Origin of the sequence: Paratractidigestivibacter sp. (genome assembly GCF_963660155.1) — a bacterium.
Taxonomy (GTDB): Bacteria; Actinomycetota; Coriobacteriia; order Coriobacteriales; family Atopobiaceae; genus Paratractidigestivibacter.
In genome coordinates this window covers 1-57,671 of record NZ_CAVKWG010000039.1, presented here as the reverse complement: position 1 = coordinate 57,671, position 57,671 = coordinate 1, and the positions used below count along the sequence as shown (strand labels likewise).

General features: G+C 64.3%; 43 protein-coding genes and 1 riboswitch (1 of these 44 running past the window's edge). Of the genes, 18 read left to right on the top strand and 25 right to left on the bottom strand.

Features of this window, described 5'->3' with window-relative positions:
- The 6 genes from U5709_RS07330 to U5709_RS07305 form a co-directional block, all read right to left on the bottom strand.
- On the bottom strand, nt 1–1,164 hold the 5' portion of the coding sequence (locus tag U5709_RS07330; protein ID WP_321970680.1) for a xylulokinase. 438 nt of this gene lie to the left of the window's left edge; the window shows 1,164 of its 1,602 coding nt (coding positions 1–1,164); it begins with the start codon at nt 1,162–1,164; its stop codon lies off the left edge, out of view.
- 237 nt (nt 1,165–1,401) lie between these two features.
- A complete protein-coding gene (gene araA / locus U5709_RS07325; protein ID WP_321970909.1) occupies nt 1,402–2,898 on the bottom strand; it encodes an L-arabinose isomerase in 1,497 nt (498 codons plus the stop codon).
- Between the two features lie 158 nt (nt 2,899–3,056).
- Entirely contained in the window at nt 3,057–4,037 is a 981-nt protein-coding gene (locus U5709_RS07320; protein WP_321970908.1) for an ABC transporter permease, read from the bottom strand.
- A gap of 12 nt (nt 4,038–4,049) precedes the next feature.
- Nucleotides 4,050–5,555, bottom strand: a complete 1,506-nt coding sequence (locus U5709_RS07315; protein ID WP_321973105.1) for a sugar ABC transporter ATP-binding protein — start codon at nt 5,553–5,555, stop codon at nt 4,050–4,052.
- Nucleotides 5,556–5,570: 15 nt separating this feature from the next.
- The gene (locus U5709_RS07310) at nt 5,571–6,518 is read right to left on the bottom strand and encodes an ABC transporter permease (RefSeq protein ID WP_321970906.1); all 948 of its coding nucleotides are present in this window, start codon (nt 6,516–6,518) and stop codon (nt 5,571–5,573) included.
- Between the two features lie 110 nt (nt 6,519–6,628).
- On the bottom strand, nt 6,629–7,822 hold the full coding sequence (locus U5709_RS07305) for a sugar ABC transporter substrate-binding protein (RefSeq protein WP_321970905.1): 1,194 nt from the start codon (nt 7,820–7,822) through the stop codon (nt 6,629–6,631).
- Nucleotides 7,823–8,498: 676 nt separating this feature from the next.
- On the opposite strand from U5709_RS07305, the gene U5709_RS07300 reads away from it, so the two are divergent.
- Nucleotides 8,499–9,863 carry a PFL family protein gene (locus U5709_RS07300; protein WP_321970904.1) on the top strand — a complete coding sequence of 455 codons (1,365 nt, stop codon included), beginning with the start codon at nt 8,499–8,501 and terminating at the stop codon, nt 9,861–9,863.
- A gap of 531 nt (nt 9,864–10,394) precedes the next feature.
- A complete protein-coding gene (locus U5709_RS07295; protein ID WP_321970903.1) occupies nt 10,395–11,249 on the top strand; it encodes a hypothetical protein in 855 nt (284 codons plus the stop codon).
- Nucleotides 11,250–11,431: 182 nt separating this feature from the next.
- Here U5709_RS07295 and U5709_RS07290 read toward each other — a convergent pair whose 3' ends face one another.
- From U5709_RS07290 to U5709_RS07270, 5 genes are all read right to left on the bottom strand, one after another.
- Nucleotides 11,432–12,679, bottom strand: coding sequence for a hypothetical protein (locus U5709_RS07290; RefSeq protein WP_321970902.1), 1,248 nt, complete (start codon nt 12,677–12,679; stop codon nt 11,432–11,434).
- Nucleotides 12,680–12,755: 76 nt separating this feature from the next.
- Entirely contained in the window at nt 12,756–13,583 is an 828-nt protein-coding gene (locus U5709_RS07285) for a MerR family transcriptional regulator (RefSeq protein WP_321970901.1), read from the bottom strand.
- A 77-nt stretch (nt 13,584–13,660) separates the two neighbouring features.
- Entirely contained in the window at nt 13,661–14,221 is a 561-nt protein-coding gene (locus U5709_RS07280; RefSeq protein WP_321973104.1) for a UbiX family flavin prenyltransferase, read from the bottom strand.
- Between the two features lie 11 nt (nt 14,222–14,232).
- A complete protein-coding gene (locus tag U5709_RS07275; protein ID WP_321973103.1) occupies nt 14,233–15,765 on the bottom strand; it encodes a UbiD family decarboxylase in 1,533 nt (510 codons plus the stop codon).
- Between the two features lie 12 nt (nt 15,766–15,777).
- Nucleotides 15,778–16,158 (bottom strand): hypothetical protein, encoded by a 381-nt coding sequence (locus U5709_RS07270; protein ID WP_321970898.1) that lies wholly within the window; start codon nt 16,156–16,158, stop codon nt 15,778–15,780.
- 304 nt (nt 16,159–16,462) lie between these two features.
- Here U5709_RS07270 and U5709_RS07265 point away from each other — a divergent pair, with 304 nt between their 5' ends.
- On the top strand, nt 16,463–17,914 hold the full coding sequence (locus U5709_RS07265) for a PTS transporter subunit EIIC (RefSeq protein WP_321970897.1): 1,452 nt from the start codon (nt 16,463–16,465) through the stop codon (nt 17,912–17,914).
- 548 nt (nt 17,915–18,462) lie between these two features.
- Here U5709_RS07265 and U5709_RS07260 read toward each other — a convergent pair.
- The 6 genes from U5709_RS07260 to murB all read right to left on the bottom strand — a co-directional run bounded on the left by U5709_RS07260 (nt 18,463) and on the right by murB (nt 26,385).
- A complete protein-coding gene (locus tag U5709_RS07260; RefSeq protein ID WP_321970896.1) occupies nt 18,463–20,244 on the bottom strand; it encodes a hypothetical protein in 1,782 nt (593 codons plus the stop codon).
- A gap of 330 nt (nt 20,245–20,574) precedes the next feature.
- Nucleotides 20,575–21,675 (bottom strand): hypothetical protein, encoded by a 1,101-nt coding sequence (locus U5709_RS07255; protein WP_321970895.1) that lies wholly within the window; start codon nt 21,673–21,675, stop codon nt 20,575–20,577.
- Nucleotides 21,676–21,830: 155 nt separating this feature from the next.
- Entirely contained in the window at nt 21,831–23,021 is a 1,191-nt protein-coding gene (locus tag U5709_RS07250; RefSeq protein ID WP_321970894.1) for a hypothetical protein, read from the bottom strand.
- Nucleotides 23,022–23,047: 26 nt separating this feature from the next.
- Nucleotides 23,048–24,085 carry an amidohydrolase family protein gene (locus U5709_RS07245; RefSeq protein ID WP_321973102.1) on the bottom strand — a complete coding sequence of 346 codons (1,038 nt, stop codon included), beginning with the start codon at nt 24,083–24,085 and terminating at the stop codon, nt 23,048–23,050.
- A 129-nt stretch (nt 24,086–24,214) separates the two neighbouring features.
- The gene (locus tag U5709_RS07240) at nt 24,215–25,123 is read right to left on the bottom strand and encodes a LysR family transcriptional regulator (protein ID WP_321970892.1); all 909 of its coding nucleotides are present in this window, start codon (nt 25,121–25,123) and stop codon (nt 24,215–24,217) included.
- A gap of 347 nt (nt 25,124–25,470) precedes the next feature.
- On the bottom strand, nt 25,471–26,385 hold the full coding sequence (murB, locus tag U5709_RS07235) for a UDP-N-acetylmuramate dehydrogenase (RefSeq protein WP_321970891.1): 915 nt from the start codon (nt 26,383–26,385) through the stop codon (nt 25,471–25,473).
- Nucleotides 26,386–26,518: 133 nt separating this feature from the next.
- Nucleotides 26,519–26,655, top strand: a riboswitch (FMN riboswitch).
- A gap of 5 nt (nt 26,656–26,660) precedes the next feature.
- Between murB and U5709_RS07230 the strand changes: the two genes are divergently transcribed.
- The 5 genes from U5709_RS07230 (at nt 26,661) to U5709_RS07210 (ending at nt 34,429) form a co-directional block, all read left to right on the top strand.
- Nucleotides 26,661–27,236 (top strand): ECF transporter S component, encoded by a 576-nt coding sequence (locus U5709_RS07230; protein ID WP_321970890.1) that lies wholly within the window; start codon nt 26,661–26,663, stop codon nt 27,234–27,236.
- Between the two features lie 21 nt (nt 27,237–27,257).
- Nucleotides 27,258–28,985 (top strand): energy-coupling factor transporter ATPase, encoded by a 1,728-nt coding sequence (locus U5709_RS07225; RefSeq protein WP_321973101.1) that lies wholly within the window; start codon nt 27,258–27,260, stop codon nt 28,983–28,985.
- Nucleotides 28,975–29,778 (top strand): energy-coupling factor transporter transmembrane component T, encoded by an 804-nt coding sequence (locus tag U5709_RS07220; RefSeq protein ID WP_321970888.1) that lies wholly within the window; start codon nt 28,975–28,977, stop codon nt 29,776–29,778. Before U5709_RS07225 ends, U5709_RS07220 begins: the two co-directional genes overlap by 11 nt.
- A gap of 209 nt (nt 29,779–29,987) precedes the next feature.
- The gene (locus U5709_RS07215; protein ID WP_321973100.1) at nt 29,988–30,311 is read left to right on the top strand and encodes a hypothetical protein; all 324 of its coding nucleotides are present in this window, start codon (nt 29,988–29,990) and stop codon (nt 30,309–30,311) included.
- A gap of 383 nt (nt 30,312–30,694) precedes the next feature.
- Nucleotides 30,695–34,429 (top strand): phosphoribosylformylglycinamidine synthase, encoded by a 3,735-nt coding sequence (locus U5709_RS07210; protein WP_321973099.1) that lies wholly within the window; start codon nt 30,695–30,697, stop codon nt 34,427–34,429.
- 374 nt (nt 34,430–34,803) lie between these two features.
- Here U5709_RS07210 and U5709_RS07205 read toward each other — a convergent pair whose 3' ends face one another.
- Entirely contained in the window at nt 34,804–35,394 is a 591-nt protein-coding gene (locus tag U5709_RS07205; protein ID WP_321973098.1) for an NUDIX hydrolase, read from the bottom strand.
- A 436-nt stretch (nt 35,395–35,830) separates the two neighbouring features.
- Between U5709_RS07205 and U5709_RS07200 the strand changes: the two genes are divergently transcribed.
- The 3 genes from U5709_RS07200 (at nt 35,831) to dcm (ending at nt 39,673) form a co-directional block, all read left to right on the top strand.
- Nucleotides 35,831–36,832: a DMT family transporter gene (locus U5709_RS07200; RefSeq protein WP_321970885.1), complete on the top strand. Its 1,002-nt coding sequence runs from the start codon at nt 35,831–35,833 to the stop codon at nt 36,830–36,832.
- A 129-nt stretch (nt 36,833–36,961) separates the two neighbouring features.
- The gene (locus U5709_RS07195) at nt 36,962–38,308 is read left to right on the top strand and encodes a Sau3AI family type II restriction endonuclease (protein ID WP_321973097.1); all 1,347 of its coding nucleotides are present in this window, start codon (nt 36,962–36,964) and stop codon (nt 38,306–38,308) included.
- Nucleotides 38,309–38,383: 75 nt separating this feature from the next.
- Nucleotides 38,384–39,673, top strand: coding sequence for a DNA (cytosine-5-)-methyltransferase (gene dcm / locus U5709_RS07190; RefSeq protein WP_321970883.1), 1,290 nt, complete (start codon nt 38,384–38,386; stop codon nt 39,671–39,673).
- A 205-nt stretch (nt 39,674–39,878) separates the two neighbouring features.
- On the opposite strand, the gene U5709_RS07185 is transcribed toward dcm, so the two are convergent.
- Together U5709_RS07185 and U5709_RS07180 are read right to left on the bottom strand one after the other, a co-directional pair.
- On the bottom strand, nt 39,879–40,070 hold the full coding sequence (locus tag U5709_RS07185) for a hypothetical protein (RefSeq protein WP_321973096.1): 192 nt from the start codon (nt 40,068–40,070) through the stop codon (nt 39,879–39,881).
- A gap of 216 nt (nt 40,071–40,286) precedes the next feature.
- Nucleotides 40,287–41,465 carry an NADP-dependent malic enzyme gene (locus tag U5709_RS07180; RefSeq protein ID WP_321973095.1) on the bottom strand — a complete coding sequence of 393 codons (1,179 nt, stop codon included), beginning with the start codon at nt 41,463–41,465 and terminating at the stop codon, nt 40,287–40,289.
- Between the two features lie 505 nt (nt 41,466–41,970).
- On the opposite strand from U5709_RS07180, the gene malQ reads away from it, so the two are divergent.
- Together malQ and glgP are read left to right on the top strand one after the other, a co-directional pair.
- Entirely contained in the window at nt 41,971–43,479 is a 1,509-nt protein-coding gene (gene malQ, locus U5709_RS07175; protein WP_321970880.1) for a 4-alpha-glucanotransferase, read from the top strand.
- A 35-nt stretch (nt 43,480–43,514) separates the two neighbouring features.
- A complete protein-coding gene (gene glgP / locus U5709_RS07170; protein WP_321970879.1) occupies nt 43,515–45,785 on the top strand; it encodes a glycogen/starch/alpha-glucan family phosphorylase in 2,271 nt (756 codons plus the stop codon).
- Nucleotides 45,786–45,994: 209 nt separating this feature from the next.
- Here glgP and U5709_RS07165 read toward each other — a convergent pair whose 3' ends face one another.
- From U5709_RS07165 to U5709_RS07145, 5 genes are all read right to left on the bottom strand, one after another.
- Entirely contained in the window at nt 45,995–47,191 is a 1,197-nt protein-coding gene (locus U5709_RS07165; RefSeq protein WP_321970878.1) for an ABC transporter ATP-binding protein, read from the bottom strand.
- A gap of 69 nt (nt 47,192–47,260) precedes the next feature.
- Nucleotides 47,261–48,100: a carbohydrate ABC transporter permease gene (locus tag U5709_RS07160; protein WP_321970877.1), complete on the bottom strand. Its 840-nt coding sequence runs from the start codon at nt 48,098–48,100 to the stop codon at nt 47,261–47,263.
- Nucleotides 48,100–48,954, bottom strand: a complete 855-nt coding sequence (locus U5709_RS07155; RefSeq protein WP_321970876.1) for a sugar ABC transporter permease — start codon at nt 48,952–48,954, stop codon at nt 48,100–48,102. The genes U5709_RS07160 and U5709_RS07155 overlap by 1 nt, the downstream gene beginning before the upstream one ends.
- A 96-nt stretch (nt 48,955–49,050) precedes the next feature.
- Complete coding sequence (locus tag U5709_RS07150) at nt 49,051–50,364, bottom strand: ABC transporter substrate-binding protein (protein ID WP_321970875.1); 1,314 nt, start codon at nt 50,362–50,364, stop codon at nt 49,051–49,053.
- A gap of 361 nt (nt 50,365–50,725) precedes the next feature.
- A complete protein-coding gene (locus tag U5709_RS07145; protein ID WP_321970874.1) occupies nt 50,726–51,445 on the bottom strand; it encodes a GntR family transcriptional regulator in 720 nt (239 codons plus the stop codon).
- A 254-nt stretch (nt 51,446–51,699) separates the two neighbouring features.
- Between U5709_RS07145 and U5709_RS07140 the strand changes: the two genes are divergently transcribed.
- The 5 genes from U5709_RS07140 (at nt 51,700) to U5709_RS07120 (ending at nt 57,631) form a co-directional block, all read left to right on the top strand.
- The gene (locus tag U5709_RS07140; protein ID WP_321973094.1) at nt 51,700–53,256 is read left to right on the top strand and encodes a PTS transporter subunit EIIC; all 1,557 of its coding nucleotides are present in this window, start codon (nt 51,700–51,702) and stop codon (nt 53,254–53,256) included.
- 45 nt (nt 53,257–53,301) lie between these two features.
- Nucleotides 53,302–54,138, top strand: coding sequence for an HAD hydrolase family protein (locus U5709_RS07135; protein ID WP_321970872.1), 837 nt, complete (start codon nt 53,302–53,304; stop codon nt 54,136–54,138).
- A 340-nt stretch (nt 54,139–54,478) separates the two neighbouring features.
- Nucleotides 54,479–55,537, top strand: coding sequence for a UDP-glucose 4-epimerase GalE (gene galE, locus U5709_RS07130; protein WP_321970871.1), 1,059 nt, complete (start codon nt 54,479–54,481; stop codon nt 55,535–55,537).
- Nucleotides 55,538–55,549: 12 nt separating this feature from the next.
- Nucleotides 55,550–56,656 carry a polyprenyl synthetase family protein gene (locus U5709_RS07125; protein WP_321973093.1) on the top strand — a complete coding sequence of 369 codons (1,107 nt, stop codon included), beginning with the start codon at nt 55,550–55,552 and terminating at the stop codon, nt 56,654–56,656.
- A gap of 48 nt (nt 56,657–56,704) precedes the next feature.
- Complete coding sequence (locus tag U5709_RS07120; protein WP_321970869.1) at nt 56,705–57,631, top strand: peptidoglycan-binding domain-containing protein; 927 nt, start codon at nt 56,705–56,707, stop codon at nt 57,629–57,631.
- Nucleotides 57,632–57,671: the final 40 nt, after the last annotated feature.

The window sequence follows — 57,671 nt, the reverse complement described above, 5'->3', positions numbered from 1 at the left end:
CACGACCATCGGGAAGCCGGTCTGGACGCCCATGACCGTCTCGCCTGAGATGAACGGGATGGAGACGAGGCCGCCGGCGTCCTTGTCGCCGGTAAGCGCCGCGTTGAAGAGCTTGGTATAGATGTCGCCCTTGTCGACGGGGGTGCCCATGGTCTGTGCGAAGTCCGCGAGAAGGTCAACCCAGTCGTTGATGTCGGAGGTGCAGTTGTTGCAGTGCACCATGGCGACCGGGTCGCCGACGGGGGTCGTCACGAGGTCGATCTCCTCGGCGGTGGCGTCCTTCAAGGCGTGCTCGAGCACGATCATCGAGAAGACCGAGGTGCCGGCCGAGACGTTGCCCGTGCGCTGGGCGATGGAGTTGGTGGCGATCATGCCGGTGCCGGCGTCACCCTCGGGCGGGCACAGCGGGCAGCCGGCCTGAAGGTCGCCCTCGGGGTCGAGCAGGCGCGTGCCCTCCTCGGTGAGATGGCCCGCCACTTCGCCGGCAACAAGCACCTTGGGCAGCAGGTCCTCGACCTTCCAGGCCACGCCCTTGCTGGCCACGAGCTCGTCGAACTGGGCGATCTTGGCGGCGTCGTAGTCGTAGGTGGTGGAGTCGATAGGGAACATGCCGGAGGCGTCGCCGATGGACAGGACCTTCTCGCCGGTCAGGCGCCAGTGCACGAAGCCCGCGAGCGTGGTGAAGAAGTCGATGCTGGGCACGTGCTCCTCGCCGTTCAGGACGGCCTGGTAGATATGCGAGACGCTCCAGCGCTCGGGGGTGTGGAAGGCGAAGAGGCCGGAGAGCTCGTGGGCCGCCTCGGTGGTGGTGGTGTTGCGCCAGGTGCGGAACGGCACGAGCAGCTTGCCGGCCGCGTCGAACGGCAGGTAGCCGTGCATCATGGCCGAGATGCCGAGGGCGCCCACCTGGGTGAGCTTGACGCCGTACTTCTCGGCAACATCTGCCTTAAGCGATGCGTAGGCGGCCTTGAGGCCGGCAAAGATCTCGTCCTCGGAGTAGGTCCAGTAGCCATCGACCAGAGAGTTCTCCCAGTCAAAGGTGCCGATGGCCACGGGCTCGTTGTTGGAGTCGTCCAGAACCGCCTTGATGCGGGTGGAGCCGTACTCGATGCCAAGGCTCGTGCGCCCCGACTCGATATCAGCAATAACCTGCTGCTTATCCATGTTGTTTCTCCTTACGAAACGATTTGATGTCCCGGAACCCTCATAGGTCCCCCAATAACCCCACGGGGCCAAGCGCCGCGCCCGCAAGTCCGTCCCTAAACTGCAGCGGTTTGGGGACTGTCCCCTTTCTGCAGCGGTTTGGGGACTGTCCCCAAACTGCAGGTAAAGAGACGGCCGCGCCTCCCGAACGAGAGACGCGGCCGGGTCATTCATACCTGCCGAACAGACCGCGCCTGATTAGCGGTAGTAAACCTCACCAAGCTTGAGGTCGCGCTTGAAGTCGCGGATGTTGGTGTTGGCGTCGATAACCACGGGCTCGATCCCCATCGCCTCGGCCCAGTCGACCATCTGGTCGGCGGTCAGGTCGTAGGAAACCGCAGTGTGGTGGGCGCCGCCGGCGTAGATCCAGGCCTCGGTGCCGACCTTCAGGTTCGGCTTCGGGGTCCAGAAGACGGTGCCGGTGGGCAGCATCGGCATGGGCTTCTCGACCTCCTTGCACTCGACCTCCTGGATGATCAGGCGGAAGCGGTTGCCCAGGTCGACGAGCGAGCAGGCGATGGCGGGGCCGGTCTTGCCGGTAAAGATGAGGCGCGCCGGGTCCTCACGGTCACCCATGGAAAGCGGCGTGGCGCGAATGGCAATCTTGCCCTCGGCCATGGAGGGATCGACCTCGGACATGTGGGACTCGAGGATGCCTTCCTTGCCCGGGACCAGGTTGTAGGTGTAGTCCTCGAGAAGGGCGGAGCCCTTGGCATTGGGGTTCTTGGAGGTCATGGCCTTCATGATGCGGACCAGGCACGGGGTCTTCCAGTCGCCCTCGGGGCCGAAGCCGTAGCCCTTCTGCATGAGGCGCTGGGCCGAGAGGGACGGCAGCTGCTTCAGGCCGCCGAGATCGCCGAAGTGATCGGAGAAGGCATTGTAGCCGTGCTCCTCGAGGAAGCGCTGAATGCCGATCTCCTGGGCTGCCTGGACCTCAACGTGGCGACGGAACTCGTCGGCATCGCGGCCGTCGTCCACGATGCCGTAGGTGGCGTAGTACTCGTCAGTCAGGGCCTTGACCTCCTCATCGGTCACGGCATCGACGTAGGGAACGAGCTCGTTGATCGGCCACGCATCGACGGTCCAGCCGAACTTGACGTGGGCCTCGATCTTGTCACCGTCGGTAACGGCAACGTTGCGCATGGTGTCGGCGAAGCGGCACAGGCGGATGTTGCGGGACTCGAGGACACCGACCGCGGTGGTCTGCCACTGGCCGAGCTCGGCGAGGGCCACGGGGTCCTTCCAGAAGCCGAAGACGACCTTGTGCTCCCAGCGCATACGGGCAAAGATGTGACCCAGCTCGCGCTCACCATGGGCGGCCTGGTTCTCGTTCATGAAGTCCATGTCGATGGTGTCGTACGGAATCTCCTCGTTGTACTGCGTCGCGAACTGGCACAGGGGCTTCTGGAGGTCCTGAAGGCCGAGGATGTAGTTCTTGGACGGCGAGAAGGTGTGGGCCCAGGTAATGATGCCGGCGCAGTCGGGGTCGTTGTTGGCCTCGTTGAAGACCTGCTGGATCATCGACGCGGTGAGCAGGTTGGGCTTGAGCTCAACCTTGAAGGGGACCGCATCAGAGGCATTGAGGTAGTCGACGACCTCAGCGGCGTGCTCGTGCACGTGCTGGAGGCACTCATCGCCATAGAGGTCCTGGGTGCAGGGGCAGAAGTAGAACTTGTAATCGCGAATCTCAAGCATGTTCGCTCCTTTCGGACGGTTATGCACTGCATTAAAGCTAAGCCTCCCAAACGGCCCCGCCCTCAAGGGAAGAGGTGGGTAAGGGCGGGGCCAGGAGGTGATGCCGAGTCGGTGGCGCGGGCACAGGCCCGGCGCCAAAAGCTTACGAGGTGCTTTTCTTACTTGATGACCTGGTTGGAGCTGCGGTCAGAGAACAGGGCAACGAGGCCGACGAAGACGATGCCGAGGAAGAGCTGCTGCATCTCGGTGGTGAGGCCTAGCATGACGAGGCCCTTCTCAAGCACGAGGTAAGAAAGCACGCCGACGACGATGTTGGAGAAACGGGCGCGGGCGCCGCCGTTGATTGGCATGCCGCCGAGGACCATGGCGATGAGGAGCTTGGTCTCGAACATGTTGCCGGAGGAGGCGGTGACGGAGCCGACCTTGATGGCGTTGACGAAGGCGGCCAGGCCGATGATGCAGCCGGCGACCACGTAGACGAGAATCTTGGTCTTCTGGACCTTGATGCCGGCGAAGCGGGCGGCCTTCTCGTTGGCGCCGATGGCCTTGAGGTTGTGGCCGATGCTGGTGAAGCGGGTCAGGACGAAGGTGACGATGAGGACCGCGATGGTGATACCCATCAAGATGCCCATGTCGTTGAAGTCGGCCTGCACGTAGGTGGCGGCGTAGACCGGGTTGGCGGTGGTGATGAGCTGGACGACGCCGCGCAGCAGGAACATGGTGCAGTTCGTGACGACGAAGGACGCGACCTGGCCCTTGACGTGCAGCAACGCATTGACGAGCGAGATGGCCGCGCCGGTAGCGATGGAGCCGACCAGGGCGAGCGCCAGGTTGGTCTGCGACAGGTAGCAGAACACGGCGCAGCAGATGCCGAGCTCGGAGCCCATCGAGAAGTCCAGGCAGCCCATGGTCATGATGAGCCAGATGCCGCACGCGCCGATCATCAGCATGTAGCCGCCGGAGAGGATCAGGGTGAGGTTCTTGGGCGTCAGGATGTTGCCGCCGGTAGCCACAGCGAAGAAGATGACGATGATCGCGAAGGCCGCGAACGGCAGGTAGGTCTGAATCTGAGCGAAGTCAAAGGACTTCTTGGTCTCTACGGCCTTGGGATCAGCGACCGCGGTGTTGTTGGATGCCATTTGTCTTCCCTCCTAGACCATCTTGGCGATGAGGTCCTGGTCGGTAAGCTCGGGGCTGCGCTGGAGCTCAGCGTTGATCTTGCCGTCCTTCATGATGTAGATGCGGTCGCACATGCCGATGAGCTCCATGATCTCCTCGGAGATGATAAGAATGGCCTTACCCTCGACGCGCATGTCCTCGAGCAGCTGGTAGATGGCAGCCTTGACCTTGATGTCGATGCCGCGGGTGGGCGAGTCAAGCACGAGGATGTCGGACTTCTTGCCGAGCCAACGGGCCAGGACGACCTTCTGCTTGTTGCCGCCGGAAAGCGCGGACACGTGCTGTTTGACGTTGACCATCTTGGTCTGCATCTGGGCGGCGTAGGTGTCGGCGAACTCGCGGAGCTTCTTGTCCGAGAGGAACTTGCCCATGTCGCGCATCGAGGGGATGGTGATGTTGTCCTCGATGGTGTCGTTGATGAGCAGCGATTCGTTGTCGCGGTCCTTGGACGCGTAGGCGATGGAGTGGTTGATGGCGGTGTTGATGTCGTTGACGTGGGTGCCGTCGGCCAGGATGACCTCGCCCTCACGGTCGTAGGACGCGCCGAAGATGGCCTTGCCGACCTCGTGCATGCCGCACTCGGACAGGCCGCCGAAGCCGAGGATCTCGCCGTAGTGGAGCTCGAAGTTCAAGCCCTCGATCTCGCCGGGAACGGTGACGTTCTGGACGGAGACGGCCACGTCGCCGGGCTTCTCGACGTTGTAGTCGGGGTAGTCGGTGCGGTAGTAGTGGTCGTCCATCTCGCGGCCGACCATGAGGGTCTTGAGCTTGTCCTCGTCGACGTCGGACTTGTTCACCGTGGTGATGTAGTCGCCGTCGCGCAGGATGGAGATGCGGTCGGACATCTCGATGACCTCGCCCATGTCGTGCGAGATGAAGATGACGCAGTGGCCCTTGGCGCGGACGTCGCGCATGACCTCGAAGAGCTTCTTGCGGCCGCCCTCGCCGAGCGCCGTGGTGGTCTCGTCGACGACGAGGATGTCGGGATCGAAGTAGGTGGAGCGGACGATCTCGACGAGCTTGCGGGTCTCGAAGTCGTAATTGTCGACGACGAGGTCGGCGCGAATCTCGCCGAGGCCGTAGGCGTCGAGCAGCTCCTGGGCCTTCTTGTTCATGGCGCGGGTGTCCTTGATGCCGCCGTGAACGAACTCGTCCTCGTTGCCGAGGAACATGTTCTCGGCGACGGTGAGGCCGGACAGGGTGCCCGTCTCCTGGACGACGATGGCGATGCCGTGGTGGTTGGCGTCGACCTGGTTCTTGGGCGCGACCTCCTCGCCGCGAAGGGTGAAGGTGCCGCTGCCAATGGGCAGGATGCCCGTCAGCATGTTGGTGAAGGTGGACTTACCGGAGCCGTTCTCGCCGATAAGCGCGTGGATCTCGCCCTCGTAGAAGTCGAGGGAGACCTCCTTGACGGCGTGCGTGGGACCGAACTTCTTGTCGATCTTCTCGCCGTGGAGCAGAAGCTTCTGTTCAGACATGGTGGTATCCCTCCTTTACTTGACGACAGCGCCCTTGACGCGCTTGGTGGTCATGAGAACGATGAGCAGCAGCGTGGCACCCGAGACGATGTTGTTGATCGTGATGGGCATGCCGAGCGCGGTGAAGCCGGCGAACATCATGGCGATGAGGAACTCGCCGAGGACGATGGCGGCGACGGGGTGGCCGTACTTCTTGAAGGCCAGGCCGAAGAAGGCGCCCATGAGCGGCTTGAAGTTGAGCGACTGCGACTGCATGCCGGTCATCGGGGTCTGCGAGGTGCCGTAGCCGATGTAGAGGACGGCCATGACACCGACGAAGGTAGAGCAGAGCACAAACGCGATGAACTTGTACTTATCGATCTGGACGCCCATGTTCTTTGCCGTGAGCTCGTTGGCGCCGATGGCGTTAGCATAGGTGCCGAGCTTGGTGTACCTGAGCAGGAAGGTGCACAGAGCAAAGGCGAGAAGCGCCAGGATGAGGTTCCAGGGATACGAGCCGAAGAGCTTGTACTCATCGGCAAGACGAGTGCCCGCCCAGTTGGAAGCAAAGACGGAGAAGGACTCGTACAGAAGAGAGAGGCCGACCGTGACGATCAGCGAGGGAATGCGCAGCTTGGTATAGGCCAGGCCGTTGCAGGCGCCGAGAACCGCGCCGCAAAGGATGGGGCCGACGACGACGCCCACGATACCGAACTGCTGGGAGCAGCCAATGGCGATGAGCTCGGAGAGCACGAGCACGGCGCCCACGGAGAAGTCCCACAGACCCATGGTGACGATGAAGTAGAGGCCGCAGCCTCCGACGGCGTAGATGAGGCCCGTCTGGAGGTAGGTCAGCATCTGGTCAGGAGAGCCGAACGCGTCCTGGCACAGAACCTTAAACACCACCCAGCACAGAGCGATGACGATGAGCAGCAGAGCGACGCCGTACCATTGGCTCTGCCTCGCCTTCTTCAGAAGTTCCATTCACCGATCCTTCCCTTGCGAATACCCACGAATCCGTTCATAGAAAAACTGGGGGCGGGCCTAGGGACCCCAGGCCCGCCCCCAGCTAACGGAGCAAAACTAGCCTGCTACTACTTGGCGTGACGCGTCTTGACGTCCTCGATGGAGAGGCTGGTAGCGGCGGTGTTCAGAGCGTCGAAGTCCTTGGAAGCGAGATCCTTCATCTCGTCGTCGGTGTAAGGAGCGTCGTCGACGAAGTACTTCTCGTAGTCCTCGTACTCGGCAACAGAGGAGACGAAGACGTAGGGGAACTTGATCTCCTTGCCGAAGTCGCCGGACTTGGGCATGAAGGTCTCGGAGCCGCTGCAGGCAGCGTAGACCATGAGGAAGGCGTACAGCGGGTCGCAGAAGTGGCCGCCGGACTCGCAGTACATGCCACCGGTCGTGAGCTGCTCCTTGAGGTCGTCCAGGAAGTCGGTGGAGGCGACGCGGATCTTGCCGGTGAGGCCCATGTTCTTGAGCTGGCCCACGGAGCCGACCAGCGGGTCGCCGCCGCCGCCGGCGACGATCAGGGCGTCCATAGTGGCGTCAGCGTTGTAGAACTGCTGGGTGACGTTGGCACCCTCGGTGGAGGAGGTGTTGGCGTACTGCGGATCGGAGAGGGTGGCCTGGTCGCTCGGGTTGGCGGCGTTCCACTTCTCGATGCCGGACTTGTAGCCCTTCCAGCGCTCCTGGAAGGTGGCGTCGCCGACGGTCCAGGCCTCGAGCTTGATGTTGCGGGCGCCCTTCTGGATGTCGGTGTAGGCGTTGGCGTTCTCGGCGGTGAGCAGCTCGATGAGCTTCTCGCCGTTGCCGACCTCGTCCTCGTGGACAGCGCCGACGTAGTACTGGGACTTCTCGGCGACGGCGTAGACGTCGGCGGAGTTCTCCTTGGAGATCATGCGGTAGAACTGAGCCAGGTAGACCTGGTTGGAGTCGCAGGTGTTGATGGCGGAGGTCATCTCGGAGTCGGCGGAGTTGCAGACGACGATGCCGTTGCAGCCGGCGGCGCAAAGCTCCTCGATGGAAGCGGTGACCTGCTCGGAGACGTGGCCCTGGTCCTTGGTGATGACCTCGACGCCCAAGATGCTGGCGGCCTTCTTGATGATCTCGACGGAGAGCTTGCCAAGAGCGTCGGTGGAGGACCAGATGGAAACGCCGATCTTGATGGAGCCGGAAGCAGAGCTGGAGCCCGAGCCGGAGCAGCCGGCCAGACCAGCGAGTCCGGCGACGCCGCCCGCAAGGCCGGCGTACTTGAGGAAGTTCCTCCTCGAAACGTTACCCATAATGTTTCCTTCCCTTCGATTCTTTCTGCTCGCGCGGGTGCGCAGGCAAATTAAACATTAAGTAAACATTGTTTAATGCTGTCTGCTTGAAGCCGAAAATCTAAACGACCATGGCCGGCCGTTGTTTGTGTGGGTTGACGACATCGATTCTTATACTGGTCCATGCGGCCTTCCCGTTTGCCGAGTAAATGTGCCGCTCGGCGAAACCCGTCTTTTCCTGCAGAAACGCTTGTGCTTTAGGCGGGCGTAACGCTTTGTTAATCGCTTGCTGAATCTATTTCTAATCCCTTACAAACCGTTTGGTGAGAGGGTGTGCCGCCAGCGGTAGGGAATGTGCCGCAAGCGGCCTGTTTATATAATTGTTTAGATAAAAACGCCTGTTAGGCTTTCTATTTGTTTAGAGATGTTTAGACTTTCGGGCCGAATTTGGACGATTCGAGACAGCTGAGCGGCTGTTCGAGCGAAACGAGGCATCGATGTGAACGATTTGTCTAAACACGCAGGTCGTCGGTTGCGTCGGCGTCGGCTCCCGCGAACGCCTGCAGGCGACAGGCCCGACGGGCGTTGCGCATGCGTTACCTCGCGGGGCAGGCCAGGCGGCCACGCGCACGCGTACCTTATAATGGCCGCACACAGCAACCGCAATACCCGCGCCGATACCGCAAAGGGGCACGCAGTGGACATCACTCCGCAGGAAGTGGCCGAGACCCTCTCGATGGTCTCCGAGCAAAACCTCGACCTCCGCACCATCACCATGGGCATCAGCTTGACCGGCTGCGCCGATGAGTCGATGGAGCGCATGTGCGACAAGGTCTACGACAAGATCACCCGCACGGCCGAGCACCTGGTCGAGACCGCGTCCGACCTCGAGAACGAGTACGGCATCCCCATCGCCAACAAGCGCGTGAGCGTGACGCCGGTGGCTCAGATCGCCGCAGCCTGCCCCGACGAGGACCTCTCCCCCATCGCGCACGCCATGGACCGCGCGGCCGAGACCCTGGGCATCGACTTCATGGGCGGCTTCTCGGCGCTGGTGCAGAAGGGCATGGGCGCCACGGACCGCAAGCTCATCGCGTCGGTGCCGGGGGCCCTCGCCACCACCGAGCGCGTGTGCTCGTCTTTGAACATCGCGTCCACGCGCGCGGGCATCAACATGGACGCCGTCCTTCTCTCCGCGCAGACCATCCAGGAGTGCGCGCGCCAGACCGTTGACATCGACTGCTACGGCGCGGCCAAGTTCGTGGTGTTCGCCAACATGGTGGAGGACTCGCCGTTCATGGCGGGCGCCGTGCACGGCAGCGGCGAGGCCGACGCCGTCATCAACGTGGGCGTTTCCGGGCCGGGTGTCATGGCCGCGGCGCTCAGCGAGCTGCCCGAGACCGCGAGCCTCATGGAGGTCGCCGAGAAAATCAAGCAGACCGCATTTAAGATCACGCGTGCAGGCGAGCTCATGAGCCGCGAGGCGTCGCGCCGCCTGGGCGTGGAGAAGGGCATCGTGGACCTGTCGCTCGCGCCGACGCCGGCGGCCGGCGACTCGGTGGCCAAGATCTTGGAGATCATCGGCGTCGGCGAGTGCGGCGGCCCCGGCACCACGGCAGCACTCGCGCTTCTCAACGACTGCGTGAAGAAGGGCGGCGTCATGGCGTCGTCTTCCGTGGGCGGCCTTTCCGGCGCGTTTATTCCCGTGTCCGAGGATGCCGGCATGATCCAAGCAGCCATCGATGGGGCTCTCTCGCTGGAGAAGCTTGAGGCCATGACCTGCGTGTGCTCGGTGGGCCTGGACATGATCGCCGTTCCGGGCGACACCTCAACCGAGGCCATCTCCGGCATCATCGCCGACGAGATGGCCATCGGCGTCATTAACACCAAGACCACGGCGGTGCGTCTGATCCCGGCCATCGGCAAGTCCGAGGGCGACATGCTGGAGTTCGGCGGTCTGTTCGGCTCCGCGCCGGTCATGCCCGTGAACAGGTTCGCCGGCAGCGTCTTCGCGCACCGCGGCGGCCGCTTCCCGGCGCCGCTCAACTCGCTGAAGAACTAGGGGCCGCGGGCCTGCGCGGGCCTTTTACGCCATTAGACTAAGCAACCGAAGCTGCCGCCAACCAAAAATGAGGGATGGCGGCAGTTTTTTCGGCGCAGGCGGAGTATCCGATTTTTGGGCACCTCATCTACCTGCGGTTTTATCGTGCGAAGGCACGGGTGTACTCGGCCGGTCCTCAAAAAACTGCCGCCATCCCGGTTTTTTGTTGCGAGGGGACCTCGGATACACGAAAACCACCGCTCGCGGCGCCTCGGAGTCCCTTCACCGAATCGGCCCGACCGGCAGGGCAAGCCAATCGTCCAAATTCGGCCATCTACCTGCAGTGCAGAATTCGGTTAGATTGCTGTAAGAATTCGGGAAGACACCCAGAATCGCGTTCGTGCTACCGTCGAGCACCCGTAAATGAGGAGGTGCCCGACGACGATCGTCCTTAGTCACGAATCCGCACTGCGATATTGGCTCACCGCAAGCAACGACGGCCGACTCCTAGAATCCTCATGGAGCTGCAGCCTTGCGCATGCCTCAGGCAACATGCGCGACATCAAGTGTGCCGAGCTCCCATTCGAATATTCGTCGCGCGACAAGCTCCACGTGCTCGTCGCCGACCACGAATCGTCGAGAAACCAGCTCAAGGCCGTGACGCATCGATGGGCAGGCCCCTTGCCTCCAGAGAGCTTCTGCGAATACTCCGACGCCTGCCTCATATCCTCGCCGGAATTCACGTTTCTGCAGCTAGCAAGCTCGAAGTCGATCATGGAGCTGATCGAAATCGGAACGTACCTGTGCGCAGGGTTCTCAATAACGGAGCGCGGGGACTTCAACGAGCTCCGCGACCCAGTAACCAGCCCCGAGAGAATTGAGAGCTACCTTGCTTGCGTTCGAGGCGCCCGAGGCGCGACGAAGGCGCAAAACGCCCTTTGTCATGTTGCGCCAAACACGGCCTCACCCATGGAGATACTCCTGGGTCTCGCATTCACGCTGCCGCGGCGACTTGGCGGCTGGGGCTACCCCGAAGCGCGGGCAAACGAAGAGCTCGATGTTCCCGATCACCTTAGGGCGACGCTTGGAAGCCGAACGCTACGCTGCGACTTGTATTTCCCCAGCGTGCGGGGCGACATAGAGTACGACAGCGCGGCTTTTCACTCGGACGCGGAGCGCCTTGATTACACGCAAACCCGGCGGAATCTGCTCGAGGCCATGGGTGTCAAGACCGTCTCGGCTACCAAAGGCCAGCTCAATACCTATGAGCGCTTCTACGATTTTATGTGGATGGCCATCGAGCGCCTCGGTCTGCCATGGCGCCCGCCTTCGAAGAAGACGCTGACGAGGCAGCGCGAGCTTTACGGCTACTTAACGAGCAATCACAGCCTTTTTAGGCTTTGCTGAGGCTGCCGCCAACCAAAAAACCGGGATGGCGGCAGTTTTTTCGGCGCAGGCGAAGTATCCGATTTTTGGGCACCTCATCTACCTGCGGTTTTATCGTGCGAAGGCACGGGTGTACTCGGCCGGTCCTCAAAAAACTGCCGCCATCCCGGTTTTTTGGTTGGCGGGCGGCCGAGGAAGCCGTCCTACCTGCCCAAAACCTCGCGAATCCACCGGATCACATTCTCCTCCGGGGCGCCGCAGCGCTCCGCCTTGACGTGCGCCACGTCCCAGACGGTCTGGAAACGCACGTCGCGCGTCGCCGGACAGCGGCGGGTGGCCTCAGCAAGGTTCACCTCGGTGCACAGGGCGGTGTCCGGTTGGATAAGGCCGGTGCTCACTCGCCAGAAGGGAGCAACGTCGGAGCTTGCGCCGCCTGCAAGCAAATACGTGAGCGGATCGTACATCGCGACCCGATCCGACTGGGAAGTACCAAAGAAGTCCACGTAATCGGCGCCGAAGTGGAGCGGCTCGCCGTCGTGGCCAAATAGCATGTTTTCCGGGGACTTCAGGTCGTCGCGGTCAAAGGCGGGGGACGGCTTGGTCGGCCGCTTGCGGTCGCGCACGAAACCGGCAAGGTCGCTCACAACAGGACCGGCCGGGCCCTGAGCGATCCAGCCCCAGGCGGCATCGACCTCACGGTCCCGGCCGTCGGCGAGCCAATTACGCAAGGATTTTGTGGCGACGTCGAGAAGGACTTGCACGTACTCGCCCTCCTCATAGCCGAGTTTACGCAGGTAATCTGGATAGGTGGCCGCCAGCTCCAAGGACCTCTCGAGCTCGGCGCCCTCGCGGCAGAACCGGCCCATCATCCACTCATAGGCGGCGTCGGCCACGCCCAGGCTCGTCACGGGGTTCCAGCACATGGCGCCCGCGATGGCATCGGATTCGTCGCAAGCGCCTATGGCCTCCAGGTACGGCGCCCAAAGATCGCTGTTTCCGCTGGCCCCCAAAACGGCGGTTTGCGCGCCTCCGCCACTGTGGCCGAAAGCGAACACGAGGTCCTTATTGCCGGGGACCTCGTCGTGCGCACGCAGCCAGCGGACGACCGCCTTAAGATCCGTCACGCCGGCGGGCGCCCCATGGAGCCGCCCGCGACAACCGGCGCGCACATAGACCATGCCGGCATCCAGGAACGGCCGCGCGGCCTCGATCAAGGCAGGCAGATCGCTCTCGGTCGGGGCGCCCATCGCTGCATAGCCCTCTGTGACGACGGGCATCACGATAGGCGCCTCGCTTGCCGCATCGGGCGACCCAGCGAGCGAGCCAGGCACAAGAATGCCCAGCGTCTGGTACGCGTCGTCGGCCGGGCACTCGCAATACGGCACCCCAACGAACCACTCGACGCCCGTCGTAGAATCGCGGTGCCAATCAATCTTCGAATTTGCGCTCATGCGTTTCTCCTTGACTCGGTGTTATTTGCTTCAGGGACGCAGCCGCGAGCAGATGCCCGCGTCGGCGCGCGCCCGCCTATTCCACGCGGACCTGCGCCACGCAGAAGTCCTCGGCAGCGCCCTCTCCGTAGCTCGTGGTGTCGAGCAGGCAAAAATCGAAGACGTTGCCCACCGGCTCCAGGCCCCGCTCGTGCGCCCAGTCCATAAGCCGCGCGACCTCGGGCATGTCATAGGGCATGCCCCGCCGCGCGAGACACGCGTAGTCGCCCGCGGGAAGCGCGAGGGCATCATCGGGCGGCCGAACGCCGCCGGGCACCACCACAAAAGAGCCCGCGCCAGCAAGGGTCCCGCCGTCGATTCCGCGCTCCGTGAGCATTGCCCCGAAACCCGCGACCGGCTCCACTCCCGCCTCGGCATGGAGGTGCTTGATGGCGCGCGAAAGCGTGGGGTGCAGAAGGTCACGCTGCATCTTTAGGGCCGGAAAAGGCTCGAAGACCACGCGGCGCTCGGGGAAGCTCCGCACGCACGGCTCGCCCTCGCGCCCCTGCCAGTAAACGACGTCCTGGTAAAAGGCGGTGCGCTGGTCGATGAAGTCGCGCTGCGCGACCAGGCGCTCGATTTGCCGATCAATCCTCTCGCGTTGCTCGGGAAGACGCTCCAAAAGCCTCGACGGCTCGTGGTCGGCCACCACGGCAGCGATCTCCCCAAGCGAGAGGCCCAGCTCGCGCATGGTGCAGATCAGCCGCAGCGCCGGAATCTGAGCGGGAAGGTAAAGGCGGTAGCCGGCCTCGTTCTTCTCGGCGGGCGAGAAGAGCCTGATCTTGTCGTAGTAGATGAGCGTCTGGCGGCTTAGATCGAACATGGACGCCATCTCCGAGACGCTGTAGTGAAGGTTCCCGCTCATCTTCCCCGCCTCATCTCCCCATCCGGCACGGGCCGCGTCGCCGCGATGCGCGCGCCCCGCGCCCGACGCCTTTGCAGCTACCCGGCCCATGGCCTGAACCGCTCGTACTCGATGCCGAACCGCATGAGCACCTTGCCGACCACGTGGTCGACCTGCTGCTCTGTGGTCTCGCAGCCATTGTAGAACGTGAGCATGGGGGCCACGATGGCATAGCCGTCCTCGGCGCAGCGCGACAGGTTCCTGCAATGAGCGCGGTTAAGCGGCATCTCGCGAGGCACGAGCACGACGCGGCGGCCCTCCTTCATGCTGACGTCGGCCGCACGGACCACGAGGTCGTCGTCGTAGGCGTTGGCAATAGCCGATAGGCTCTTCATGCTGCACGGGGCCACGATCATGCCGTCGGTTATGAACGAGCCGCTGGATATGGGCGCCGCGAGATCGCGGTTGTCGTGCACCGCGTCCGCGAGGGCCTCCACCTCCTCGAGGCTCTCGGCGCACTCGCGGGCAAGAACCGCCTTGGCGCCGTCGCTCATCACGAGGTGCGTCTCGACGCCGCCCGCGGCAGCGAGGGCGCGCAGAACCGCGATGCCCAGCTGCGCGCCCGAGGCGCCCGTCATGCCGACGATGATCCGCTTCATCCTTGCCTCCGTTAGCCGAGGACCGAGGCCCATTTTTCTTTGTCGATGTCCATGAACCGACTGCGGACGAACCCGTCGCGCTGGGCATAGGGCACGGTGCAGTCAAAGATGGCCTTGCAGGCGACGCCGTGTTCCCGGATGGAGGGGCTGAAGGCGGGGTCGTTGGACGGGTCGAGCACGTGGCAGTGGCAACCGGGAATGGCGATAAGGTCCACGTCGGCCTGGAAACGCGTGGTCATGGCCCACATCACGTCGCTCATATCGAAGATGTCAACATCCTCGTCCACAAGGAACACGTGCTTGAGCTCGGAAAACGCTGAGAAGGCGAGAAGCGCCGCGTTGCGCTGCCTGCCCTCGTCGGAGGGCGCGGGCTTTCGCACCTGCAGAATCGCGACGAACTTGCCACCGCCGCAGGGCGCCGCGTGGACGTTGACCAGCCGGCCCGGAATGGCGCGCTCGACCATCTGGTAGATGGAGGCCTCCGTGGGAATTCCGGCCATGGAGACGTGCTCGTGAGAAGGGCCGATGCAGCTCTGCATGATGGGGCGGGCGCGCGTGGTCACGGCCGTGACGCGGATGACGGGGCAAACCTTGGCATCGCCGGTGTAGCCGGGGAACTCCGGCATGGCGAAGCCGCGGCCGCGCACGTCCTCGTTCATCTCCTCGTCGTGGCAGAGATAGCCCTCGATGACGAACTCCGCGTTGGCGATGCACTTCTGCGGGACGCTCAAACAATCGGCGAGCTCGACGGGGCGACCGCGAAGGGCGCCGGCGATCTGCAGCTCGTTGAAGCCAAGGGGCGTGGTAGGCGCCTCGAAACCGCAGCACATATAGACCGCCGGGTCGAGGCCGATGGAGATGGAGATGGGCATGTCCTCGCCGCGCTGGCGGTACAGGTCGAAGAAGGCGCCGAGGTGGCGGCTGCCGGGGGTGATGAACATCGTGAGGCGATCGGGGCCGACGCAACAGAAGCGGTGGATGGTCACGTCGCTCATGGCGCCGTCGGGGCTCGTTCCGTAAGCGAGGCCCATGGTAATGTACGGCCCGCCGTCAACGGGGGTATTGGTCGGTGCAGGCACAATGCGACGCAGGTCAAAGCCGTGATCGGTTGCGCGGTAGACGACTTCTTGGCAGTCGATGTGCTTGCCGGCCGCAATCTGGGCGGGGGCAACGGGGCTGTGCAGGCGCTCCGCTATCTGCACGCCGAGGCGCTGCTCATCGAGGCCCAGGAGCGCCGCCGTGCGACGGCGGCTGGAGAGCAGGCCGATGGCGACGCTCGCGTCGTCATAGCCCTTGACGTTGGAGAAGAGCATCGCCGGGCCCTCCTTGGTCGGACGCATGAGCGTGCCGCCGGCGCCAACATGGCGATACACGCCGGAGACCTCGGCGTCGGGGTCCACCTCGACGTCGGTCTCTAGGAGCTGGCCGGGCTGGCCGCGCAGGAAGTCGAGGGCGGAACGCAGGTCGTGGATTTGGTCGGCGGTCACGGTTGTCGTCGCGCCTGCGGCTGCGGTTGTCGCGGTTGCAGTTGCGGTCGTGGTCATGGGTGCTCCCATCTATTCGCAAAGAAGGTCGGCGACCTTCTTTTCCAGCTCTTGTATGAGGACCTGCGTATTGGCGAGCAGCAGCTCGATGTCTTCCGGTGCGGCATCGTCAACGTGCAGACCGGCCGTAGCGACGCACGGCATCCTAAAGCGTGTGGCCAGCGCGGCTGCGATGTCGTGGGCAGGAATCTCGTCGCGGTGACACGGAACGGCAAGTAAGCTCACGGTCGCGCTGCGGCCAGGCTCGGGGCGCGCGATGGCCTGGGCCGTTGCGCCCACATGGGCGTGCTCGGGTGAGTAAGCGAAAACCACAACGCCGCCGGAAGTTGCGCAAACCTGAGCCTCAAGGGTGTGCTTACCCATACCTACCTGCACGTTCTCAAAATGTAGCATCCACGCGCCCTTCTCATTTGCCCGTCTTTTGGCCAAGGTTGAACTGTATAGCAGGTATATAGTCAAGCGAAAAATTCGTTGCCAAACGAGGCCATCGCGGTTTATTACGGAATGGCGCCTGATTCAACCACAAGGGTCAAGTTTTTATTCTTGTCCGGAAATAAAGCGAGGGTCATGCGAATTGCTCCGGCATAACTGGAGCCCATAAGGTTGTTTCAGAAGCAGGGTGCTGAGAAGCCTCCCCGGGCAATGGGAGGGCGCGCAACCAGGTCTCGAGCGCCATTTTTTGAAAGGCGGTAGCCAAATGAAGTACGAATCGCTCTGCAACGCGGTAATTCAGGGAGTGGGTGGCAAGGAGAACGTGGTCGACGTGAGCCATTGCGTCACGCGCCTGCGCTTCCACCTCAAGGACGCCTCAAAGGCCGACACCGAGGGCCTGAAGGCCACCAAGGGCGTGCTCGACGTTATCCAGGCAGGCGGCCAGTACCAGGTCGTCGTCGGGCCCCAGGTCGAGGGCATCTACAGCGACCTGCTGCAAATCGGCGGCTTTGAGGCCCAGGCGGCCCTCGACGTCAACGAGGACCCCGGCCTCACCGACGAGAAGACCGATCCCTTCTCCAAGTTCCTCGGGCTCGTCTCCTCGATTTTCCAGCCCGTGCTGGGCGTCCTGATGGCCGGCGGCTTCATCGTCTCGATCATGTCGCTCATCTGCGTCTTTGCGCCCGACTTCAAGGCGACCACGACCTACGCCGTGCTCTACGCCATCGGCTACTCGGTCTTCGAGTTCTTCCCCATCATCGTCGCCTGGTCCGCCGGTCAGCGCTTCGGCGTCAAGCCGGTCCTCTCGATGGCCATCGGCGCCGTCCTCATCTATCCCGACCTGGTCACGCTCCAGGCCGGCGACCCGACGGGCGTCCTCTTCGAGGGCAACGCGCTGCTGCAGGCCAATGTATACGGCGATGTCTTCGGCATCCCGCTGGTCCTGCTCAGCTACTACACCCAGGTCCTGCCGTCCATCCCCATCATTTGGTTCGCCTCTAAGGTGCAGAAGTTCTTCTCCGGCATCCTTCCCGAGCTTATCCGCGGCATCTTTACCAACGTCTTTACGATGCTGATCTCTTGCCTCGTCGGCCTTCTGGTCGTCGGCCCCATCACCACCATCCTTGCCAACGCCGTCGCCATGGGCATCCAGTCGTTCCTGGCGCTCTCGCCGATTCTCGCCGGCTTCGTAGTTGGCACCTTCTGGAGCCTGCTCGTTATGTTTGGCCTGCACTGGGGCATCATCCCGCTGTGGTTCACCGAGATGAGCGCCGTGGGCTACTCCACCCTCAACCCGCTTAACTTCGCCGGCTGCGGCGCGATTATGGGCGCCTGCATCGGCATGGTCCTCAAGTGCAAGGACCGCGACGCCAACACCTCGCTCAACATTCCTGCCCTTATCTCCAGCTTCTTCGGCGTCGCCGAGCCCGCGCTCTACGGCATCCTCATCCCCCGCAAGAAGCTCATGTGGACCACGTTCATCGCTGCCGGCATCGGCGGCGCCGTCGCCGGCGCCTGCGGTGCCAAGTGGTTCACGCCTGGCGCCAACGGCTGGCTCGGCCTGCCCTGCTACATCGACCCGGTCAACGGCATCGACATGGGCTTCATTGGTCTCGCCGTCGGCGGCGTTATCGCCACGCTTGTTGCCATCGCGGCCGTATTCGTGCTCGGCACCAAGACCGATGCCGAGGCAAAAAAGGAGAAGGCAGCCGCTTAGGGCACGTCTCTCGCACAGAGCCTTTCCTTCGGGGCGCCGCCCAACAGGGCGGCGCCCTTCTTTTGTCCGTCGACGCCGCCTTGATGGCTGATCGGCGGCGCTGCCGAGCGCGCCGCAGGTCGCCGCCCGGCCACGAGCCCCCGGGCGAGCCGGTTCGCCCGGGCCTCCGGCCCCGAGCAAGCCCTTTTCGAGGCTCTCGCGCAGCCTTCCAAACACAAAACTAGGGATGGCGGCAGTTTTTTGAGCGACGGCAAAGTAGCCGAATTTCGAGCAACCCTTCTACCTGCGGTTTTGTCCCGTGCCAAACCTGGTGTACTCGGACGGTCCTCAAAAAACTGCCGCCATCCCTGTTTTTGTGCGGAAGGCGCCCCCAAAACAGCCGCCAGCGGCACGAATCGCTGCATACCACGCACGCATCCACCCGCAAGGAAGCGAACAAAAACGGCGAGAAGCCCCGCCGAACTCCGAATCGGATGTCCGGCGGAGCTTTTTGCCGCTCGGGGGCCCGGCCGAAAGGCCACGCCCCTTAAGTTTGGATGACGAGCCGATTACTTTGCGGGAACCAGCCCGGAGAAGTCGGCGTCAAGCGTTGTGGACACGGTCTCGCCCTCATACCAGGCAACGTCCTTATCGACGTTGTTGAAGTACAGCCATCCCCATCTCTGGTGATCATCGTAGTTGCCATTGGCGGAGAGGATGTAACCCGGGAGCGTCTCGGCGCCCTCGGGCACCTTGAGCCCGCCGGCCCTCCCCGCGGCCGTCAGCGTGAACGTGAGCTCCTCGCCGTTATAGGTAACCTTCTTCTGCGCCTCGAGGCCCGCGGGAACCGAATCGTCCGTGGCAAAGACATTGTGCCCGAGCAGCTGCACGTTCTTGTTGGTATCGGCCGTAAAGTAGGCGGCCTTGTCCTCGAGCTTCGCGCCTTCTTCGAGATCGTTCGCGCTGATTACCTGGTCGTTCTCGCCAAGGACATAGAGCGCGTCCGCGTGCGGCCCATGCGAGTTGGGGTCGGTCACCGCGTAGTAATACTTGATGTCGGAACTAAGGTCCTCGTACACGTTGCCGATCTTCATGGACCCGATGCCGTCGAGGCCGAAGAGGCCGTTGACGGTTACCGTGGTGTCCACGATGTCCAGGCCGCCGCCCATCTGCACCTGGTGAGTGTAAACGGAGGCGATGTCATAGGTGGTCTCGACGCTCTCGTCGACGCCCTTGACATTGGTCGCATCAACGGAGACCTTCATCTTGCTGTACACCGGCGCCATGGGCCAGTACACGTAGGTGAGGTCGATCTGCGTCGCGACCTCGCTCGTGTAGACGCGATAATCGCCGTTCGGAATCTGCGCGCCGCCCTCCTCGGTGTACTCCTGAATGGCCGTGGTCCCGGTCGTCGGGCGCAGCACGAGCTCGTCGCCGTACTCGGAGGTCAAGGTAATCGTAACGTCCTCCGGCTTCAGGCCCGAGGCATCGACCCCCTTCGGCCACGACACATAGAAGTCGTCGCTCGCATCGAACGTTAGCTGCCCGTCCTTGCTGGTCGAGTAGTCACACAGGACAGGGATGCCCGCCCCCGTGTCGCTCGCCCACGTGAACACCGGGGCGTCCGTGTCGTTCGCCGGCGCCGCGGACAGGTCCTCGGTACCGTCGATAAGCTCAACGCTGTCGTAGCCACCGGCGCCCCAGCGCGAGCCGGAGGGATTCTGCGGCGAGGCCGTCGCGGAGAACTCGCGGCCGTAGATGTACACCGTGACCTCGAACGGAATGGCGTCGACCTCCTTGCCGTCGTAAGAAACGCCGTGCAGGCTCATGTTGAAGACGTACTTGCCGGCGCCGTCGCCGCCGATGCAGCTCCACTCCAGGCCGCCCTCACCGACGGGGTAGTCATAGTTGTTCCAGGTAATGTCGCCAGTGTTCAGGGCATAGGTGATCAGCCCGTCCTCCAGCTTGATGTCGTTGTGCGCGCCGGAGAACACGAAGTCGTCCGTCACGTAACCGTCGCCGTCGTCAAGCGAGACGTACGCGTTCGACAGGTCGATCTTGTCCGCGGACACGGCCTGGCCGTCCTGCGTGAGGCTCACCTTGACGCTTCCGGTATAGGCGACCTCGCCGCCGGGCTGCGCCTGCCCCTCGTCGAGAAACGCCTTGAGCGTGGTGAAGCCCTCCGTATCGGCCGTTCCGTAGATGCTGCTGACCGAGGAGGACGCGACCGACGCCCGATCGCCGCCGGCCGTCGCCCCGCCGGAGGTGCCCGCCGCCTGACCACAAGCGGCCATAGAGACCGACAGGAGCCCGCAGAGGACGACGGGGAGCAGCTTACCCTTTCCCTTCATGATTCATTCCTTTCTCGTTTGATGCTCTTGCTGTTGGATTCGACCCTTTTGCGCGGCGGAGGCGCCCCGGCTCTCCCCCTTTCCGATCGCGACGCTGCCGCAACCTTCGCACGTTGTTGCGCACGAGGGCACAAACCTTCTAATTTGATGTTAAAAAGGCCTTTAACCTGCAGCAATTCAAGTTGCGAAGCTATTTATTCGAGAACGAGGAACGAAAAGAATCCCCGCATGCGTCTGGGAAACCTTCGTCGCATGCGGGGGTCTGTGGGGGGCTTAGGTTGCCGGTAAGACGACCGGGCAAGAACCGGCAACAAATTAGATGTCAGGCGGCTATCCCAGCAACCGGCTCGCCTGGATGTACTTTGCGGCCAAGATCTCGGGATTGCCCTTGGGGACGATGGACTTCTTCGTCTCAAAAGAGAGGCCATACTCGTCCTCGGGCAGCCAATACTCGTAGTAGCCGCCCGTGTAGCCAAAGACGAGGCCCTCTACCGGGCACGCCGCCTTCATCTGCTTTCCGAGCTTGGCGCCGAACTCGAGCGGCGCCACAAAGAGGTGCAGGCCGCCCAAGCTGATCACGCAGCCACGAATATCCAGGTGGCCGCCCTTATTGTGCACGGTGTGGAAAAGGGTCTGGACACGGATGCCGTCCAGAGGCACCTCGGTTTCCACGGGGATGGCGGCGATCTGGGGAGCGATGCCCGTGGAGATGCGGTCGGCCTCCTCGACGCCCGTGCCCTGGCGAAGATTCCGGTTTGAGCAGTCGCCCGCCGCGCCCACGATCATGGCCGGGTAAAACCCGAGGAGCGGCTCGAGCTTCTTGCTCGTCATGCCCGCGAACTCGCTGTTCAGGCGCGTCTCGTCTTTACCGCAGGTGGCGCTGTGCGTGGCCCAGTTCACGAAGCCGGCGAAGGCCGTGCCGTTCTCGTCGAAGAACTCGACGACGATGACCTCCTGGTCCGCCGGCTCGTTCGTGATGCGGTTGTTGTACCAGCCGAGGACATCTTGCTTGCCGACGCGGCAGGTGGCAGGGCGGGCGTTGCCGCGGGCCTCCTCAAGAGCCGAGCAAACGGTCTCTAGGAACCAGTCGTAATATGCCTGGTCGAACTTGCCGGTCCACCACGTGCGGTGATAAGCCACCACGCTGGTGTGGTTGTGCGTGGCGCAGAGCAGCACGCAATCGCGGTCGATGCCGTAGCGGTCGTGCAGGAGGGTCTTGGCGTCCTCGGAGGTGTCCTCGTCGATCTCGAGGAAGTCGCACGAGAAGACGAAGAGCTCCTTGCCGGCGTCCTCGAAGTAGAGGGCGTTGCCAAAGACGTCGTCGTAGACTCCCGTGGCGGGATGCAGGCGATTCTCGAGGTTGCGATAACCGATGAGGTAGACCTCCCCGGACTGCGGAGTCAGCATGCGGCGGGCGGATCCGATATTCATGTGGGCCTCCTTCGAAGATGACGGGCGGGCGGCAAGCGGCGGTGAGCGGCAAGCGGCGGTGAGCGGCAAGCGGCGGTGAGCGGCAAGCGGCAGCGGGGCGGCAAGCGGCGGCGGGCGGCGGGGCGGCAAGCGGCGGCGGGCGGCGGGTGGCGGCGTCAGGCCTTAGCCGGGCGCGGCCGTTCTGCAAGCTCAAGCACGGCCTTGGCAAGAAGCTCGTCCGCGCCGCGGGCAAAGCGTGAGTTCATGGCCTCGTAGGTGATCCGATCGTACGACGCCGAGCCGGGAAGGTACTTGGCGGCACCGTTGACCATGGTGAGGATCTCGAGCCGGCCCGGCGCAGCCTCGCGCAGGCGGGCGCCGAAGGAGCTGTCCAGCTCGGGCTGAACACCAAAAACAGCAAGGTCACCGAGGCGGGCGACAAAAATCACCAGGTCAGCCGTGCCATCCGGCACGAACTCGTAGGCGCGCGTCGGGACAAGGCTCCCGAACTCGGCGATGCGCTGGGCCGGGACGGTGATGGTCGCGCAGGAGAGCAGAATCGCGTCGGCGCGCACGGGCCTCGCGCCCGCGAGCGCCTCATCGACCTCCGCCGCAAGCGCGCGCCCAAGCTCGCGGAGAGCTTCGGGGCCCTTCGCTCGAGGCGCCTGGTCGCCGGCGGTCCCCACAAGGAAGACGGCCACGCCGCCATGGCGCTCCTCGAGCAGGCGCGACGCCTCGCCGGCAAGGTCGGAGCTCACCAAGAAGAGCCCCTTCTCGTCTTGCAAGCCCTGCGTCACGGACGGCTGCACGTCGGCGGAGTAGATCGTGGCGACGATGCGCCTCTCGGAATCCGTCGAGACCAGGCGCGCGGCGCGCACCGTGCGGTCGGAGAAGCCGTCGGGGTTGACGCCGAGCCACCAGCCGGCCTCGGTCTCGACGTCGCGGTTGACGTTGACCGAGCAGGTCCCTCGCGCGGTTTGCAGGCGGGCGGGCACGAGACTTTCGACGGCCGCGGCGCAGGCCTTCAGAACCGCCGAGGCAAAGCTTGCAGCCAGGCGTTTGTTGCGCTCGCGCTCGTCGTCGTTCTTGAGGTGGCCGGGGGTGCGCACGTGCGGCGCGCTGAACGTGTGGGTCACCGTGACCCAGACGTCCGCCGGCGGGCACCCCACGGCGCGCACGGCGGCCTCGCGCATCGGAGCATCGTCGCGCAGGGAGGTGGCGTCAACCGAGAGCAGGCAGGCGCGGGTGTCGTCGGGGTTCTGCATGACCACGGCGCGCACGCACAGGGGGTCATGCGCGCTGCAGAAACCGTCGAAGGGCAAGACGCCCTCGAGGTCTATCTCGGCTTTTCCGGCTCCTGCAAGCATCGGCTCTCCCCTTCCCCGGGCAACGGCTACGAAAGGTTATACAACGCGCGGGCGTTGCCGCCGAGTACAAGGGCCTCGTCCTGCTCCGAGAGGCCCAGGCCGCGCACGAAGGCCGGGCCGTCCAGCAGCCACTCTCGGCGCACGGGATAGCTCGTGCCAAAAACGACGTGATCAGCGCCGAGCGTCTTGACGGCGCAGGCAAGCTGCTCTGCGCCCCAAGGCTGGGCGTGGCTCATCTCAAAGAACACGTGCTCGCGCAGGCGGGCGGCGAGCTGGCCGTCGTCGGTCTGGAACCGCTGCACGGCATCGGCGCGCTTCGACGGCTTGGGCAGCAGCATCTCGGACACGGCAAAGAAGGCGCCGCCCAGCATGGAGTGGACCATGCGGATGCGCGGATAGCGCTCGAAGAAGTCGGAGAAAAGCTCGCGGCCAACGGCGGTTACCTGATCCTGCACGCGGCCGTAGCTGCGGCGGAGGTTGTTGTAGGCAACGATGGAGGCGCAGTCCACCGGCACGGGGACGTGGTGGACATAGACCGTGGCGCCGTGCTCGTTCAGGCACTCGAAGAGCGGGGCGAAAGCGGGGTCGTCAAGGTACTTGTCGCCGTAGTGGCTGCAGAGCTGCACGCCGGCGAAGCCGAGCTCGCCCAGGCAACGGCCGAGCTCGGCTGCGCAGGCGGGGGTAAAGTCGAGGGCCGGGATAACGGCCAGCGGCACCATGCGGCCGCCCGAGAGCCGCGCGTACTCGGCCATGCCATCGTTAAAGAACTTGCAGGTATCGAGGCTCATCCACTCGTTGGCGCCGGGGACCTTGAGCACCGCGACGTCCACGCCGGCCTCGTCCATGTCGGCCAGCATCCGCTCGAGCACGTAGTCGCCCTGCGCGTAGTTGAGGGCCGGGTAGCCCGCGGGCTTCTCGACGACGACCTGGCGGACGCCGCCCTCGTCCTTAAGATACACGCGCGTGCTCTCGTCCTGCGGCGCCTCTCCCACAAATCGCGCGAGGACCTCCTCGTTGGTAAAGAGGCTCTCGGGGACCCAGTACATATTTGCGTCGATGACCATGGCCGTCTCCTGTCTAAAGTCTCGTACTGGGTTCATCGTATGGAGAGACTTATTCCGCAGCAATTCGAGTTGGCGATGGTTTTATTCCGTTCCAGACGCTGCTTGCAGCGAGGCGCTTGGACGACGGCCCTACCCCTGCCGCCTGTCGGCGAGCGAGATGTGCTCAAGGAACTCCAGCGTCTCGGGAGAGGGGTCGCGGTCGCGCAGGCGGTAGACCTTGATCTGCGTGACGATGGGGTTCTCCAGGTCCACGATCGAGACCGCCGCGCGCGTCAGGTACGCGGCGGGGGTGCGCATAAGCAGCGAGACCCCCATGCCGCGCGCCACGAGGTCGATGATGTTCTCGGCACGCGTGCCCCGGTAGCGCACCTCGGGGACAAAACCCTCGACGGCGCAGGCGTCCATGATGAGCTCGTTCATCACGGTGCCTTGCGGCAAAAGCAGGAACTCCTCGTTGGCGAGCTCGGAGAGGCTGATGGACGAGCGCGCTGCCAACGAGTGGCCGGAGGGCAGCACGGCCGCGAGCCTGTCGGCGGCAAAAGCCGAGGTCGCAAACTCCTCATCGCCGCCATCGAGGCGCACGTCACCGTCCCACTCGCGAATAAAAGCCAGGTCAAGGCGGCGATTACGCAACATGCCCTTGAGCTGGTCGGCCTCGCCCTCGGTGATGCGCAGGCGCATGTTGGGATGGTTGCGCTCGAAGCTGTGGAGCAACGCCGTGATGCCATAGGGCACCATCACGGGAATCGAGCCGATATCGATGATACGGCGGCTATTGTCGGCTGCGTCGGCCAAGGCGACTTCGGCGTCGTGCGCCACTGAGGCGAGCTTCCGGGCGAACGGCAGGAAGATGCGTCCTTGGTCGCTGAGCTGCACGCGGCGGGTGGTGCGCTTGAAGAGCTCCACGCCCAGCTCGCGCTCGAGCGACTTGATGTGCTTCGAGAGCGACGACTGCGAGATGAACAGCTGATCGGCGGCCTGCAGGTAGTTACAGGTCTGAGCGAGCACAACGAACTCGCGGCAACGCTGTGTGTCCATGGATTCCTTCTCCCGCCGCACGTCTTTGATGCGACTTATTCTCTCATGGACTTAAAAACGTCGCAATTATTTTTTGATTGGCATAGAAATGCAGCCGCGGCGGCGCAAGGGGGGCGCTTTTAGGCACAGGGCGCGCTTTTCGGAGCTGCGCCAACCAAAAAAACCGGGATGGCGGCAGTTTTTTCGGCGAGGGCGAAGTATCCGATTTTTGAGCACCTCATCTACCTGCGGTTTTGTAGCGCGAAGGCACGGGTGTACTCGGCCGGTCCTCAAAAAACTGCCGCCATCCCGGTTTTTTGGTTGGCGGCAGTCGGCGCATCGCAGATTTGGCCTCGTCGGCGGTGGTTCTACCCCAGGAAGCGGACCTCGGGCTCGAGGCGGACGCCGAACTGGCGCTCGACCTCGTCCTGGACGTGCTCGATCACGGCGTGGACGTCGGCCGCGGTGGCGTGGTCGACGTTGACCACGAACCCGGCGTGCTTCTTGCTAACGGCCGCGCCGCCGAACTGGTAGCCCTTGAGGCCCGCGTCGGTGATGAGCTTGCCGGCGAAGTAGCCCTCGGGGCGCTTGAAGGTGGAGCCGGCGCTGGGCAGCTCGAGCGGCTGCTTCTCCTCGCGCTGGCGAGTGAGGTCGTCCATGGTCTCGCGGATCTTCTCGGGGTCGCCGCGGTCCAAATCGAAGGTGGCGGAGAGCACGACCCAGCCCTCGTCGGCGATGCGGCTGTGGCGATAACCCAGCTCCAGGTCGGCCACGGCCACGTCGTCCACGGTTCCGTCGGCAAGAAGCACGCGGACCTCCTTGAGCACGTCCGCCATGCAGCCGCCGTACGCGCCCGCGTTCATAAAGCACGCGCCGCCCACCGAGCCCGGGATGCCGCACGCAAACTCGAGACCGGAAAACCCCAGCTCACAGGCCATTTCGGAGGCCTCGCGCAGGCCAACGCCGGCCTGGCAGCACATCTCGTCGCCCTCGACGGACACGCCCATGAGGCCGTCGGCCACGGCCACGATGACGCCGCGGTACCCCTCGTCGGACACGAGCAGGTCCGAGCCGCAGCCCAGCACGAAGTAGTTTGCGCCCGCGTCCTTGCAGGCGGCGATGACGTCGCGGACCTCGTCGAAGTCCTCGGGGATTGCGTAGAAGTCGGCGGGGCCACCCACCTCAAACGTCGTGTGCTCGCTCATCGGCTCGTCTACCAGCAGGTTATCCTCGCCGACGATGGCACGAAGCTTCCATTCGAGGGGACTGTCGCTTTCGGACATGCGATCCTTTCGTTAGGGCATCAGATGCGGCGCCATGCGTTCGCAATTGCGCACTCGGCCGATTATATCAGGCAGCTTACCGGGTTTGCCTTTGCACATAGATTCCCTCACACGCAAGTGATATAGTGCTCGGCGACAGTTTCAGGGCGGGGCGAAATTCCCCACTGGCGGTAACGCGCGGAAGGCGCGAAGTCCGCGACCCGCGAATACGCGGTCGACCTGGTGAGAATCCAGGACCAACGGTTACAGTCCGGACGGAAGAAACGGAGGCCGAAATGGCTGCTTCCAACGCAATGTCGCACGACACGCACTCCACCACCGCCGGCGCGGGGTGGTCGACCCGCCGCATCGCGGTGACGGCGCTTTTCTGCGCGCTCTCGCTCATTGCGAGCTTCATCGAGATCCCCATCTTCCCGCCGGCGGCGTGGCTCAAGTACGACCCGTCCTGCGTGATCGCGCTGGTCGCGGGCCTCGCGTTCGGGCCGGTCACGGGCACCATCGTGGTCGTGCTCTCGTGGCTTCTGCACCTCATCTTCGCGTTCAACCCGTGGGGCGTGCTGATGGCCGTCGCCGCAAACGTGGCCCTCGTCGTGCCGTGCTCGGTTATTGCGCGCAAGGTGGAGGGGCCGCGCGGGCTCGCGCTGGGCATGGGCGTCGGCGCCATGGTCACGCTCGCCGTTTGCGTGGTGATGAACATCATCGTGACCCCGCTCTACACCGCCGTGACGACCGAGGCCGTCATCGGCATGATCGTGCCGATCCTCTTGCCGTTCAACGTGCTTAAGGTGGCCATCAACTGCGTGGTCACGGCACTTGTGCAGGGGCCGGTGTCCAAGGTCCTGGGCAAGTAGCGGCCGCACGAGGCCCGGGCAATGAGCGGCTCCCCCATCAAACTTGAACACGTTACCCTGCGCTACGGAGACGTGCGCGCACTGGACGACGTGACCCTCGAGGTCGCCGCCGGCCAGCGCGTGTGCGTGCTCGGCGCCAATGGGTCGGGCAAGTCAACGCTGGCGAGCGTCATCTGCGGGCTTCTTGCCCCCGACGAGGGAGCGGTCGAGCTCGTGGGCGAGCGCGTGCGCACGGCGGACGGGGGCGCGGACCTCGAGGCGTATCGGCGCGCGCGGCGGGAGCTTGGCCTCGTGTTCCAGAACCCGGACGACCAGATTGTGACCAGCGTCGTGGCCGATGACGTGGCCTTTGGGCCCGAGAACCTGGGGCTGCCGCGCGACCAGATCCGCGCCCGCGTGGAGCGCGAGCTGCGGCGCGTGGCGCTTCTGGACCGCGCGACGAGCGACCCCTCGCGCATGAGCGGCGGGCAGCGGCAGCGCGTGTGCATCGCGGGCGCGCTCGCCATGGAGCCGCAGGTGCTCGTGCTGGACGAGCCCTCGTCGCTGCTGGACGTGCGCGGGCGCGAGGCGATTCTGCGCGTCATGGGGCGGCTGGCCGCGGCCGGGACCACGCTCGTGCACGTGACGCACTTTATGGACGAGGCGCTCGAGGCAGACCGCGTTATTGTGATGGAGCGCGGGCGCATTGCGCTCGACGGTGTGCCTGAGCAGGTGTTTTGCGAGAAGAACGCCGCGGCGATAGACGCGCTGGGGCTCGAGCTGCCGTTCCGGATGCGGCTCGCGCGGGCGCGGCGGGCGGCGGGCGACGCGGGCGCGGCGGGCGACGCGGGCGCGGCGGGCGCGGGCGCGGCGGGCGCGGGCGCGGCGGGCGCGGGCGGCGCGGCAACGGCCGCCGGACACCCGAGCGTCTGCGAGGTCCGCGGCGTCGGCTACTCTTACGGCCAGGGCAAGAAAGCCCTGGATAACGTTACGTTTTCCGTGCGCCGCGGCGAGTCTGTGGCCATCGTCGGGCAGACGGGCTCCGGCAAGTCGACGCTTCTGCGCCTCATGTGCGGCCTCGAGGCGCCCGACGCCGGCAGCATTTCCGTGGCCGGCGTGAGCACCGCCAAGAAGCGCGGGCAACGCGAGGTCCGCCGCATGGTCGGCTACGTGATGCAGCACCCCGAGCGACAGCTCTTTGCGCAGACTGTGGCCGAGGACGTGGCGTTTGGCCCCCGCAACCTGGGGCTTTCGGCCGACGAGGTGACGCGGCGCGTCGACCACGCGTTCGAGCTCGTCGGCCTTGGCGAGAAGCGCGGCGCCTCTCCCTTCGAGCTTTCCGGCGGGCAGCGGCGCCTTGCCGCCATCGCCGGTGTGCTCGCCATGGAGCCCGAGCTGCTCATCCTCGACGAGCCAACGGCCGGCCTCGACCCGCGCGGCCGCGCCCGCCTGCGCGAGCTTCTTGCCGACCTGCGGGGCCACGGCGTCACGCTCGTGCAGGTCACGCACTCAATGGACGACGCCGCGCGCGCCGATCGCGTCGTCGTGCTCGACCAGTCGCGCGTCATCGCCGACGGGGCACCCGCCGAGGTCTTCTCGCGGGCAAACGAAGCGCAGCTCAGGGCATGTGGTCTTGGCATTCCGAAGCCGCTGGCCCATGCGCGCGGGCTCGAGACGGCAGGACATGCCCCCTTGGGCGACCCGCCTACCATCGAGGCGCTCGCGAAGGCACTCAACGCGACCGAGGGGGCGAGCGGCAATGGCATTTAAGCTGCGCGTTGGCCAGTACTTCGAGGCCGCCTCCCCCATCCACGCGCTCGACGCGCGCGTCAAGTTCTGCTGCACGCTCGCCGCGCTCATTGCGCTGTTCTGCGCGGGCAACGCGGCCCAGCTCGCGCTCGGCGCGGCCTTTACGCTCGCCGTCGTCGCCGCGTCGCGCGTCCCTGCCGAGCGCGTGGCCGAGTCGGTCAAGCCGCTCGTGATCTTTCTCGGCGTACTCTCGCTCTTTAACCTTGTCTTTGTGCAAACGGGCAACGAACTGCTGGTCGCGGGGCCTTTGCGCATCACCGAGGGCGGCGTTTGGGCGGCCGTGCTCTATACCGTGCGCTTCGGGCTCGCGCTCATGCTGGGGTCGCTCATCCTGCTCACCACGACGCCGACCGCGCTTTCCGACGCGTTCGATTCCATGCTGAGCCCCCTTGCGCGCCTCGGGCTGCCAGCGCACGAGATCGCCATGGTCTTTAGCCTTATGCTGCGCTTCGTGCCGACCATCGCCGACGAGGCCTCGGCCATCCTCGACGCGCAGGCCATGCGCGGCGGCGGCTTCGACGAAGGCGGCCCCGTGCGGCGCGTCCGCGCCATCGTGCCCGTGGTCGTCGCGCTGCTGGCAAGCGGCCTGCGCCACGCCGACGGCCTGGCCCGCGCACTCGATGCCCGCTGCTACGAGGGCGGCGAGGGCCGCACCCACCTTCACGAGCAGCGCGTTTGCTCGCAAGACTTCGTGGCTATTGGCCTGACCTGCGCTTTTATTGCCGCCATGGTCGTGCTCGGCGTCGTGCTGTAGCCGCATCCGCGTCGTCGCATCTCGTCACCGCCGTGCCGCCACCGTGCCGCCACCGTGCCGCACAATCACGTCTGCCGACTTTACCAGGACCAAATTCCGACTTGGCAAACCCGTCGCCGTAATATTTTTCGCGTGGTGCGCTATTGATGCGCCGCGATGGATACATTACGGACATCGAAGGCAGTCTCCAACCGAAAGGATGACCCAAAATGACCGAGAAGGACCAGGCGCTCCCCCTGAACGACGACGTGCTGGACGAGGTGGCGGGCGGTGACGGCGGCGCGAGCCTCGACTACAGCGGCGCCACCGTCGACAAGAACGGCTTCACGACCACCGAGAGGTTCTATTGCCCCAAATGCGGCGCCGAGATCTTCGAAGAGAGCTGGATGGAGTACTTCTCCAGCACCACGTTAGGGCGACTCAGTTATGAAGTCACGGTATGCCACTGCCCCAACTGCAACAAGAGCTTCAAACCGGAGAAGCTGAAGAAAAATCCGGATACCTACTGGCACACCATCACCAAGTCCTTCTAGCGAGAAGGGCGCTTCGGCGCCCTTCTTTTTTGCGGCGCGCGGCCGTCAGTGCGCCGCCGTCACGCCGCAAAATCACTTTGGCCGACTTTTCCGGGACTAAATTCCGATTCAGCGAGTACAAACGGTTGTTTTAGCCACGTTTGCCCAGTTGGCGAACAGACGCTACTCAGCAATCTCGGATTTAGTCCCGGAAATGTCGGCCGAGCTGTTCGCGAGCACCTGAAGTCGTCCCGGCTCGAGGCCGCGCGCAAAACCCACTACCCCCTTGTCATGCTGCCAAACAAAATGTGTGGCCCGCGACCTGCTGTTTTATCGGTGAACGGTAGCTCTTTTGCCGTAGAATGGGTCAGTCACCGCACATCCTCGTCCAGGAGGTTCGCCCTATGGTCTCTCGCGTCTACGTCGAGAAGAAGCCCGGATTCGACGGCGAAGCCAAGTCGCTCGAGCGCGAGCTGCGCCAGCTGCTCGGCATCGACGACGTCGCCAACCTGCGCATCATTAACCGCTACGACGTCGAGGGCATCGACGAGGAGCTCTTCGCCTCCTGCGTGCCCACCGTCTTCTCGGAGCCGCAGACCGATACCGCGACCGAGGCCATGCCTGCCGTGGCCGAGGGCGCATCCGTCTTTGCCGTGGAGTTCCTGCCCGGCCAGTTCGACCAGCGCGCCGACTCCGCGGCCGAGTGCATCCAGCTGATCAGCCAGGGCGAGCGCCCCACCGTGCGCTCCGCCAAGGTCTACGTGCTGGAGGGCTCCCTCGCGCCCGCAGACGTCGAGGCCGTCAAGCACTACGTCATCAACCCTGTGGAGGCCCGCGAGGCCAGCCTCGAGACCCGCGAGACCCTGACCGCAAAGGTTCCCGAGCCCGAGCCGGTCGAGGTCCTCGACGGCTTCCTCGAGATGAACGAGGACCAGCTCGCGGGCTTCATTTCCGAGCGCGGCCTTGCCATGGACCTCGCGGACATCAAGTTCTGCAAGGAGTACTTTGCCGGCGAGGGTCGCGTGCCCACGATCACCGAGATCAAGATGATCGACACCTACTGGTCCGACCACTGCCGCCACACCACCTTCGGCACCCGCCTGCACCACATCCTCTCCGGCGACCCGCGCGTCAAGGACGCCTTCTCCCGCTACCTCTCCATGCGCCACGAGCTCGGCCGCGACGAGAAGCCCATCTGCCTCATGGACATGGGCACCATCGGTGCCAAGTACCTCAAGGCCAAGGGCATCCTCAAGAACCTCGACGAATCCGAGGAGATCAACGCCTGCACCGTCAAGTGCAAGGTCGACGTCAACGGGCAGGACGAGGACTGGCTCTACCTCTTTAAGAACGAGACCCACAACCACCCCACCGAGATCGAGCCCTTCGGCGGCGCGGCCACCTGCATCGGCGGCGCCATCCGCGACCCGCTCTCGGGCCGCAGCTACGTCTACCAGGCCATGCGCGTGACCGGCGCCGCGGATCCCACCGTGCCCGTCTCGCAGACCCTTGAGGGCAAGCTCCCCCAGCGCAAGCTCGTGACCACGGCAGCGGCCGGCTACTCCAGCTACGGCAACCAGATCGGCCTGGCAACGGGCCAGGTCTCCGAGCTCTACCACCCGGGCTACGTGGCCAAGCGCATGGAGATCGGCGCCGTCGTGGCCGCCACCCCGGCCAGCCACGTGCGCCGCGAGTGCCCCGCCCCCGGCGACGTCATCGTGCTTCTGGGCGGCCGCACCGGCCGTGACGGCATCGGCGGCGCCACCGGCAGCTCCAAGGCCCACAACGTCGAGTCCATCGAGAAGGACGGCGCCGAGGTCCAGAAGGGCAACGCGCCCATCGAGCGCAAGCTCCAGCGCCTGTTCCGCCGCGAGGACGCCTGCCGCCTGATCAAGCGCTGCAACGACTTCGGCGCGGGCGGCGTGTCCGTGGCCATCGGCGAGCTGGCCGACGGCCTGCACATCGACCTCAACGCCGTGCCCAAGAAGTACGAGGGCCTCGACGGCACCGAGCTTGCCATCTCCGAGTCCCAGGAGCGCATGGCCGTGGCCTTGGCGCCCGAGGACGTGGACGAGTTTCTTGCCTACGCGCGCGAGGAGAACCTCGAGGCCACGCCCGTGGCAACCGTCACCGCCGAGCCGCGCCTGACCATGGACTGGAACGGCAAGACCATCGTCGACGTGAGCCGCGAGTTCCTGAACTCCAACGGCGCGCCCAAGGACCAGGAGGTCCACGTGGCCATGCCCAAGGAGTACGACCTGGACTGGGCCGGCGGCACCTTGGCCGAGAAGTTCCGCGCGCTGGTGACCGACCTCAACGTGGCCTCCAACAAGGGCCTCTCCGAGCGCTTCGACTCCACCATCGGCGCGGCCACGGTCCTCATGCCCTTCGGCGGAAAGACGCAGCTCACGCCTGCCATGGCCATGGCCGCCAAGCTCCCCGTGGACGGCGAGACCACCACGTGCTCCGGCATGGCCTGGGGCTTCAACCCCTACCTCATGGAGGCCGACCAGTTCACCGGCGCCTACCTGGCCGTCGTTGAGTCCGTGAGCCGCCTTGTGGCCGCCGGCTTTGAGCACGAGGGCTTCTACCTCACGTTCCAGGAGTACTTCGAGAAGCTCCGCGACGACCCCGAGCGCTGGGGCAAGCCGATGGCCGCGGTCCTGGGCGCCCTCACGGCCCAGGTTGACCTGGGCATCGGCTCCATCGGCGGCAAGGACTCCATGTCCGGCAGCTTCGAGGACCTGGACGTGCCGCCCACCCTCGTGAGCTTTGCCACAGGCCTCGGCAAGGTGGAGCGCGTGACCTCGCCCGAGTTTAAGGGCGCAGGCCACAAGGCCATCATGCTCAACCCCAACTACGACGGCGACGGTATGACGCCGCTTGCCACCTCTGAGCTGGCCCTTTACGACATCGTGGAGGAGCTTATCGGCAACGGAAGCGCCCTTGCCGTCTCCACGCTGGGCTACGGCTGCGCGGCCGAGGCGCTCTTTAAGATGTGCGTCGGCAACAGAATCGGCCTTGAGTGCGACCCGTCGTTTATGGCCGAGGCGCTTTTCTGCCCGGGCTACGGCAGCTTCGTCGTAGAGCTTTCCGACGACGCGCAGATCCCGGCGCTGCACGACGGCGTGACCGGCTACGTGCTTGGCACCACCACCGAGGCCTACGAGTTCGTGGCCGGCGGCGAGAAGATCGACCTCGCCGAGCTGCAGGAGGCCTGGGAGGGCGCCATCGAGAGCGTGTTCCCGTACCGCGGCGAGGGCGAGAACGTCGACGCCGTGAGTTATCGCGTCGCTGAGCAGGGCGTTTCTCGCCCCGCGCCGGCCATCCACGTCGCCCGCCCGCGCGTCGTGATCCCGGTCTTCCCCGGCACCAACTGCGAGTACGACACCGCGCGCGCGTTCCGCCGCGCCGGCGCCGACCCGAGCGTCCTCGTCATCAACAACCTGACGCCCGCGGCCGTGGCCGAGAGCACCCACGAGCTCGCGCGCCGCATCCGCGAGAGCCAGATCGTTATGATCCCCGGCGGCTTCAGCGGCGGCGACGAGCCGGACGGCTCGGCCAAGTTCATTACCGCGTTTTTCCGCGCGCCCGAGGTCACCGAGGCCGTGCGCGAGCTGCTGCAGTCCCGCGACGGCCTTATGCTGGGCATTTGCAATGGCTTCCAGGCGCTGATCAAGCTTGGCCTCGTGCCGTACGGCGACATCGTGGACGCCACGGCCGACGCGCCGACGCTCACGTTCAACACCATCGGCCGCCACCAGAGCCGCCTCGTGCGCACCCGCGTGGCGAGCGACCTCTCGCCGTGGCTGTCCAAGTGCGAGGTCGGCGACCTGCACAACATCGCGATTTCCCATGGCGAGGGCCGCTTCGTCGCGTCGCCCGAGCTTCTCGCCCAGCTTGAGGCCGCCGGGCAGATCGCCACGCAGTACGTGGACGAGGCCGGGCAGCCCGGCATGAGCCTGGACGTCAACCCCAACGGGTCCGTGCTCGCCGTCGAGGGCATCACCAGCCCGGACGGCCGCGTCCTCGGCAAGATGGGCCACACCGAGCGCAGTGGCTCCGGCCTCTACAAGAACGTCCCCGGCAACAAGTACCAGCCGCTGATCGAGGGCGGCGTCGCGTACTTTACGGAGTAGCGCGCCCGCGGCCGTCAATCTGCACGCGTTTCTTGCCCGCCCCGCCGCGCCTGGCTGCGCGACGGGGCGGTTTTTTGTTGCGGTAGGCGGCCTGTCCGCGTCTAGATATCCCAAAGCCGCACAAACTCCTACGAGTGCGCACCTTAATTCCGACTGGCCGAGTAGCAGCGCAAAATCAGCGGTGTTTTCGCAGGAAAGCATGGGCAAAATCACGCTTCTACCCAACCCGCTCAAATTAAGGTGCACACTCGCGGAAGTTTGGTTCGTGCAAGCCTCTTCGCAACCCAAATCGACCGTACGGAAGGGCCGATTCAAGGGATCAGTGATGGGCCGGAGGGTTACTAGGGCGGAATTGCTGTAGCGCTCTTTGTCCTTTACGAAATGACGCCACCGAGCAGGGCCTTGGTGCGCGCGATCAGTTTCTTGTAGACGCGCTCGCACATCCAGGGCTCGTCGGAAAGGGTGAGCAGGTCGTCGATTGGGACCCAGCGCACACCGCTGTTCTCGTCGGGCTTTGAGGCCGTGGCCTCGGCTGGATCGGCCACAAGGAGGTACGTGACGTTAAGGTGCACGTGCGAGCTCACGTACGCGCCGCGCTTGACGTGGCCGGCGACGGGCAGCGCCTCGATGGAGAAGATGGCGCCGGCGGGCAAACCGTCCGTGAACAGGCGCGCGTTCGCGACGCCCGTCTCCTCGGCGAGCTCTCGCGCGGCGACGACCGCAAGGTCCAGCTCGCCATCGGCATGGCCGCCCACCCAGCTCCAGGAATCGTAGATGTTGTGGTAGCAAAGCAGGGTCTGCGTGCCGGTGGCGTCGACCGTCCACGCCGAGGTCGTAAGGTGAGCGAGCGAGGCGCGCCGCCCAACCTCCGGGTCGCGCTCGAGGCACGCGAGCAGCAGCGCGCGGTCGGTCTCTTCCTGCTCGCATCCAGGCACGAACGCGCGAACGTCGTCGATCAGCGCCATCTTCTCCCCCCTCGAAGCGGTTTGGTCGCCTCCATCATATCCGCGCGGCCGTGCGCGGGCGAGGCCGAGTGCGTCGGAGCCGTGCACAGGCGAGGCCCCGCGCGGTCAAAACGGCCCGAAACGCGCAAAAATGGCCGCTTCGGGCCGCCCGAAATCCAAAAGTCGAGGTTATGCACGATTTAATTCGAATGAGCTGAGTAGCCGAGCCAAACGCATTTGCATTTGCGCAGGTAAACGAGGTGCACCGCCATCGGCCTACTTGCCCGGGTCCCGTTAAATCGTGCATAACCTCGACTTGTGCCATCCAAGCCTCGCCAGGAGGGGCAAACCCCCTCCTTTGGCCCAAAATCCAACGGCCGCCCCACCAACAACCGGCAGCCGGCGGCGCACGCGCTAAGATAAACGCCGGAAAACCTGACCCAGCAAAGGACCGCCCGTGACCAGCACCAGCCCCAACCCCAGCACCAGCCCCAACGCCGCCCGACCCGGCAAGAAACCCTTCCTCGCCACCACGCCGGGCCTCGTGCTCGCCTGCCTCGGCGCCTGCCTTTTGTGGGGCTCCGCGTTCCCGTGCGTAAAGATCGGCTACGGCCTCTTTGGCATCGATTCCGCCGACGTGCCGACCATCATCGCGTTCGCCGGCGAGCGCTTCCTCATCTCGGGCGCCCTCGTGGTCCTCGGCATGAGCATCGCGCGCCGACGTCCCTTCGTCCCCGCCCGCCGCGACTGGGCACCCGCCGCCAAGCTCTCGATATTCCAGACCATCCTGCAGTATCTCTTCTTCTACGTGGGCCTTTCTCGCTGCGCGGGCGTGACGAGCTCCATCATCGAGGCGAGCAACTCGTTTCTGATCGTGCTGCTCGCGGCCTTCGTGTTCCGCACGGAGACGATGAGCGGCAAGAAGGCCCTCGGCTGCGCCCTCGGCTTTGCGGGCGTGCTGATGGTCAAGCTCGGCGACATCGCGGGCGGCAGCTTAAGCCTGCGCCTCGACGGGGAGGGCCTCGTCTTCCTCTCGACCTTCGCCGCGGCCACGTCGAGCAACCTGTGCAAGCGCTACGCGGCGGCCGGCCACGACCCGGTCCTACTCTCGGGATGGCAGTTCGTCATCGGCGGCGCCGTGATGCTCGCCGTGGGCGCGGCGATGGGCGGACATGTGGCCCCGGCCGCGGGAACAAACCCGATCGCGGCCTACGCGCTCCTCGCCTACCTGGGCTTTATTAGCGCCGCAGCCTACTCGCTGTGGTCCGCCGCCCTGGCCGCAAACCCCGCCTCGCGCGTCGCGGTCTTCGGCTTTATGAACCCGGTCTTCGGCGCGATCCTCTCGGCCATCCTCCTCGGCGAGACCAACGTGCTGAACCCCGCGCTCGCCGTCGCCGCCCTCGCGCTGGTGAGCGCCGGCATCGTCGTCGTCAACCGCCCGGACGGCGGGCGGGGGTAGCTTCGGCGGGGGCCTAAATAGGCCTCGAGACAAAAACGCCCCCTCTCCCGGAAACGTATCTTAAGCAACCAAGATGGCTGCGCGACAATGAACCGAGGCGGCTGACCCACCAAAAGTCGGGAGATGCAGATGGGCAAGAATATCGACCGGGTCTATGACAGAAGCAACAAAGACTCGATCATCGAGTATGCACAGCGGCTTGTCGGCAAATCCCTGCGTGAGGTGACCGACGCAGGCGAGCTCGCCGACCCTCACAAGCGCCGCGGGTCATTTGGAAACGCCATCGAGGAGTACTACTTCGGCTACACCCCGAACAGCGACTCACATGCAGATTTCAGCGAGGTCGGACTCGAGCTCAAGGCCACGCCGATCAAGACGGTCAAGAAAGGCAAGCGCACAGAAACCGCCGCCAAGGAGCGCCTGGTACTCGGCATGATCGACTACATGTCGCTTCCCGCCGAGAAGGACTTTGAGCACAGCCACCTTGCCGAGAAGTGCTCCGACATGCTCCTTGTCACCTACCAATACGAAGAAGACGCGAACCCCATCGACTATGTCATCAAGTCGGTCGCCGAGTGGGGCATCCCCAAGGAGGACCTGCCGCAGATCAGGGCCGACTGGCAAACCATTTACGACAAAGTTTGCGCAGGTCACGCGGAGGAAATCTCAGGCTCTGACACCATGTATCTTGAGGCCTGCACAAAGGCAGCAAACAGCGCCGTTCGCCGAGAGCAGCCATTTTCGGACGTGCCGGCCAAACCTCGTGCGTGGGCGCTCAAGGCCTCGTACATGACCACGGTTCAGCGGGGGCTCCTAAAGCAGATGGAGACGCTCCCCCGCTCAGAGGGCGAGAAGAATCTCGACCTTTTGAGCCTTGTGCGTGACCGTTTCTCGGCTCACTTCGGCAAGACGGAGCAGGAGCTGCAAGAGGAGTTCGGCCTCAGCAATTCGAAGCACCTCTGCGCCCGGATCACGCGTCGCATCCTCGGCGTCGACGACAACAACCAAATCGCCGAGTTCATGAAGGCCGGCATTGTTCCGAAGACGATTCGACTCATGCGAAGCGGCCGCCCGAAGGAAGCCGTGTCATTCCCCTGCTTTGACTACTTCGAGCTCGAAAAGACCGAATTCGAGAACTCGAACTTCTACGGCTACCTGCAGCAAAAGTACCTCTTCGTACTGTATCGCGAGGACGACGACGGCAACTACCGACTCAGCGACATCTGCTTCTGGCAGATGCCGGACAGTGACCTCGATGAGGCAAAACGCTGTTATGACCAGATGCGCAGGAACGTGCGCGACGGCCGCGCGGACCTTTCGGCCAAGTCAACCGAAAACCGCTGCTGTCACGTTCGCCCCCACGGACGAGACGGCAAGGACACGCTGCCCCAACCCCATGGCGCCCCCGTTGTAAAGAAATGCTTCTGGCTGAACCAGTCATACCTGGCCGACGAAATCGCGAAGGCAGTGTCCTAAGTGTCGTTTAATCTTGTCCGGCGGATCGGCTATCATGATCGAGCATTCATCACAGTCAGCGATTGGAGAAACGTGATGAGCGAAATCAAGGTGGCCGAGCTCTTTGCGGGCGTCGGCGGTTTTAGGCTGGGGCTCGAGGGGTACCACGACTCAGCGCGGCCGAACATGAACCTCCCCTCAGCCGGACCGTACCGGACTATCTGGGCAAACCAGTGGGAGCCGCCCGGAACAGAGTCCAAGCAGTTCGCGGCGTCCTGTTACCGCACCCGCTTCGGCGAGGGCTCCGTGGTCAACGAGGACATTCACGAGGTGATCGAGCAGTTCAAGCGCGGTGAGTGCGAAATCCCAGATGTCGACATGGTGGTCGGCGGGTTCCCCTGCCAGGACTACTCGGTCGCAAAGCCCCTCTCGCAGGCGGGCGGCATCGAGGGCAAGAAGGGCGTCCTTTGGTGGGACATCTACAACTTCCTGCGCATGAAGGGGCCGAAGAAGCAGCCGCGCTACGTGCTGCTCGAGAACGTCGACCGCCTGCTCAAGAGCCCTGCGACGCAGCGCGGGCGCGACTTCGCCATCATTCTCTCGTGCCTGAACGAGCTTGGGTATTCGGTTGAGTGGCGAGTGATCAACTCCGGCGAGTACGGCTTCCCGCAGCGCCGAAAGCGCACCTACATCCTTGCGCGCCTTACGGGCGAGGACTGGAATCTCTCCGAGCGTCTGACCTCGGGGGTCATGGCCGAGGCATTTCCCATCGAGCAGCCTGAGGAGATTAACTACGTCGATATCCCCGAGGATCCCTACGAGGCCACGCAGTCCTTTAACAAGGGCGCCCGCGCGAAGGTCTCCCCGTTCATGGAGGCGGGCATCATGCAGGACGGTCGCTGCGCCACGGCAAAGGTCACGGAAGCCTACAGCGGCGAGCGCCTGACCTTGGGCGATGTGCTTGTTAACGAGTCGGAAGTGCCCGAGAAGTTCTTCATCGAGCCCGACAAGCTGCCGCAGTGGGAGTACCTCAAGGGTGCCAAGCGCGAGAAGCGCGTAAACAAGCAGACAGGCTACGAGTACACCTATTCCGAAGGCGCCATGGCGTTCCCCGACGCTACCAATAGGCCTTCGCGCACGATCCTCACCGGCGAGGGCGGGCGCGGAGCGTCGCGCTTCAAGCATGTGATCAAGTGCGAGGACGGCCGTTATCGCCGCCTCGTGCCGGACGAGCTAGACCAGCTCCAGGGCTTCCCGCGCGGATGGACTAACACGGGCATGAGCGACGGGCGCCGCGCGTTCTGCATGGGCAATGCGCTCGTCGTGGGCATCCCTCACCGCATTGGGCAGGCATTGATTCGCTCAATCGAGGCCGAGGGCGCATAGACGCCCCACCTCGCCCTTACCGCCACGCGCTGCCGCCCCGCGCTGCTGCCCGCGCGCGAAATAGGGCCGGGAGCGCTTGGCTTCCGGCCCTGGGTTTCTTATGCGCCGAGTCGTGTCGCATAAGATCTGCAAGCTTTACGGTAAACGGATTCGCGCTAGAGGCTTTAGTGTCCGGCGGTTGCGCGGTGTGTCGCGCGAACGGCCGTTACTTCTTGGGCTTGATGAGGTCGTGGGGGCGGTGCGGGAAGTGCGGGAAGGCGAGTTGCGGCTCGCCCATTGCGGGAACCGAAGCCGCGGCGGCGTTGAAAATCTGGGTCCAGCCGATGCTGCCGCCGAAGACGTCGTCGAGGGCCGCGTCGGAAAGCTGGGCGTTGTTCTGGATGTTCTTGGCGTTCATGATGTTCTCCTTCTTGTTGTGCGCCTTGCTGGCAATTGCATGATGCAAAACCGGGCGCGTCAACAGCGCACCACGGCGCATCGCGGCGCAAAAAAAGAAGCGCGCCGTCCGGGTTCGGGCGACGCGCTTCTTGCGTGCGGGTTTCTTGCCAGCGGCTGGGCCGTGCGGCCGTGGGCCGTGCGGCCGCGGCCCGGCTGCGGGCCGCGGGTCTCTCGCCTAGAGGCGGGCGACGCCGGACTTGCGGGCAGCCTCGGCCACGGCCTCGGCCACGGCGGGGGCGACGCGCTTGTCGAAGGCGCCGGGGATGACGTACTCGGCGCAGCGGTGCTCGTCGTCCACCAGGCCGGCGATGGCGTAGGCGGCGGCCTCCATCATGTCGTCGTTGATGTCGGAGGCGCGCACGTCAAGGGCGCCGCGGAAGATTCCGGGGAAGGCCAGGACGTTGTTAATCTGGTTGGGGAAGTCGGAGCGGCCGGTGGCGGCAACAGCGGCGCCGGCGGCCAGGGCCTCGTCGGGCATGATCTCCGGCACGGGGTTCGCGCAGGCGAAGATGATGGAGTCGGCGGCCATGGTGCGGACCATGTCCTGGGTGAGCGCACCGGGAGCCGAGACGCCCACGAAGACGTCGGCGCCCTTGACGGCCTCGGCGAGGTCGCCGGCCACCTTGCTCTGGTTGGTCCAGGTGGCGACCTCCTCCTTGACGGGGTTCAGGCCGTCGCGGCCCTCGTAGATAGCGCCCTTGCGGTCGCAGATGATGATGTCCTTCACGCCCATGCGCTTCATGAGGCGGGCGATGGAGATGCCGGCGGCGCCGGCGCCGGAGAAGACAACCTTGATGTCAGAGATCTCGCGGCCGGTCAGGCGGCAGGCGTTGATAAGGGCGGCGCAGGTCACGACGGCGGTGCCGTGCTGGTCGTCGTGGAAGACGGGGATGTCGCAGACCTCCTTGAGGCGACGCTCGATCTCGAAGCAGCGCGGGGCGCTAATGTCCTCGAGGTTCACGCCGCCGAAGGAGCCGGCCAGAAGCTCGACGGTGTGGACGATCTCGTCCACGTCGTTGGAGCGGATGCACAGGGGGAAAGCGTCGACGTCGGCGAAGGTCTTAAAGAGGGCACACTTGCCCTCCATAACGGGCATGCCGGCCTCGGGGCCGATATTGCCCAGGCCCAGGACGGCGGAGCCGTCGGTCACCACGGCCACGAGGTTGCCGCGGCGGGTGTAGGTGTAGGAGTCGTCGACGTTCTCCTGAATCTTGAGGCAGGGCTCGGCGACGCCGGGGGTGTAGGCAACGGCGAGCTCCTCGGGGGTGGTGATGGGGGCACGGCCGACGACCTCGATCTTGCCCTTCCACTGCTTGTGCATGTCCAGTGCGTACTGCTTGGCGTCCTCTGCCATTGTTGCTCCTATCTGTTGGGCCGCGCTCGGCGGCGTTGTTGCCAAATGAATAGTTTAGCGCGCCAATTCACGCGTTGCCCGACATATCGGTTTTCGCGCCGACGCTTTACGCCGGCGGTAGATGCGGGTCTCTGTGGCTACTTAGCGGGCTCCAAAATGAGAAGTCGAGGTTATGCACGATTTAACTCGACTGAGCCGAGTAGCCGAAAATCGGCACCTCATCTACCTGCGCAAGCGCAAGCGCCAAGGGCCCGGCTACTCGCCCGGCCCGGATTAAATCGTGCATAACCTCGACTTGTGGTGCGAAGCATCTCTGCGGGGCGCCCTCAGATCCGTATATCCACAGGAGAATCCAGCGACGTTGCCCTTTTCCGCCACTTGCGGGCAAAAATTGGCATTTCACCCGCTCTGTAGCTTGTTTAAACATGTTACGGTATGATACGAGCACCATGCTTTATCTGTCTTTTACAAGTTTTGGATATGCAATCGTAGAAAGGAACCGATTATGGGACGTACCAGCGGCGTTCTTCTGCCCGTGTCAGCATTGCCCGGGCCGGGCGGTATTGGCGGGTTTGGCGAATCTGCTTACCGATTCGTCGATTTCCTTAACACGTGCAAACAACGCTACTGGCAAATTTTGCCGCTCACGACCACCAGCTACGGCGACTCGCCCTACCAGTCGTTTTCGGCCCGGGCGGGCAACCCCAACCTCATCGACATCGCCGAGCTCATGAGCGACGGCTACCTCACCCCCTCCGACCTCGACGGCATTGATCTGGGCAACGACCCCTCCTGTATCGACTATGGCCGCATCTTCATCAGCCGCCGCCACATCCTCGACATCGCCGCGACCCGCTTCGCCAAAAACCCGCCGGCCGATTACGCGGAATTCCTCGAGAAGAACGCTTCCTGGCTCGACCCCTACTGCGAGTTCATGACCACCAAGGAGGAATACGGCCTCAAGGCGTTCTGGGAGTGGCCCGAGGAAGCCCGCCGCCCCGGCGCGGCCTCTCGAGCCATCGCGGCCGACCACCCCGAGCGCATGACCTATCACCACATGACGCAGTACTTCTTCGCTCGCCAGTGGGCACGCCTCAAGGCCTACGCCAACAAGCACGACATCCTCATCATCGGCGACATGCCCATCTACGTCTCGCGCGACTCGGTCGAGATGTGGGCCAACCCCGAGCTGTTCAAGGTGGGCGATGACGGCACGCCGCTCAGCGTCGCGGGAACGCCCCCCGACAACTTCTCGGCAACCGGCCAGTATTGGGGCAACCCCATCTACAACTGGGACGCTATGGCAGCCGACGGCTATTCGTGGTGGGAGGGCCGCATGCGCGACGCCCTCGCCATGTACGACGTCGTCCGCCTCGACCACTTCCGCGGCTTCGAGGCCTACTGGGAAGTCCCCTTCGGCTCCCCCGACTCGAGCTACGGTTCCTGGACCAAAGGCCCCGGCCTCGCTTTCTTTCAGAAGCTCAAGGAGGACCTGGGCGATCTGCCGCTCATCGCCGAGGACTTGGGCTTCCTTACGCCCGAGGTCATCGCCATGCGCGACGGCTCCGGCTTCCCGGGCATGAAGATCCTGCAGTTCGCCTTCGACGGCGGCAGCAACTCCTACTACCTGCCCCACAACTACAGCCGCAACACCATCGCCTACGTGGGAACTCACGACAACGAGACCGCCCGCGGCTGGTTCGAGGGCACCGCCACCGCGCGCGTCCGCGAGCAGGCGCTCGACTACCTGCGTCCCTCCGAGGGCGAGACCATCGCCGACGCCCTTAACCGCGCCATCGCCGCCTCCGTGTCCGATACCTGCATTTACTCCATGCAGGACCTTCTCAACCTTGGCAACGAAGCGCGCACCAACACCCCCTCGACCGTGGGCGCCAACTGGCGCTGGCGCATGGAGGAAGGCGCCATCACCCGCGCCCTCGAGCGTCGCCTCACCGGGCTCACCGAAACATACTTCCGCGTGCCCGGCGAGTCCGAGATCGTCTTGCCGGACTAGCGCGCACAGCCCCGTCCCCCATCAAAGGAGAATCAATGACCTGCAACGTCGACCTCAATGGCATCAGCGAGAATAAACTCGGCGTCACGCTCGCCGAGGCCTCCGACCAGCAGATTTATGGCCTGCTTATGGACGAGGTCCGCGAGCGCTGCGCCGCGGCGCCCCTCAACGACGGCAAGCGCAAGCTGTACTACATTTCCGCCGAGTTCCTCATCGGCAAGCTCCTCTCGAACAACCTCATCGACCTCGGGCTCTTTGACGAGGTGCGCGCCCAGCTCGCCGAGGCCGGCCACGACCTCGGCGCCATCGAGGAGCTCGAGGCCGAGCCCTCCCTCGGCAACGGCGGCCTGGGCCGTCTTGCCGCGTGCTTCCTGGACTCCATCGCGACCCTTGGCCTTCCGGGCGACGGCGTGGGCCTCAATTACCACTACGGCCTGTTCCACCAGGGCTTTATTGACAACCAGCAGGCGGCCCTCCCCGACGAGTGGCTGGCCGAGCAAGGCTGGCTCGTCCCCGAGGAGCGCACCTACACGGTCGAGTTCGGCGACTTCAGCGTGACCTCCAAGCTCTACGACATCGACGTGCCCGGCTACGGCCAGCCCGGCAAGAACCGCCTGCGCCTCTTTGACCTGCAGGGCGTCGACGACGAGATCGTCCCGTCGGACTCCATCGACTTCGACAAACTCGCCCTCAAGAAGAACCTCACGCTGTTCCTCTACCCGGACGACTCCGACGAGGACGGCCGCATGCTGCGCATCTACCAGCAGTACTTCATGGTGAGCAACGCCGCCCAGCTCATCATCGACGAGGCGCTCGAGCGCGGCAGCAACCTGCGCGACCTCGACGAGTACGCCGTCGTGCAGATCAACGACACGCACCCCACCATGGTCATTCCCGAGCTCATCCGCCTGCTCACCGAGAAGCACGGCATCGAGTTCGACGAGGCCGTCGGCATCGTCTCGCGCATGGCCGCCTACACCAACCACACCATCCTCGCCGAGGCCCTGGAGAAGTGGCCGCTCAAGAGCCTGCAGAAGGTGGCGCCGCGCATGGCCGACGTCATCGTGCGCCTCGACAAGCTGGCCCGCGCCGCCCACGACGACCCGCGCGTCGCCATCATCGACGAGAACGACGTCGTGCACATGGCCCGCATCGATATCCACTTCGGCTACAGCATCAACGGCGTGGCCGCGCTGCACACCGAGATCCTCAAGAACACCGAGCTGCGCCCCTTCTACGACATCTACCCCGAGAAGTTCTCGAACAAGACGAACGGCATCACCTTCCGCCGCTGGCTCATGGGCTGCAACCCCGAGCTCGCCGCGCTTCTCGACGACGCCATCGGCACCGACTGGCGCCGCACGGGTGACCTCACGCCGCTCGCCGCGCTCGTCGACGACGCGGACACGCTCTCGCGCTTCGGCGAGGTCAAGGCCGCGGCAAAGACCCGCATGCGCAGCTTCCTTACGCGCACGCAGGGCGCAAAGATCCCCGAGGACGCCATCATTGACGTTCAGGTCAAGCGCATTCACGAGTACAAGCGCCAACAGATGAACGCCCTCTACATCATCTGGAAGTACCTCGACATCAAGAACGGCAACATCCCCGCCCACCCGCTGACCATCGTCTTCGGCGGCAAGGCCGCGCCTGCCTACGTGATTGCGCAGGACGTCATCCACCTCGTGCTCACGCTGTCCCAGTGGATTGCTAACGACCCCGACGTAGCCCCCTACCTGCAGGTCGTTATGATCGAGAACTACAACGTGAGCGCCGCCGAGCACGTGATTCCCGCAGCTGACATCTCCGAGCAGATCAGCCTCGCCTCCAAGGAGGCCTCCGGCACCTCGAACATGAAGTTCATGCTCAACGGCGCGCTCACGCTCTGCACGCTCGACGGCGCGAACGTCGAGATCGCCGAACTCGTGGGCGACGAGAACATCTACACCTTCGGCGCCTCTTCGCAGCAGGTCGAGAAGCTCTATGCCGACGGCACCTACGACGCCGCGGCCTTGTATCGCCGTCCGGGCACGAAGCTGCTGGTCGACTTCATGACGAGCCCCGCGTTTATGGCTACGGGCAACGCCGAGCGCCTCCAGCGCCTGCACGACGACATCGCCGGCAAGGACTGGTTCATGGCGCTGCTCGACCTCGAGGAATACATCCAGAAGAAGGAAGAGGTCCTGCGCGACTACGAGGACCGCGAGGCCTGGGGCAAGAAGGCCCTGGTCAACATCGCGCAGGCCGGCGCTTTCTCGTCCGACCGCACAATCGCGCAGTACAACGGCGAGATCTGGCACCTCAAGTAGCTCTTGGCAAGAATCCCCCTTCCCTCCCCCGGCGCGCCCCTTCGGCGCCGGGGTTTCTTTGTGGGCGACGAGCCTGCGGCAGTGGACAAAGGGACTGCCCCTTTCCACTCGAGACGACGAGGCCCCCGGTCCGCAAGGGGAACCGGGGGCCTTCGGGCCACGGAAAGGGGAAGAATGGACCGCGGCCAAGAAAGGAAGAACGCGCGAGGCTAGCTCAAAGCGACGCCCGTCTCGCGGTCGAAGATGTGGACCGCCTCGGGCTCAAACTTAAAGTGAACCTCGTCGCCGGTCGCAAGGGTGCCGCCCTCGCTCTCGAGGTCGCCCGCAGGGAGCACGAGGACAAACGAGGCATCGGGCGTGGAAACATGGACGTGCACAGTGGAGCCCATCAGCTCGGTGACCTCGATTCGGCCGGTCAGGGCACCGAGGTCGTCGGCGGAGCAGAGCTGAATCTGCTCGGGGCGCACGCCCACCGTCACCTCAACGCGCGAAGCGGGGTCGATGGTCTCGTCGAGCCTCCTGCACACGCTGGGCGAGAGCGGAATATCGAAGTGGGCGGTCTCGGCGTGGAACTCGTTATCGAAGCGCGCGAGCGTGGCATCGAAGAAGTTCATCTGCGGCATGCCGATGAAGCCGGCGACGAAGATGTTCGCGGGGTGGTTGAAGACCTCCTGCGGAGTGCCGATCTGCTGCACGACGCCGTCCTTCATGATGACGATGCGGTCGCCCAGAGTCATGGCCTCGGTCTGGTCGTGCGTGACGTAGATGAAGGTGCCGTTGATCTCATGGCGCAGCTTGATGAGCTCGGCGCGCATTTGGTTGCGCAGCTTCGCGTCCAAGTTCGACAGCGGTTCGTCCATAAGGAAGACCTTCGGGTCGCGCACGATGGCGCGGCCGATGGCGACGCGCTGGCGCTGGCCGCCGGAGAGGGCCTTGGGCTTGCGGTCCAGATACTGCGTGATGCCGAGCGTCTCGGCGGCGGCGCGGACCTTGCGGTCGATCTCGTCCTTGGGAACCTTCTTGAGCTTAAGCGTGAACGCCATGTTCTCGTAGACGGACATGTTCGGGTACAGGGCGTAGCTCTGGAAAACCATCGCGATGTCGCGGTCCTTGGGGGCGACGTCGTTCATGCGCACGCCGTCGATGGTGAGGTCGCCGGAGGTAATCTCCTCAAGGCCGGCGATCATGCGCAGCGTGGTGGACTTGCCGCAGCCGGACGGGCCGACGAACACAACGAACTCCTGGTCATGGACGGTAAGGTTGAAGTCCTGGACCGCGAGCACGCCCTCTTCGGTGACCTGCAGGTTGGTCTTGCGCTCCTTGACCTTCTTCTTTCCAAAGAGGCCCTTCTTCTTGGTCTCGTTGGGATAGACCTTCTTTATGTGCGAGAGAACGATCTCTGCCATGGTGATGCCTTTCTTCGTGTGCCGGCGACGGCAACGCCGCCGGCTCGCAAGTTCGTAGTGAGTGGGGCCTTAGCCCTTGACCGCGCCGGAGACGACGCCGTCGATGATGTGCTTCTGGCAAGCCAGGTAGACGATGACAATCGGGATGATGACCATCATGATGCAGGCCATCATGGGGCCGAGCTCAACGTGGCCGTAGCCGCCGCGGAAGTACTGGATGAGAATCGGAATCGTCTTGTACTGGGTGGAATCCAGGGTGAGGTACGGCAGCAGATAGTCGTTCCAAACCCACATGGTCTCGAGAATGCCGACCGAGATGTAGGTCGGCTTCATGATGGGAAGCACCACGCGGAAGAACGTCTGCACGGGGTTGCAACCGTCGATCATGGCCGCTTCCTCGATCTCGAGCGGGATGCTCTTGACGAAGCCCGTGAACATAAACACCGCAAGGCCGGCGCCGAATCCCAGGTAGATGAAGCAGATGTTGAACGGCGTGTTGAACCCCAGGGTGTCGGCGAGGTTCGAGAGCGTGAACATGAGCATCTGGAACGGCACGACCATGGAGAACACGAAGAGGTAGTACAGGACCTTGGAGAGCTTGTTGTTGACGCGGACGATGTACCAGGCGCACATGGAGCAGCACACGAGGATGAGCACGACCGACGTCACGGTAATAAGCAGCGAGTAGCCGAACGCCTGCGCGAAGCCCTGCTTGGTGAGGGCGCTCAGGTAGTTGGCGAATCCCGCGAAGGTGTCGTTCGACACGAGGTCGAAGGCGGTGGTGGTGCTGATCGCCGACTCCTGCTTAAAGGAGTTCAGGGCGATCATGAACATCGGGTAGATCCACGCGAGCGAGAGCACCGTGAAGAAGATCGACAGCACGCGGTTGATGACCTTGTCCTTCTGCATTACTGCTCGACCTCCTTAGACTGCGTGGCGCGCAGCTGCACCAGCGCGATGACGACGACCAGGATGCAGAAGATGACGGCCTTGGCCTGGCCGATGCCCATCCACTTGATGCCGGAGCGGGTGTAGAACGTGTTGTAGATGTTCAGGGCCAGCATCTCGGTCGAGTGCGCGGGCTCGCCGCCGGTGAGCGCGAGGTTCTGGTCGAAGAGCTTGAAGCCGTTTGTCAGCGTGAGGAACAGGCAGATGGTGATGGTCGGCATGAGGTTGGGGATCTTAACCTTCCAGAACGTCTGCCACGCCGTGGCGCCGTCGACCTTGGCCGCCTCGATGTAGTCGCTCGGAATGGACTGCAGGCCGGCGACGTAGATGATCATCATGTAGCCGATCTGCTGCCACAGGGTAAGGACGATGAGGCCCCAGAAGCCGGCGTTCGAGTCGAGCGCCAGGAGCTGCTGGCCGGCATTGGCCAGAAGGCAGTTGATGAGGATCTGCCAGATGTAGCCGAGGATGATGCCGCCGATGAGGTTCGGCATGAAGAAGACCGTGCGGAAGATGTTCGTGCCGCGAAGGCCCTTGCGGGTAAGCGCCTGGGCGATGGCGAGCGCGATCACGTTGATGAGCACGACCGAGACGATGGTAAAGGCCACGGTAAAGAAGAACGACGACGTGAACTGGGTGTCGGCGATAGCGTCGACGTAGTTGCGGATGCCCACGAACTTCGCGTTGCCCACCGTGATGAATTCACAGAACGAGAGATAGAGGCCCTGCGCGAACGGGATTACGAAGCCGAGGAGAAACGACAGCGCGGTCGGCAGCACAAAGAGCGGCCACCAGCGCTTGATCTCTTTGACCATGAAACACTCCTTTCCTTGCGAAGAACAAAAAGGAGCGGACGGCCGAGGCCGACCGCTCCTTTTTGCTTGGGGGGGGACTAAATCAGGCTTGGACGCTTACTTGGACGCGGCCTTCTCGGTGGCCCAGCCCTCGACGAAGGCGGTCTTCACGTCGTCCCACGAACCGCCGGCAGCGTAAGCGACGAGGGCACTCGAGAGGTTCTTCTTCCACTCCTCGGACGGAATGTGAACGAAGTCCCAGCTCACGGCCTCGTAGCCCTTCTCGACGTACTCCTTGGCGATCTTTGCCAGGGGGTTGGAGATCTCCTTGGCGGACTTGAACGGCATGGTCAGGCCCATGTTCTCGGCGATGGCCGTGGTGGCCTCATCGTCGGTGACGACCCAGTAGAGGAACTCGAGCGTGGCGGCCTGGTCGTCGGCGGAAGCCTGGGAGTTGACGCACCAGTAGTTCTCGCCGCCGGAGCACATGCCCTGCTTGTCCTCGCCCGTGGCGCCGATGTAGATGGGAATCATGCCGATCTTGTCGTCACCGAGCGCCGCGATGTCCTTGTAGGCCCAGGTGCCGTTCTGGTAGAAGACGGCCTTGCCGTTGAGGAACTCGTTGACGGCGTCGTCGCCGGTCTTGGAAGCGACCTGGGAGGCATCGCAGGTGGAGTCAGTGAGGTAGAGGTCGAAGATCTGCTTGTACTCAGGCAGGTAGGTGCCCTTGATGGCGTCGGTGTCCTCCTCGTTCTCGTCCTTGAACTCGTAGTGGATCGGGAGGTTGGCGAGGTGAGTGGTGAAGCGCCAGTTGGAGCTGGAGTCCATGCCGGCGGAGGTGAAGGCGCCCTCGACGCCGAGCTCGGCCTTGCGGGCCTGGATGTCGTCGGCGACCTTCTTGAGGGAGGCGAAGTCCTTGATGTCGTCGCCGGAATAGCCCGCCTTGGTCAGCAGCTCCTTGTTGTAGATGATGCCGTAATCCTCCTCGACGTAGTCGATGGCGCAGACCTTGCCGTCGGCCTCGAGCTTGAGCGCGTCGTTGGAGAGCTCGCCCAGGATCTTGGTGCCGGTGAGATCCATGCAGTAATCCTTCCAGTTGGCAAGGCCGGTCGGGCCGTTGACCTGGAAGAGGGTCGGAGCGGAGGACTTGGAGATCTCGGACTGCAGCTTCTGCTCGTAGGTGTCGGAGGCGGCCGTCACGACCTTGACCTCGACGCCGGTCTTCTCGGTGTACTTCTTTGCGAGGGACTGCCACTCCTCGTCGACCTCAGGCTTGAAGTTGAGGAAGTAGACGGAGCCCTTCGTGGCGTCGCCGCTGCCGGAATCGCTGCTGGAGCTGCTGCTCGAGGAGCCGCAGCCGGCGAGGCCGAGGCCCGCAAGCGCGATGCCGGAAAGCGACAGGAACTGGCGGCGATCCATGTTTGCCTTCATTATTTTCTTCTCCCTTTCGTTTGAGGCGCCCCTTGCGCCTTATCTTCGGAGTACACCGTACGTCCGATCTCCAGCTTGTTCAAACATGTTGCTGCCAATGGTCTGGTATTTCTCGGCGAGCGGTAGGCTGCCGCAGACGACGAGAAGTACGGCGTCGGCGCAGAATTTGCTAATTGCGCAGGTCGGCTCTAGTATTTGGAGAGAAACTCGCCGTTGGCACGCAAGGAGGTCGGGTTAGCCGCCAAACCCTTTGGGGAAGCCGAAATTCGGTGTTATTTAGACATGTATCGCGAATGCGGGGCGGCAAGCTCCGGGCGAATGCGAACACGGCCAAGACGCAGGCGAGGTTGCCGGGTCGCGCCTAGCGCTTGGAGGTCATGCGGTAGCAGAAGATCTCGGGATGGATCCTCGTGTGGGTGTACTCGAACATGATGCCCTCTGAGTTGAACGATTGGCCCTCCATCACGGCCACGCAGCCATAGGGGCCGAGGTCCAGATAGGCGCAGTCCTCATCGCCTGCGAGCTGCACGGTAACGGTGCGGCGGCTCGTGAGGACCTTCATGCCGAGCGTGCCCTCGAAGTAGCGGTAGATCGAGTCCTCCGCGATCTCGGGCGTAAGGCCGTGCGCCTCGGACTCCAAAAAGTAGCCGTGGTCGATCTGGCGGGGCTTGCCGTCCAGGCTGCGCACGCGAATGAGGCGTATGAGCTTATCGCCCACCGAGAAGCCAGAACGGGCAGCAAGTGACTCCGAGCAGGTGATATGTTCAAATACCTTACACTCGGTCGACGGCGTCATGCCGTTGCGGGCCGCGTACTCGGCGAAGGACTCGACGCCCTCAAGGCTGCCCTCGACACCATGAGTCGACTTTTGCCAAATAACGCGCACGCCCTTGCCGTGAATAGGCTGAACGTAGGCAACGTCGGTGAGCATGGACAAGGCGCGCCGAACCGTGTTGCGCGAGCACCCGAATTCCTCGGTCAGCTCGCTTTCGGGCGGAAGAAAGGACTGATAGGCGTAAGCGCCCTGCTCGATGCGGCGCCGAAGCTCGCGATAAATCCCCTCGAAGCGCGCCTTGGGCATAACCGCACTCTCTTTCCTGGGTAGAACTTGGCCGAAAATGACCGTGAGCCGCGCTCCTGTGCGCGGCGTTTCTTGAGGAGATGAGTATAGCGCGCCCCTGCGCGGGAAGGGCTCACCGAGGGCCGCTTAGCGGCAAATTAGGTTCGTCTATCGTTTGTTCGGCGTGTTGTTTAAACAAAGCTCTCTTCCGTTCGTTACCTTTTTTGGCAGGGAAGAAATTCCGGGTTGCCCGGATTTGGGGGAAGAGCTCATCAATGTTGCAGAAGATTCAGCGGTTCGGCGGGGCCATGTTCACGCCCGTCATGTTGTTCGCATTCGCCGGAACGGTCGTCGGTCTCGGCACGCTCTTTACCACCAGCGCGGTCATGGGGGACCTCGCCGCGCCCGATAGTCTGTGGTACCAAGCGTGGAACGTCGTTTTGCAAGGCGGATGGACCGTGTTCAACCAGCTGCCGCTGCTGTTCGCGGTGTCGCTGCCCATCGGTCTCGCAAAGAAGGAGCCGGCCCGCTGCTGCATGGAATCGCTCGTCTCTTACCTGACCTTCAATTACTTTGTGAGCCAGATCATGCAGACCTGGGGCGCGCAGCTCGGCGTGGATTTCTCGGCCGAAGTCGGCAACGCTTCCGGCCTCGCGATGGTCGCGGGCATAAAGACGCTGGATATGGGCATGGTCGGCGCGCTGCTCATCTCCGGGCTGGTCATCACGATCCACAACCAGCTCTTTAACTTTGAGCTGCCCGAATGCCTCGGCGTGTTCTCGGGCTCCACCTTTGTGTATCTGGTCTGCTTTTTTGTCATGCTCCCCGTCGCCGTGGCGGCCGCCTTTGTTTGGCCTCCCGTCCAGCAGGTGATCCTTGGTTTGCAGGGCGCCATCACCGGCCTCGGCGTAGGCGGCACAGGGCTGTTCGTCTTCCTCGAGCGCACGCTCATCCCCTTCGGCCTGCACCACATCCTGTACGCGCCCTTCTATTACGACAGCGTCGTGGTCTCGGGCGGCATTTACGCCGCTTGGGCCAACATGCTGCCGAGCCTCGCCGCGACGACCGAGCCCCTCACACAGCTCGCCCCCTGGGCTTCTCTTACCGCGACCGGCTGGTCGAAGATCTTCGGCATTCCGGGAATCGCCTGCGCCTTCTACGTCACGGCAAAGCCCGCCAAGCGCAAGCAGCTGATCGCCCTTCTGCTCCCCATCACGCTCACGTCCGTGTTCTGCGGCGTCACGGAGCCTATCGAGTTCACGTTCCTCTTTGTCGCGCCCGTGCTCTTTGTAGCGCATGCGCTGCTCTCTGCGCTGCTCTCGATGTGCATGAACCTGGTGGGTGCCGTCGGCGTGTTCTCGGGCGGCCTCATCGAGATGTCGTCGTTCAACTTCTTGCCCCTCGGGCCCAGCCACTGGCAGACCTACCTGGCCGCCCTCGGGGTCGGGCTGTGCTTTGGCCTGGTGTACTTCGTCGTCATGCGCTGGCTTATCCTGCGATTCGACCTGAAGACCCCCGGCCGAGAGCCGGACGAGGAGGCGGTTCGCTTCGAGAGCAAGGCGGAATTCCGCGACGCTCAGGCCAAGAACCGCCTCGCAAGGAGAATCGTTGAGCTCGTCGGTGGGCGCGAGAACATCGTGGGCGTGACGAATTGCGTCACACGCCTGAGGATCGAGGTCCGCGATGCCTCGCTTGTAGCCGTAAACGACGACTTCGTGGCGGCCGGGGCGCGCGGCGTCATGCTGAGCGGCAAAGTGGCGCAGGTAATCATCGGCACGGGCGTCGTCGGGATCAAGGAATGCTTCGACGAGGCCGCGGGGCTCGCCGAATAAGGCAACGCGGTGGCGCGGCCGCCGCGCGGAAAGGGGCTCTGGGCAATGCGACCCGACGCACAGACAACGGCTGCGAAGACGGCGACGGTCTTCTTTGACATCGACGGGACGCTCGGTTGGGTCGACCCGACCTGCGAGGAAGGGCGACCGCGCTGGGAACAGGGGCTCTCGCCGGCGCCCAACGATGCCGTCGTCGACGCGGTGCGCAGGCTCGTGCGCCGCGGCCACCGCGCCTTCGTGTGCACGGGGCGGCCACCCGGGGCCATTCATCCGCTCATTACCGCCATGCCGTTCTCTGGCTTTATTACGCTGGCGGGCGCTTATGTGACGCTTGGCTCGCGCATCCTTCGAAACGAGCCGATTGACCCCGAGCTGCTGCGCGCCGTCGACGACGTGCTCGCGCGGCGGGGCGAGGGCGCACGACTCGAGGGCCTGCGCGTCGTGACGGAGCTGCGCGGAGGCACTCAAGGGGATTCGGCCAATTCAGCGCCCGACATCAACGAGGCCCTGAGGCGCCAGCCCGACGGCCGCGTATACAAAGTGATCCTGCCCACGGCGGCTGCCGACGAGATCATGGCCGAGCCTCGGCTCGCGGAATCACTGAGCGCGCACGCACTGGAGCTCGGCAACAGCGAGATCGGCCTCGCGTCGAACACCAAGCGCGCGGGGCTTCTTGCCATAGCAAAGGTGCTCAGGGATGGCATGGGGCCCACCTACGGCTTCGGAGACGCCGAGAACGACCTGCCGATTCTTGATGAGATGACGGTAGCTGTGGCCATGGGAAACGCCGTCGACGCCGTGAGGGAGCGTGCCGATTACGTGACGAGCGACGTCGCCCACGACGGAGTGGTCGCGGGGCTCGAACATTTCGGGCTCATCTAGGCGCACGGCGCGGTTATCTTAGGCTCAAAGAGGGTCTGCAAGCGCACAAACCGAAGTTATGCACGATTTAACTCGAATGGGCCGAGTAGCCGAAATATCGGCACCTTATCTACCTGCGCAAACGCAAGCGCCTCTGGCCCGGCTACTCACCCGGTCCGGATTAAATCGTGCATAACCTCGGCTTCTATTTCTCGGCAGCCAAAAAAGCCACGCTTTTGCCCCAGCGAGCCCAAAATCCACGCTGAACGTGCTCGCCGGACCCTACGCGCGGGCAGCGCGCGCTCGACGTATACTGAAGAAAAGTGTGCGTCTCGTCACTCAACCGAACGAAGGGATTCGCATGAGCGAGAAAAATAACCCCAAAGACACCTGCGTGCTCGTCACCGGCGGCGCCGGCTTCATCGGCAGCCATACCGTGGTCGAGCTGCTCCAGAACGGCTACCAGGTCGTCATCGTCGACGACCTCTCCAACGCCTCCGAGAAGGTGCTCGACCGCATCGACACCATCGTGGGCGACGAGGCCGCCGAGCGCCTCACGTTCTACCGCGCCGACGTGAACGACCGCGAGGCCCTGGAGTGCATCTTCGACGAGAACGACATCGACCGCGTGATCCACTTCGCCGGCTACAAGGCCGTCGGCGAGTCCGTCTCCAAGCCGGTCGAGTACTATAGCAACAACATCGGCAACACGCTGACCCTCGTCGACGTCATGCGCGAGCACGGCTGCAAGTCCATCATCTTCTCGAGCTCGGCCACCGTCTACGGCGACCCCGACTCCCTGCCGCTCACCGAGGCCAGCCCCAAGAAGCCGGCCACCAACCCCTACGGCTGGACCAAGTGGATGATCGAGCAGATCCTCACCGACCTTACCGTGGCCGACCCCGAGTGGAACGTCGTGCTGCTCCGCTACTTCAACCCCATCGGCGCTCACCCCACGGGCCTCATGGGCGAGGACCCCAAGGGCATCCCCAACAACCTGCTGCCCTACGTCGCGCAGACTGCCATCGGCAGGCGCTCTGAGGTCCACGTCTTCGGCGACGACTACGACACGCCCGACGGCACGGGCGTGCGCGACTACATCCACGTCTGCGACCTGGCCGCCGGCCACGCCGCCGCGCTTGCCTGGATGAATGGCCGCGAAGGCGTCGAGGTCTTTAACCTGGGCACCGGCAAGGGCACCTCGGTCCTCGAGATCATCACCGCCTTCGGCCGCGCCTGCGGCAAGGACGTCCCCTACGTCATCGACCCGCGCCGCCCCGGCGACGTGACCGCCAACTACGCCGACTGCTCCAAGGCCAAGGAACTCATGGGCTGGGAGGCCAAGTTCAATATTGACGACATGTGCCGCGATTCCTGGAACTGGCAGTCGCACAACCCCAACGGCTACGCCGAAGATTAGGGGTCAGCAAGAATGACCGCCGCCGATAACGCAGAGAAGAACGTGGCCGCGCCCGCGGCCGACGCCGCCGCCGTGGCCGCGCCCGGGGCGCGCTTCGCCGCCTACCTGGGCCGCGTTCGCCCGCAGATCGAGGCCTACCTGGCCCGCACGGCGCCCGCCTGCGAACCCGGCACCGCCGACGCCACCCGCGCCGACCTGGACCGTTACCTCTACGCACCCTTCGCGCGCTTCTCTGCGTCCGGCGGAAAGCGCACCCGCCCGGCCCTGTGCCTTCTGGGCTGTGAGGCCGTAGGCAGCGACCCGGCGCTCGCCATGAGCGCCGCCGCCGCCATCGAGAACTTCCAGTCGGCGGCCCTTATCCACGACGACATCGCCGACAAGTCGGAGCTGCGCCGCGGCGAGCCGTGCACCTACATCACCGAGGGCGCGGGCGTCGCCATCAACATCGGCGACCTCGGCCTCGCCGTCGTACTCGGCGGTGTCCTTCGCGACGAGGCCCTGCCCACCGCCACCCGCCTCGCCGTCATGGAGCGCCTTTTCCAAATGGAGGAGCGCACCATCGAGGGCCAGGCCCTTGACCTGGGCTGGGTTCGCGACGGCCACTGGGACGTGAGCGTCGACGACTACCTGTACATGGCCTCCCACAAGACGGCCTACTACTCCGCGGCCATCCCCCTGGCCACGGGCGCCATCGTGGGCGGCGGCACCGACGAGCAAATCCGTGCGCTGGACGCCTTCGGCATGGCGGCCGGCCTCGCCTTCCAGCTGCAAGACGACCTTCTCAACCTGGTCGGCGACGCGGCAGCGCAGGGCAAGGACTTCCGCAGCGACATCACCGAGGGCAAGCGCACGATGCTCGTCGTCTGGGCGCTCGAGCACCTCGGCGCCGGCGAGAAGGACGAGCTCGTGGGCATCCTGCAGTCCGGCGAGACCGACCCCGACCGCCTCGCGCGCGCCGTCGAGCTTATCGACGCCGCCGGGGCCATCGACCACGTCCGCGCCTACGCACGCGACCTCGTGGCCGAGGCAAAACGGCATCTACGCGGCGTTGGGCTTGCTGAAGAGGCTCGTGAGACCCTCGTTTCTATGGCAGACTTCTTCGTGGAGCGCACGAGCTAGGCCGCAAGCCGAAGCCCCGCGCACACGCATTACATAGGAGAGATTTTGATGGAACCCATTCAGGAAGGCGCGACAGGCGCCGCGGTCGAGGACATCCAGGAGCGCCTGGCCTCCCTCGGTTATCGCATCGACGAGTACGAGCACGACGGCAAGAAGTTCGGCCGCTCCACCGCCACCGCCGTGGCCCGTTTTCGCCTCGACCACGAACTGAGCCTCAGCGAGGCCGTCGACGCGGCCACCTGGTCCGCCCTTGTCGACGAGTGCTACCAGCTGGGCGATCGCACACTCTACCTGCGCCTTCCCAACTTCCACGGCAACGACGTGCGTCAGTTGCAGGAGCGCCTGAACGTCCTCGGCTTCTCGTGCGGCGAGCCCGACGGCTGCTTCGGCGTCTACACCGAGGCCGCGGTCAAGCTCTTCCAGGAGTCGGTCGGTGCACTGGCCGACGGCATGGCGTTCCAGGACACCTTTGACGCCATCGACCGCCTCAAGCACGTCTGGGACGGCAAGCCCGCGGCGGGCCCGCACCCCGCCGGCACCATGGGCTTCGCGCGCGCCGCGAACGTGCTCGACGGCATCGGCCTGGCCATCATGGCCGACGACCCCATCTCGCGCAACGTGGCCGGCCGCGTCCTCAACTTGGCCCAGGCCACAAGCGATAGCTGCGGTATCGAGGTCGTTAGCAGCGCCGACGAGGCTGACGAGAACGCGCGCGCGCTCATCACGCTCTCGGCCACCCCGCACGATCCGCACGCCACGCCCACCGTGGGCAGCATCGCCCTTGACGATGTCGACACGCTGCCGACCCGCCTTCGCACCGCGTTGCAGGGCTCGCGCAAGAGCCCGAAGGCCACGCGCATCGAGCTGCCCGTGGGCACCGACCCCAACGGCAGCTTCACCATAGGCGACGCGCAGACCTACGCCGTGCTTCTCCTCGACGCCATCTGCGCCGCCTTCGACGGCCTGGAGCTGTAAAGCGTCGCGACCTGCAAAGGGGACAGTCCCTTTTGCAGGT

What these genes read in the sequence shown, in the direction of transcription:
- araA (WP_321970909.1), bottom strand. Translation starts at nt 2,898, where the DNA reads ATGCTTGAGATTCGCGATTACAAGTTCTACTTCTGCCCCTGCACCCAG.
- U5709_RS07320 (WP_321970908.1), bottom strand. Translation starts at nt 4,037, where the DNA reads ATGGCATCCAACAACACCGCGGTCGCTGATCCCAAGGCCGTAGAGACC.
- U5709_RS07315 (WP_321973105.1), bottom strand. Translation starts at nt 5,555, where the DNA reads ATGTCTGAACAGAAGCTTCTGCTCCACGGCGAGAAGATCGACAAGAAG.
- U5709_RS07310 (WP_321970906.1), bottom strand. Translation starts at nt 6,518, where the DNA reads ATGGAACTTCTGAAGAAGGCGAGGCAGAGCCAATGGTACGGCGTCGCT.
- U5709_RS07305 (WP_321970905.1), bottom strand. Translation starts at nt 7,822, where the DNA reads ATGGGTAACGTTTCGAGGAGGAACTTCCTCAAGTACGCCGGCCTTGCG.
- U5709_RS07295 (WP_321970903.1), top strand. Translation starts at nt 10,395, where the DNA reads ATGCGCGACATCAAGTGTGCCGAGCTCCCATTCGAATATTCGTCGCGC.
- U5709_RS07290 (WP_321970902.1), bottom strand. Translation starts at nt 12,679, where the DNA reads ATGAGCGCAAATTCGAAGATTGATTGGCACCGCGATTCTACGACGGGC.
- U5709_RS07285 (WP_321970901.1), bottom strand. Translation starts at nt 13,583, where the DNA reads ATGAGCGGGAACCTTCACTACAGCGTCTCGGAGATGGCGTCCATGTTC.
- U5709_RS07280 (WP_321973104.1), bottom strand. Translation starts at nt 14,221, where the DNA reads ATGAAGCGGATCATCGTCGGCATGACGGGCGCCTCGGGCGCGCAGCTG.
- U5709_RS07275 (WP_321973103.1), bottom strand. Translation starts at nt 15,765, where the DNA reads ATGACCACGACCGCAACTGCAACCGCGACAACCGCAGCCGCAGGCGCG.
- U5709_RS07270 (WP_321970898.1), bottom strand. Translation starts at nt 16,158, where the DNA reads ATGCTACATTTTGAGAACGTGCAGGTAGGTATGGGTAAGCACACCCTT.
- U5709_RS07265 (WP_321970897.1), top strand. Translation starts at nt 16,463, where the DNA reads ATGAAGTACGAATCGCTCTGCAACGCGGTAATTCAGGGAGTGGGTGGC.
- U5709_RS07260 (WP_321970896.1), bottom strand. Translation starts at nt 20,244, where the DNA reads ATGAAGGGAAAGGGTAAGCTGCTCCCCGTCGTCCTCTGCGGGCTCCTG.
- U5709_RS07255 (WP_321970895.1), bottom strand. Translation starts at nt 21,675, where the DNA reads ATGAATATCGGATCCGCCCGCCGCATGCTGACTCCGCAGTCCGGGGAG.
- U5709_RS07250 (WP_321970894.1), bottom strand. Translation starts at nt 23,021, where the DNA reads ATGCTTGCAGGAGCCGGAAAAGCCGAGATAGACCTCGAGGGCGTCTTG.
- U5709_RS07245 (WP_321973102.1), bottom strand. Translation starts at nt 24,085, where the DNA reads ATGGTCATCGACGCAAATATGTACTGGGTCCCCGAGAGCCTCTTTACC.
- U5709_RS07240 (WP_321970892.1), bottom strand. Translation starts at nt 25,123, where the DNA reads ATGGACACACAGCGTTGCCGCGAGTTCGTTGTGCTCGCTCAGACCTGT.
- murB (WP_321970891.1), bottom strand. Translation starts at nt 26,385, where the DNA reads ATGTCCGAAAGCGACAGTCCCCTCGAATGGAAGCTTCGTGCCATCGTC.
- U5709_RS07230 (WP_321970890.1), top strand. Translation starts at nt 26,661, where the DNA reads ATGGCTGCTTCCAACGCAATGTCGCACGACACGCACTCCACCACCGCC.
- U5709_RS07225 (WP_321973101.1), top strand. Translation starts at nt 27,258, where the DNA reads ATGAGCGGCTCCCCCATCAAACTTGAACACGTTACCCTGCGCTACGGA.
- U5709_RS07220 (WP_321970888.1), top strand. Translation starts at nt 28,975, where the DNA reads ATGGCATTTAAGCTGCGCGTTGGCCAGTACTTCGAGGCCGCCTCCCCC.
- U5709_RS07215 (WP_321973100.1), top strand. Translation starts at nt 29,988, where the DNA reads ATGACCGAGAAGGACCAGGCGCTCCCCCTGAACGACGACGTGCTGGAC.
- U5709_RS07210 (WP_321973099.1), top strand. Translation starts at nt 30,695, where the DNA reads ATGGTCTCTCGCGTCTACGTCGAGAAGAAGCCCGGATTCGACGGCGAA.
- U5709_RS07205 (WP_321973098.1), bottom strand. Translation starts at nt 35,394, where the DNA reads ATGGCGCTGATCGACGACGTTCGCGCGTTCGTGCCTGGATGCGAGCAG.
- U5709_RS07195 (WP_321973097.1), top strand. Translation starts at nt 36,962, where the DNA reads ATGGGCAAGAATATCGACCGGGTCTATGACAGAAGCAACAAAGACTCG.
- dcm (WP_321970883.1), top strand. Translation starts at nt 38,384, where the DNA reads ATGAGCGAAATCAAGGTGGCCGAGCTCTTTGCGGGCGTCGGCGGTTTT.
- U5709_RS07185 (WP_321973096.1), bottom strand. Translation starts at nt 40,070, where the DNA reads ATGAACGCCAAGAACATCCAGAACAACGCCCAGCTTTCCGACGCGGCC.
- U5709_RS07180 (WP_321973095.1), bottom strand. Translation starts at nt 41,465, where the DNA reads ATGGCAGAGGACGCCAAGCAGTACGCACTGGACATGCACAAGCAGTGG.
- malQ (WP_321970880.1), top strand. Translation starts at nt 41,971, where the DNA reads ATGGGACGTACCAGCGGCGTTCTTCTGCCCGTGTCAGCATTGCCCGGG.
- glgP (WP_321970879.1), top strand. Translation starts at nt 43,515, where the DNA reads ATGACCTGCAACGTCGACCTCAATGGCATCAGCGAGAATAAACTCGGC.
- U5709_RS07165 (WP_321970878.1), bottom strand. Translation starts at nt 47,191, where the DNA reads ATGGCAGAGATCGTTCTCTCGCACATAAAGAAGGTCTATCCCAACGAG.
- U5709_RS07160 (WP_321970877.1), bottom strand. Translation starts at nt 48,100, where the DNA reads ATGCAGAAGGACAAGGTCATCAACCGCGTGCTGTCGATCTTCTTCACG.
- U5709_RS07155 (WP_321970876.1), bottom strand. Translation starts at nt 48,954, where the DNA reads ATGGTCAAAGAGATCAAGCGCTGGTGGCCGCTCTTTGTGCTGCCGACC.
- U5709_RS07150 (WP_321970875.1), bottom strand. Translation starts at nt 50,364, where the DNA reads ATGAAGGCAAACATGGATCGCCGCCAGTTCCTGTCGCTTTCCGGCATC.
- U5709_RS07145 (WP_321970874.1), bottom strand. Translation starts at nt 51,445, where the DNA reads ATGCCCAAGGCGCGCTTCGAGGGGATTTATCGCGAGCTTCGGCGCCGC.
- U5709_RS07140 (WP_321973094.1), top strand. Translation starts at nt 51,700, where the DNA reads ATGTTGCAGAAGATTCAGCGGTTCGGCGGGGCCATGTTCACGCCCGTC.
- U5709_RS07135 (WP_321970872.1), top strand. Translation starts at nt 53,302, where the DNA reads ATGCGACCCGACGCACAGACAACGGCTGCGAAGACGGCGACGGTCTTC.
- galE (WP_321970871.1), top strand. Translation starts at nt 54,479, where the DNA reads ATGAGCGAGAAAAATAACCCCAAAGACACCTGCGTGCTCGTCACCGGC.
- U5709_RS07125 (WP_321973093.1), top strand. Translation starts at nt 55,550, where the DNA reads ATGACCGCCGCCGATAACGCAGAGAAGAACGTGGCCGCGCCCGCGGCC.
- U5709_RS07120 (WP_321970869.1), top strand. Translation starts at nt 56,705, where the DNA reads ATGGAACCCATTCAGGAAGGCGCGACAGGCGCCGCGGTCGAGGACATC.